Source organism: Variovorax sp. P1_H2 (assembly GCF_056405295.1).
Map to the genome: position 1 here is coordinate 1 of NZ_JBFUCJ010000044.1, position 49,885 is coordinate 49,885.

The window sequence follows — 49,885 nt, forward strand, 5'->3', positions numbered from 1 at the left end:
TGACCCCCACGTTCGGCACTTCGTGTCCTCTCTGCCCCCCGAGGGGGCGCAAGCCTCCCTTGAGGCGGCTCGGCGGGAGGCTTGACATGCCCTGGACCCAGGACCAGATGGCCGCACGCGCGGCGCAAGAACTCGAAGACGGCTTCTACGTCAACCTCGGCATCGGCATCCCGACGCTGGTCGCCAATTTCGTCGGCGACAAGGAAGTCTGGCTGCAGAGCGAGAACGGCATGCTCGGCATCGGCCCGTTCCCGACCGAGGACCAGGTCGACGCCGACCTGATCAACGCCGGCAAGCAGACCGTGACCACGCTGCCCGGCTCGGCCATCTTCGGCAGCCACGACAGCTTCGCGATGATCCGCGGCGGCAAGATCAACCTGTCGATCCTCGGCGCCATGCAGGTCAGCGAGAAGGGCGACCTCGCCAACTGGATGATCCCGGGCAAGATGGTCAAGGGCATGGGCGGCGCGATGGACCTGGTGGCCGGCGTCAAGCGCGTGATCGTGCTGATGGAGCACGTGGCGAAGAAGAAGGACGGCACCGAGGACCTCAAGATCCTCGAGAAGTGCACCCTGCCGCTGACCGGCGTCGGCGTGGTCGACCGCATCATCACCGACCTGGCTGTGCTGGACGTCACGCCCGAGGGACTGCGTGTGGCCGAGCTGGCCGACGGCGTGAGCTTCGAGGCGCTGCAGGCCAAGACCGGCGTGAAACTTCTGCGCTGAACGGCGCGCCGCAAGCGCGGCGCGGGCGCTCAGCGCGCCGCCGGGGCCGCGGCAGCCGGTGCCGGCGGCGGATTCGGCGGCAGCTGGTAGCTCCAGGTCTCGCTGACCGGCTTGTCGCCCTGCACCAGGGCGGCCCGCATCTCGACCGGCAGCGCCGGGTTCTTCACCTTCACCCGCAATGCCAGGCGCCAGCCCTTGATCGCCGGATTGCGATCGATTCCGACACCGAGCAACTCGGCGTTGTCGCCCACGCTGACTTGCGGCCTCAAGTCGGCGCCGCTCGGCAGGCCGGCCAGCGCCGGGCCTTCGAAGTCGATCAGGAAGGCGCTGCTGCTGCCGTCGATCCGGCGGATCAGGTTGGCCTGCAACTCTTCGTTTTCGGTGTGGAAGGTCTGTCTGACCCAGGCATTGTCGGCGCCGTGCAGCGCAGGCTCGTCGGTGGTCCAGTGCATGCGATAGGCGAACTGCAGCATCTGGCCGCGCCGCGTGGGTGCATCGGGCGTCCAGAAGGCGACGATGTTGTCGTTGGTCTCGTCCGGCGTCGGGATCTCCATCAGCGTGACCCGGCCCTTGCCCCAGTTGCCGTGCGGTTCGATCCAGGCGCTCGGGCGCAGGTCGTAGCGGTCCTTGAGGTCTTCGTAGCGGGAGAACTCGCGCCCGCGCTGCAGCAGGCCGAAGCCCTTCGGATTATCGACCTCGAAGGCGCTGATCGCGAGCTGGCGCGGGTTGTTGAGCGGCCGCCAGAGCCATTCGCCGGTGCCGGTGCGGATCGCCAGGCCGTTCGAATCATGGATCGCGGGCCGGAAGCTGCGCTTGAGCTCCGACTGCTGGTTCGGCCCGTACAGGAACATGCTGGTCAGCGGCGCGATGCCGAGGGTCTTGATGTCGCCGCGCACGAAGATGTTGGCCTGGACGTCGACCACCGCATCCTTGGCCGCAGGCGTCACGATGAACTGGTAGGCGCCGGTGGCGCGCGGCGAATCGAGCAGGGCGTAGATGACCACCTGGCGGTCGTCCGGCGCCGGCCGCTGGATCCAGAACTCGCGGAAGTTGGGGAACTCCTCGCCGCCGGGCGGTGCGGTGTCGATGGCCAGCCCGCGGCTCGACAGGCCATACACCTGGCCCTTGCCGATGACGCGGAAATAGCTCGCGCCCAGAAAGCTCATGATCTCGTCGAGCTTGTCGGGCTGATTGACCGGGTAGAGCAGCCGAAAGCCGGCGTAGCCCAGCTGGCGGGTCGCGTTCTTGTCGAAGGCGAGGCCGCCGAAGTCGAAGCGCTCGGGGTCGTACTTGATCTCCTGCACGCCGCCGGCCGTGATCTCGTTGATCCGCACCGCCGAATTGAACTGCATGCCCTGGTGGTAGAAGCCCAGCCGGAACGGCGTCTGCAGGTCGCTCCATGCGAAGCGGTCGGTGCGCGGCTGCATCTTCTGGTAGTCGGCGAACTGCATGCCGCTGAATTCAGGCGGCAGGTTGTTCACCGGCGCAACGTAAGGTTTATTCATCAGCTCGCGGGCCTGCGCGGTGACGTCGTCGAGCGAGAAGGCCTGGGCCTGGGAGGCCCAGAGCAGCGATGCGGCGGAGGCCAGGGCGAGCAGTGCGAGCTTCGTTCCCTTGCGGCGTGCGGCTGTAAGAATCATGGAAAAGGTTGAATGCAATATTCCTGCCGTGCCTCGGATGGGTCCTGGGCCGGCCAACAGCGGCTTAGCTTAGCATCCGGGGCTCGACGATCCAGCCTCTCGCGCAGGGGCCGTGCGCGAGGCGATTCGCTGCACGCTGCGATGTATCCATGAAAGCTACTGAATGAAGATGTCGTTTCTGCTGGCCCTGGCGGCCGGCCTGGCCAGCCCGCTGGCCTTCGCCCAGGCGCAGCCCGCCGCCCCGAAAAACAAGACGGCCTTCGTCACCGACCTCATCTCGAAGATGACGCTGGACGAGAAGATCGGCCAATTGCGGCTGATCAGCATCGGCCCCGAGATGCCGATCGCGCAACTGGCGGACGAGATCGCGGCCGGCCGTGTCGGCGGCACCTTCAATTCGGTCAACCGCCCCGACAACCGCAGGCTGCAGGACGCGGCCATGAAAAGCCGGCTGAAGATCCCGATGTTCTTCGCCTATGACGTCGTCCATGGCCATCRCACGACCTTCCCGATCGGCCTCGGCCTGGCCTCGAGCTGGGACCTGGGTGTGGTCGACGTGATGGCGCGCACCGCAGCCAAGGAGGCCAGCGCCGACTCGATCGACATGACCTTCGCGCCGATGGTCGACATCGCGCGCGACCCGCGCTGGGGCCGCACTTCCGAAGGCTTCGGCGAAGACCCGTACCTGGTGTCCGAGATCGCCAAGGCCGCGGTCAAGGGCTTCCAGGGGACGGTGCCGGTGCCGGCCGGCCGCATCATGACCAGCGTGAAGCACTTCGCGCTGTACGGCGCCGTCGAGGGCGGGCGCGACTACAACACGGTCGACATGAGCCCGATGCGCATGTACCAGGACTACCTGCCGCCGTACCGTGCCGCGATCGACGCCGGCGCCGGCGGCGTGATGGTGGCGCTGAATTCGATCAACGGCGTGCCGGCGACCTCCAACACCTGGCTGATGCAGGACCTGCTGCGCAAGGACTGGGGCTTCAAGGGTGTGGCCGTGAGCGACCACGGCGCCATCATCGAGCTGATCCGCCATGGCGTGGCCAGGGACGAGCGCGAGGCCGCCAAGCTCGCGATCAACAACGGCATCGACCTCAGCATGGCCGATTCGGTCTACCTGAAGGAGCTGCCCGGGCTCGTGAAATCCGGCGAGGTCGGCATGAAGGCCATCGACAGCGCGGTGCGCGAGGTGCTCGGCGCCAAGTACGACATGGGCCTGTTCCGCGACCCGTACCTGCGCATCGGCGTGGCCAAGGACGATCCGCCGGACCTCAATGCCGACAGCCGGCTGGACCGCCCCGCCGCGCGCGACGTGGCGCGCAAGTCGATGGTGCTGCTCGAGAACCGCAACCGCACGCTGCCGCTGGCCAGGTCGGCTGCGATCGCGCTGGTCGGCCCGCTGGCCGATGCGCCGATCGACATGCTGGGCAGCTGGTCGGCGGCGGGCTACTCGAAGAACGCCGTCACGCTGCGCGCCGGCCTGAACGCCACGGTCGGCAAGAACGGCCGCGTGATCTACGCGCGCGGCGCCAACATCACCAACGACGAAAGCACCGTCAAGTACCTGAACTTCCTCAACTGGGACACGCCCGAGGTAACGCAGGACCCGCGCGCGCCGGCCGAGATGATCGCCGAGGCGGTGAAGGCCGCGCAGCAGGCCGACGTGGTCGTGGCCGCGGTCGGCGAGGCGCGCGGCATGTCGCACGAGTCGTCGAGCCGTACCAGCCTGGACCTGCCGCAGAGCCAGCGCGACCTGATCACCGCGCTCAAGGCCACCGGCAAACCGCTGGTGCTGGTGCTCATGAACGGCCGGCCGCTGGCGCTGGTGCGCGAGCAGAAGGAGGCCGATGCGATCCTCGAGACCTGGTACACCGGCACCGAGGGCGGCAACGCGATTGCCGATGTGCTCTACGGCGACTACAACCCCGCGGGCAAGCTGCCGATCTCGTTCCCGCGCTCGGTCGGCCAGATCCCGACCTACTACAACCATCCGCGGCTCGGCCGGCCCTTCACCGAAGGCAAGCCGGGCAACTACACCTCGCAGTACTACGAGGAAGTCACGGGTCCGCTGTACCCCTTCGGCTACGGCCTGAGCTACACCGACTTCTCGCTGTCGGACGTGACGCTGTCGAGTCCGACGATGGCGCGCCACGGGAAGATCGAGGCCGCGGTGACCGTGAAGAACACGGGCCAGCGCGCCGGCGAGACCGTGGTGCAGCTCTACATCCAGGACGTGGCCGCGTCGGTGGTCCGTCCGGTCAAGGAGCTCAGGGATTTCCGAAAAGTCATGCTGCAGCCCGGCGAGGAGCGCGTGCTTCGCTTCACGATCGACGAGGAGAAGCTCAAGTTCTTCAACGCCCAGCTGCGCCGCGTCGCGGAGCCGGGCCGCTTCAACGTGCAGATCGGGTTCGACTCGCAGGCCGTGCGCGAGCAGGGCTTCGAGCTGAAGTAGTAGCATTCTGGCGAAAGGCCGCCCCATGAATGCCAACGATGCTTTGCGCAGCCTGTGGCTGCAGGCCGGATTGCCGGAAGAAGCGCTGGGTTTCGCGCAGCTCAGCGGTGCCGATCCGGTGCTGCCTTCGTCCTTCGCGGTGGGGGCCGCGGCGCAGAGCACGATCGCGGCCGCCGCGCTCGCCGCCTGCGAACTCGGCCACCAGCGCGGCGCCGCGCGCCAGGCGGTGAGCGTCGACATGCGGCATGCGGCGCTCGAATGCACCGGCTGGTTCAGCCTCGATGGCCGTGTGCCGGCGCTTTGGGACGCGTTCTCGGGGCTCTATCGCGCGTCCGATGGCTGGGTGCGCATCCATGCCAACTTCGCGCACCATCGCGAGGGCGCGCTGCGGCTGCTCGGGCTGGACCCGAAGGTCGCGCAGCGCGCCGATGCCGAAGCCGCGATGCAAGGTTGGAAGTCGATCGACTTCGAGGATGCGGCTGCCGCGCAGGGGCTGGTCGCGACCGCGCTGCGGCGCTTCGACGACTGGGATGCCACGCCGCAGGGCAGGGCGCTGGTCGATCAGCCGCTGTTCACGATCGAGCGCATCGGCGATGCGCCCCCGCTCGCGCTGGCGCCGCTGGCCGCCGATCAGCGCCCGCTGGCCGGCCTGCGCGTGCTCGACCTCACGCGCATCCTGGCCGGCCCGGTGGGTGGGCGCGCGCTGGCGGCCTACGGCGCCGACGTGCTGCTGGTCAACTCGCCGCACCTGCCCAACATCGAGGCGATCGCGGACACCAGCCGCGGCAAGCTGTCGGCGCATGTCGACTTGAAGACCGCGGAAGGACGCGAGACGTTGACGCGCCTGCTGGCCGACGCGCACGTGTTCGTCCAGGGCTACCGCCCCGGCGGACTTGCGGCGCTGGGCTTCGGCCCTGAAGACACTGCCTGCATCCGGCCGGGCATCGTGCACGTCTGCCTGTCGGCCTACGGCACGCGCGGTCCCTGGGCCCAGCGCCGCGGCTTCGATTCGCTGGTGCAGACCGCCATGGGCTTCAATCACGCCGAGGGCGAGGCCGCCGGCGACGGCAAGCCCAGGCCGCTGCCGATGCAGATCCTCGACGAGGCGACCGGCTACCTGATCGCGATGGGCGCGGCGGCGGCGCTGTGCCGCCAGCAGCGCGAAGGCGGCAGCTGGCGCGTGCAGGTGTCGCTGGCGCAGACCGGGCGCTGGCTGCGCGGACTGGGGCGGGTGGAAGGGGGTCTCGAGACGGCCATGCCCGACCGGACGCCGTTCCTCGAGACCTCGGCTTCCGGGTTTGGCGCGTTGTGCGGGCTGCAGCACAGTGCGCGGCTGTCGCGCACGCCGGCGGGGTGGGCGCGGCCGTCGGTGCCGCCCGGGACCGATCCGGCGACCTGGCCGTCGCGCGGCCCATAGCGGTCGTCGCGCCCTGCGCCTTGGCCTGCGGCAGAATCCTGTACCCGCGGCAAAGCCGGAACTTCAAGGAACATCACACATGGGCGCCCAATGGAAAGCCAAGCACAAGGACCTGGCCGCCAACGCCAAGGGCCGCTTGTTCGGCAAGCTCGCGAAGGAAATCATGATCGCCGCGCGCAGCGGTGCCGACCCGGCGTCGAATGCGCGGCTGCGGCTGGTGGTCGAGCAGGCCCGCAAGGTCTCGATGCCCAAGGACACGCTCGAGCGCGCCATCAAGAAAGGCGCCGGCCTGACGGGCGAGTCGGTGCACTTCGATCACGTGATCTATGAAGGCTTCGCGCCGCACCGCGTGCCCGTGATGGTCGAATGCCTGACCGACAACGTGAACCGCACCGCGCCCGAGATGCGGGTGCTGTTCCGCAAGGGGCATCTGGGCGCCTCGGGTTCGGTCGCCTGGGACTTCGACCACCTCGGCATGATCGAGGCCGAAGCGCTGCGGGCGGGCGCCGACCCCGAACTGGCAGCCATCGAGGCCGGCGCGCAGGACTTCGAGGGCGGCGAGGAGGGCGTCACGGTCTTCCTGACCGACCCCGTCGATCTCGACCTGGTGAGCCGTGCATTGCCGGCGCAGGGATTCACCGTGCTTTCGGCCAAGCTGGGTTACAAGGCCAAGAACCCGATCGATCCGGCCAGCCTGAGCGCCGAGGCGTTGGAAGAGGTCGAGAGCTTCCTTGCCGCCATCGATGCCAACGACGACGTGCAGAACGTGTTCGTGGGGCTGGCGGGGTAGCGCCTCGTTTTCCCTTCCGACCTGCTCTCCACCTGCGTCGTTGCCTGCCTGATCGTCGTGATGGCGCCGGGCCCGGACGACACCTCTCGATCAGTCGCGGCCTGAGCCAGGGCCGGGCGGCCTGTCTGTCTGTCTGTCTGTCTGTCTTCCGTGCCTTCTCGCCCCGAATCAGACGCGGGCCTGGGTAAGCTGGGGCGGGCTCACGCCGACGGTGTGCTCTGCGCCGCGAATGTCCCCCGGCCTGCGGCCTCCTCCTTTATTTCGCTGCGCAGGGCACGCCATCGACGTGATCCGTCAACCGCATCCTCTAGCCAGCCGCTGTCGGGCCAGCACCGGACATTCCCGATGAGCTTCCAATCGCCTGGGCATGTCCATTCCTCAATTCCTCACCCTGAGTTCAGTTGCGATGGCGAGCCTGATGGCAACGCCGGTTCAGGCGCGCAGACGAGGCGGAGGTGGTAGTGGTGGCGAGGACCCGTTTCCATGGCTCGCAGAGTTCATCGCGTACTTCCTACTGGGCATGCTCGCCTTGGCCGTCGTGGGTGCGCTGTGGCGCTACTTCACCCGACCCTCCGCCGCGGACATGGCCCGGGAGCGAAGCATGAGACGTCTCTCGAGGCGAGAAGACAAAGCAAGGCGCCGACCGCAGCGCTGACGGCTATGCTCAGGCAACAATCGCCACAACCGGTCGCTCGCACTTGGGTTACGTCTTGCGCGTCGGCCGCGCGTCCGTGCGGGCAGGTTCACTGCCATCATCGCGATAGCGCAGTTGGTTGCCGACTCGGCTCGGGCACTTCAGCGCGTCCATCGATCCTGCTCGTCCCGTGAAAGGGCGCATCTCGCTGCCGTTGTACGTTTCGCGGTGCAGGGGGGGCCTGGGTCCGAGCGTCGGCACCGGAGCGGACGCGCTCTGCTCGTCTTGCCCTCGCAGCGCCTCGCTCCCCTTGGCCGTGATCGTGTGTAGATGGCTTGGCGTCCCGTCGTGTCGGGGGCTGGAAACTTGCCGGACGTAGCCCTGTGCGCGCAGTGCCGCCAGATCTTCGGAAACCGGTCGGCCCAGGCTCTGGCCGATGGCGATGCCGAGAGACAAGTCCATGCGGGCAACTGCGCGCAGAACGGCGAGAAGGTCCGGGGTGAGGAAAGCAGAGGATGGGGGAGTCATCTCGCATTCTCCACGCGTCGCGCCACAAAGCGAAATCGAAACGTGGAGCCGAGTTCGCAAAGCCTTTCGGAGTCCTTTTCTGTGACTTGATTCAAGACCAGCCGTTTGCCGCGGGGGCATTCAGTTGCTGTCGTCCTGAAATTTGGTGCTCCGGTGCGTACCGTCGCAGAATGGCTTGTTCTTCGACCCACCGCACCGACAGAGGGTAAATCGCTCACGCGAGGCACCTTCGCTCCAGTTCTCGGCGTCAAGATCAAACCCCTGAACCTCATAGGGGCCGTTTCGTGCGATACGAATGCTCGGAGCATTCACGTCACTTGGTCCGGGTTGGCCGTGCCGTGTGTATCGAAGCGCGCCCGACGGGCATCGTCGGACGGCTTCGATGATGGTGTCCGCGTCTGCCCGATCCGGCTGGATCCATGGCTTTTCGCCATCGCGGAAAACCAGCGGAAGCGCTTTGGCGCACCGCTCCGACGCCGAGCACTGAAGACGATTGAAGTGCACAACAATGGCGGCGCCCCGGTAGTCCACGACTCCATCAGGCGTGCGGTCCGGGCGCCGGTCGTCCGAAAACCCGATCCGAATATGGGAGCTGTCACAAAATGGCTTCTTGTTCGACGCGCCGCAGCGACACAACGCGACGCCGTTCCACCCTTCGAGCCGCTCTCCCTTTGAGTTCGTCAGGTCATCGACGGTGACCAGATATGGTCCATTGCGCGACAGTCTTATGCGAGGTCTTTGCTTGTTTGGAGCGGGTTGGCCCACGACCCCATGCGAGAAGAGCGCGACTGGTTTCTGCTTCATCTTGCAACTCCTTCAAGCCCAACGCTTGCGGCAAATGTGCGCGAACGCCAGCCAAGCGTACACCTGATGAGCGATGAAAGAACTTCGGCCTCCTGAAGAGGGCGCTCGCTCCGCCTGCCTCCGGGAATGGTGGGCGCACGGTGCGTGTACGTGCGCAGTCGTCGGGCGGGCGAGCGGGTGATGGCGCTGCGGCGGCGGCTGTATGACAAGCTGCGCTTGAAGGTCAACGAGACCAAGAGTGCGGTCGCCAGTGCGTTCGGTCGCAAGTACCTGGACCCGGATGGGGCGAAAGCCTGCTCGTCGTCGGACCAACCAAAGAGCGCCCTGATGATAGCGGGCGCCAATCGTTATTTCCGTTCTTCGGAACGCCCAGCGCCGAGCGCCTCGAGTAGCGGCCGGAGGGCATCGAGTTCGACGCCGAAGCCGTTCCAGTCGCCCGCCTTCAGGCGCTCGATAGCGCGGTTGTAGTGGGCCAGTGCCTCGCGGGCGCGGGCGTCCGCCGTGCCCTCGGGCGGCGTTGCCACCGGCGCAGCTTCCTTGAAGAGGGCCCCCAGGGCCGCGCCCAAGGTCTCCTCCATCACCACGTGGTCGCCATAGGCCGCAATCACGCGTTTCAACTCGGGCAATTGGCCGGACTCCGAGCGCAGGTAAAGCGGAGAAACATAGAGAATCGAGCTTTCGATGGGCACGACCTGGAGGTGGCCGCGGATGACGCGCGAACCCATCTGGTTCCACAGCGAAATCTGCTGGGAGATCTCGGTATTCTGCTGGATGCGCGCCTCGATCTGGAACGGCCCGAAGACCAGCTTGTCCTTCGGGAACGTGTAGACGACGAGTTTGCCGTAGTCCGGTGGATCGCAACGCGCCGCTAACCACGCGACCATGTTCTCGCGCCGGCTGGGCACCATCGGCAGCATGAGGACGAACTCGGCGTGCGGCTCCGAGGGCAGCCGTACGATCATGTAGTAAGGCGTCATCGGCATGCCGGGGGCGTTCCCCGCCTCAATGTCGACCTGTTTGCGCGGGAACTGCCAGAGATCCTCGCGGTTGTAGAAGACTTCTGGCGCTTCCATGTGGTAGGCGCGGTAGACCTGCGCCTGGATCAGAAACAGATCCTCAGGGTAGCGGATATGCTGCTGCAGGTCCTGCGGCATCGCGCCCAGCGGCTTGAACAGGCCCGGGAAAATGCGCTGGTACGTCCGCACGATGGGATCGGCAGGATCGCTTATATAGAAGTCGGCAGTCCCGTTGTACGCATCGATCACCACTTTGACCGCGTTGCGGATGTAGTTGTCGCCCTCTTCGGTATTCGGATGGGAATATGGGTACCAGCGGCTGGTGGTGTAGGCATCCTGGATCCAGTAAAGCCGCCCGCCGCTCGCGACGATGTAGGGGTTATGGTCCAAGCTGAGGAACGGGGCGATCGTGCGCACCCGGTCCTGGACGTTGCGATGGAGCAGGATCCGGCTTGCGGGCGTGATGTAGCCGGTCACCAGGATGTTGGGATCGTCGAATTGCCAGGCAAAGAGGGCCCGTAGCGCCATGCTGCCGATGGCGACACCGTCGCGTCCGCTGTACGTCGAATAGACGTTCTCGTCGCCCTTGGGGTAGTCGAATTCGGGTACGCTGCCATTGACGATCACGTACCCCTTACCGCCTTTGCCGAAATACAGGCGCGGCTCTTGGACGATCGGGCCACCGTTGGAGACAGGCGGAATATCCTTCACGTAAAGGGTAGGCAAGCCTTCAGCGGATTTTTCCGTGACCGGCGACATCACGATGCCATTGCCGTGTGTGAACAGAAGATGCAGGTTCACCCAGGTCTGGGCATTTGCCGGAAGCAAGGACGGCTCTAGTTCCCGCGCCGAAAGCATCACCTGCTGATAACCGGCGTTGAGCTGGTAGCGGTCGATGTCCGTCGCGAAGAATTTGTAATAGGTCCTGATCTCCTGCAACTGCGCATAGGTATCCCGCAACGGCTGCAGATCCCACAGGCGGATGTTGTCGATGGTCGGGCGATTGGCCTGTAGCGTGGCGAGAGTCAGGTTCTGCTCGGCCCGGAACGGCTTGACCGCGATCTGCGTCAGACCATAGGCGTCCCGCGTCAGCGCAATATTGTGGGCGATATAGGGCGTCTCCAACTGCAGCTCGTTTGGTTTGACATAGAAGCGCTGGAACAGCGCCGGGTAGATCAGGGCGAGCACGAATGCGCTGCCGAACACGATCAGCGCCGAGGCCGCCGGAATTCGCAAGCCCCGCGAGCGCATATTGGCCCAGGACGCGACCGCCGCGGCAGCGGCAAGTCCGATAAGCGGCCACAGGACCGGCAGCCCGACGTGGACATCGGTATAGCTGGCGCCCACCACGACGCCGTTGTCACCGTAGAGCAGCAGGAAGCGGTTGAGCCAGTAAGTCCAGGCCTGCAGCAGGAAAAGCAAGCCGAGCAGCGCCGAACCGTGGGTGGCGGCCGCTGGCGAAAGCGCGCGCGGCGGCTGGATGAACGCGATGTCGCCGCGCATCCCATATACCACGGCGGCGATGGCTGCGCTGCAGACCAGCAGCATTAGCAGCCAGTTCCGGAGCGCGAGATAGGCCGGCAGCGAGAAGAGGTAGAAGCCGATGTCCTTGCCAAAGATCGGATCGGTCTTGCCGAAGGGTACCTGCTCGACGTAGCGAAGCGCGATGTCCCAGCCTGCGACTTCGCCGACGGCGATGAACAAGCCCAGCAGGACTGCGACACCGGCGATGGCTGCGCGCCAGGGAACATGCGGCGCGACTTCCCCGACCAGTTCGCTCAACACCTCCGGCCTGCCCGGCGGAAATGTCGGCCCCACCACCTTCCAGGTGCCGGGCTGGCTCGCATAGCGGTGCGCCAGCCATCCCGACACCCCTATCGCGCCCGCCGAAATAGCGAAGACGGCGACGAACAGAAGCACCCGGGTGACAAAGATCATCCAGAAAACGCCGACATAGCCGACCGAGGAAAACCACAGCCAGTCAATCAGCACGCCGGTGATGCGGCCGACGACGAATAGAGCCACGATGACGGCCGCGACCCCGACCGAAATTCCTCTCAGGCGCGTGCCGAATCTCCCTGGCGACCGCATCGATCATGCTCCTTTGCAGGACCGTCATCCACGGCCTGCCTTGGCCGGACCACGATGCACTGCCGATCTGCCTGAAACCTGGCCGAACGGGTTGCCGGGGCAGCCGCGATGGCCGCCTCGCGGCAGCGCAAAGGTTCGCGTTGAATCCGCCCCGGATAAATAATTGTAGGTGGGGAATCAACATGCAGCACGCTCGCCGCCGTACGATCCTTCCGGACTGTCCGTTGGCCAGGGCAGCCGCCAATCCTGCTTGGTGCCCGCGCATGCGCGTTGGACATGCTGCCGACAGAGCCGGCGCGAAGGGGCATGGGAAAGGTGGTTCTAGCTCCTCAGCCAATCGAGCACCGACGTGAAGGCATCAAAGGAATTCGGCCCTTGCCTTGAAGAGATTTTGGTCACGATGAACTCCGGCGCCAGGTGTCGGGCCAGGACCGGACTTCCAGGAGCGTCAACTATGTGGTGCCACCGCAGAGCTGCCCTGGTCTGTGTGTTCCAGCTAGGGGGTTGCGGTATCACGTCCACAGGAGCAGACTGCATCTCGTGGGATAACCCGCGCTCTTCCTGGCGACTCTGTCCGACTGTGACATCGTGCTCACCGACCTGCCGCGCTCTGGCTTGCGCATCGCGCGGCAACGGGCCGCGAAGGAGTCGGGCGGACCATCATGAACCGCTGGATGTCACCCCCTGTCGCGTTTGCAGTCGCTGTGATCGCCATGTGGTGGATCGGTCGCAGTGTCACGATCGGCAGGTACCCGTTTGCCCATCAAACCGCGATCGGTATCGCCCTCGTCGTGCTCGGCGTGGGCATCGTTGGTGTGAGCCTCAGGTCGTTTGCGGTCATGGGCACGACGCCCGATCCAACGCAGCCACAGAAGGCCACCGAGCTGGTGACTTCGGGCGTGTACTCGCTGTCCCGCAACCCCATGTACGTCGGCGACGCCGTGATGCTCGCGGGCATCGCGGTGTGGATCGAAAACCTCATCGGTCTCGTCCCGCTCGCCGCCTTCGTCCTGTTCATCGACCGGTTTCAGATCCCCGCCGAAGAGCAGGCGCTGGCGGAGATCTTCGGGGATCGCTATACGGCGTATCGCGGCAAGGTCAGGAGATGGCTGTGATCCGCATGCTGGAGGAGGCGCCGGCGGCGCCGTTGTTCTGACCCTCACTTCGATCGGAGGCCATCATGTCTGCTGAAGTCAATCGCAACGAGCTGGAATCCAAGATCCATTCGATGTACCGCGACGTGGCGCAGAACCCGCACGGTGAGTTCCATTTCGAGATGGGACGCGCACTGGCCGAGCGCCTCGGCTACCGGCCGGCCGACCTGGACCGCATCCCGGCCGAGGCCATCGACTCCTTCGCCGGCGTCGGCTACTTCTTCCACTTCCTCGACGACATGGAGGGCGCGCGCGTGCTGGATCTGGGCAGCGGCTCGGGCATGGACACCTTCATCGCGAGCCTCGTCACCGGGCCGACGGGCACGGTCATCGGCCTGGACATGACCGACGAGCAGCGCGCCAAGGCCGAAGCGCTGCGCCGGCGCCAAGGCGTGCGCAACATCACCTACGTGAAGGGCTACATCGATGCTGCGCCGTTCGAGGACGGAAGCTTCGACGTGGTGATCAGCAACGGGGTGATCAACCTGGCCGTCGACAAGCCGCAGGTGTTTCGCGAAGCCGCCCGCGTGCTGCGGCTCGGCGGCCGGCTGGCRATCGCCGACATCGTCACCGCGGTAGACCTGCCGGAAACCATCGCCTGCAACACGACGCTGTGGGCGGCCTGCATCGGCGGCGCCTGGCAGGTGGAACGCTACAAGCAGGCCATCGAGGCCGCTGGCTTGCGCATCGTGGCGGAACAGGCCAACGCGCAGTATCGCTTCCTGTCCGACAACGCCCAGGGTGCTACGAAGAAGTTCGGCGTGAAGAGCATCTCGCTGCGCGCGGACAAGGTCTGAAGTGCCCAAAGGCTCACCCTGCCTGTCTCGCAAGGGCTTCGTTCATGCGAAGCGCTGCGACCACGCCGGATAGCAGGGTGAGCCCGGCCACCAGCCACACGGCCGAGGCCAGGCCGAACAAGTCGGCCGTGATGCCGGCCAGCAGCGCCCCCACCGCGTAGCCGAGGTCGCGCCACAGGCGATAGACCCCGACGGCGGATGCTCGCCAGGAGGGATGAGCCACGTCGCCGATGGCTGCCAGCAGCGTCGGGTACACCATCGCCGTTCCAAGGCCGAGCAGCACCGCACCGGCGCCGAAGAACATGAAATCGGCGGCCAGCGCGGTGACGGCGATGCCGACCGCTTGCACCCCCATCCCCCAGGCGATCAGCCACTTGCGCCCGATTCGGTCCGACAGCGCGCCGGTGAAGATCTGGGCGACACCCCACACGGCGGGGTAGATGGCGGCGAGGATGCCGATCTGCTTCAGCGTCATGCCCGCAGCGGAGAAGACCAGCGGAAACAGTCCCCAGGCCATGCCGTCGTTCAGGTTGTTGACCAGCCCCGCCTGGCTGACGGAAGACAGGTTGACATCGGTCAGCGACGTGCGGCGGAAGATCTCGGCTTGAGCGAGATGGCCATCCCCGTTGGCAGCGCCGTGTGCGCGGGCCTCGTACGCCACGTACTGCCGCGTCTCGCGAACCGCGAAGGCCGACAGCAGCAGGCCTGCGACCACGTACGCCACACCGAGATAGAAGGGCTGCGGTCGCAGTCCGTAGGCCGTTGCGACCCACCCCGTGGCCAGCGCGCTGCCGGCCACAGCGAAATACCCGGAGAACTCATTGAGCCCCATCGCGAGCCCGCGGCGCTTCGGGCCAACGAGATCGATCTTCATGATGACCGTCGTGGACCAGGTCAGCCCCTGGCTCACACCGAGCAGGACGTTGGCCGCGACGATCCAGTCCCACGCCGACGCCCACATCAGCATGAACGGCACGGGCACCACCACCAGCCATCCCGCCACCAGTACGCGCTTGCGGCCGTAGCGGTCCGACAGGCGCCCGGCGAAGTAGTTGGTGAGCGCCTTGGTGATGCCGAAGACGACGATGAACGACAGGATCGCCGCACGCGCGGCGAGGTGGAACTCCTGTTGCGCGATGGCCGGGAGGATGCTGCGCTCGAGGCCGACCATCGCGCCGACGAAGGCGTTGACGAGGACCAGCAGCGAGAACTGGCCGAGGTTCTCGCGCAGCCCGAGCTGGATCGTCGCCGCGGGCATCCCGTCAGTCCGCCTGGCCGAGATTGAAGCGCACGCCGCCGCAGGGTGCGTCGTCGAGGACCAGCGGGGTCTTCACGGCAAGCTCACTCCTCGATCGGCAGACCCCGAGCGCGCCACTCAGCGACGCCGTCGCTCAGGTGGAAGGCCCGGTAGCCCTTCTTGCGCAGCAACGCCACCGCGTCCTTGGCCATCAGGCAAAACGGACCGCGGCAGTAGGCGACCACAGGGGTGTCCTTGGGCAGTTCGGCCACGCGCTTCCTCAGCTCGCCGACCGGTAGCGACCGCGCATGCGGCAGGTGCGCCACCGCAAACTCTTCGGGCGGGCGCACGTCGAGCACCAGGACCTCGCCATCAGCGGCTTTCTTCAAGAGCGCCTTGCGGTCGAGGCCTTCGAGATCGGCCGCATGGTCCACGAGGCCCGCGAGCGCCACCTGCAGCTCGACCAGCCGCTCCTCGGCCTCGGAGCGCAGGCTCACCCMGAGGTCGGCCACGCTCGTGCCGGCCAGGCGATAGAGGACGTACTTGCCCTCCTTTCGCGTCTCAGCAAGGCGTGCAAGCCGCAACTCCTTCAGGTGGGCGCTGGCGAGCTTGACGCTGATTTCAGCCTGAGCAGCGAGCACCTCGACGGTCTTCTCGCCTTGGCACAGGAGCTCTATGAGCTCCAGACGCTTCGGGCTGGCGAGAACCCTGCCGATGCGGGCAACTTGCTCGTAGAGCTGGTCTTTGACTTCTCTCATGCCAATATTCTAGTGTTTATTGGAATGATCAGACGCCGGCAGCCGGTCGGCATTGCCGGCGCCGTACAGCCGGAGCAAGATGATTCAAGCTGCTTCCAAGGAGGCCGGTCATGCATGCACTGGAGAATCGGATTCCCCCTCCGTTTGTCGCTCTGGCTGCCGCCCTGTTGATGTGGTTGGCGTCAATGCTTCCTCCGGATGTGCAGGAGGCTCCGTTTACCTGGCGCGCCACTCTCGCCATCGCTATCGCCGCGGTTGGAGTTGCCTTCAGCGTCGCTGGAATGCGGGCCTTCCAAAAGGCGAGAACCACAATGAACCCGTTCACGCCCGACACGGCCTCCGCCCTCGTCACCGGTGGCGTCTACCGCTTGACGCGCAACCCGATGTACCTGGGGCTGCTGCTGGACCTGCTGGCTTGGGCGGTCTTCCTGTGGGCCCCCCTCGCGGTGGCCGTGTTGCCGTTTTTCGTCCTCTACATCCATCGGTTCCAAATCGTCAGCGAAGAGCGCGCGCTGTCCTCGCTGTTTGGGACTGAGTACGACGCCTACCGGCGGGCAGTGCGGCGCTGGCTGTGAGACGCAGGGGCCGCTGCCGCTATGGGACGCTTTAAGACACAGTCCGGAACCCCGCAAAGATGTCCGCCCGTTGCGGCATGAAGAAGTTGCGGTAGCGCAGGTCGCGCATCCGCGCGTGAGTCGCAAAAGCTCCACCACGCAACTCGCGGTGGTCTGCGAACCAGGGCTGGGAGTAGTCCTTGTACGGGCCGGCCTTGAAGCCAGGGTAYGGTTGGAAGGCGTCGCTGGTCCACTCCCAGACGCTGGCGCCCCAATGGAACGCCATGTCGAGCACCGCTGCGGCGTGCTCCCACTCCGCCGCGCGCGGCAGTTTCCGGCCCGCCCACGCGCAATAGGCTTCGGCTTCGAAGGCGTTGACGTGGATGACCGGCAGCTCAGGGTCCAGGGGGAGCCAGCGGTCGAACCAGCGCACTTGCCACTTCGTGCCTGCGACCGTTTCGTGCCGCCGCCAACGTTCGGGATGTTCCCGGGCCGCCGTGGACCGCCAACTGCCCGCCATGCCTGGCCAATACGCAGGCTCGTTGTATCCGCCGGCCTCGACGAAGGATAGAAACTTGCCTGCCGTCACTGGGCGTGCGTCGATGTCAAAGGGTTCGAGGTGCTCAATGCGACTCGGCGCTTCGTTGTCGAATGCGAAGCCGCACCGACCTGGAGGCCATCCGATGCCAACGCTGCCGCTTGGGACTCTGAGCGGGCTGCCGTTTGGAACCGGTACCAGCCTTGAGCCTGCGGGTGCGGGATAGGAAAGCGCCGAGCGCATCCATACGAGGGCTTCGCCGTGCATGTCCTCATGGAACAGGGCCAAGCGATGAAAGTACAGCGCGTCGTCGCCGTCGCCATCCGGCAATGCCCGAACGCAAGCCTCCAGCTGAGCGGCCAGCATGTCGGCCACCGCCTGGCGCGAAGGTAGCGGCGCTTGCCAACGCAGGGCGTGCGCGAGCCGGGCGGAGTCGAAGAGGGCGTCGGGCCCGGCGATTGCAGCCGGCAACGCCGCCCGGACCAACCCGTCTTCGCCCACATGGTGAGGACCTCGAAGAATCCAGAACTCGCCGAACCAGGCCAGGTGGGCCAGCTCCCAGGCGATGGGGTTGATGCCGTTCTGATGGGGCACCTGCCACTGTGCATCGGACAGGTCGTCGACGAGCGAGAGCGTGCGACGGCGACTGTCCCGCATCGCGTTGGCCAGCGCTTGGCCGCCCAGTTGGCGGGCATCCTTCGCTTCCATCGCGGGTCGTGGCACCATGGCTGGCATGAACGAGCCTCCTGTCGTCATCATCTCGCCCGCGCTCGCATCAAGCAACAACGGGAACTGGCACACGGCCGCGCGATGGCGGGAGTTCCTGTCGACACAGGCGCAGACCATCATCCTGCAGCAATGGAACGGCGAAGACGCAATAGCCATGGTGGCGCTGCACGCGCGTCGCTCCGCCGACTCCATTGCGCGATTCAGAAAGGCGCATCCGACGCGTCCCCTCGCGCTCGTGCTGACCGGCACGGACCTGTACGGAAACCTGGCGTCGGACGCAGCAGCACAGCATTCATTGCAGTGTGCCAGCCACATCGTCGTCCTGCAGCAAGAGGCCATCGACATGCTGTCGGCGGCCGACCAGGCGAAGGCGCGTGTGATTGTCCAATCGGCGCCTCGCGTGTCGTGCGTCGAGCCGGCTGCATACTCTAGCGACTTCGTTGCCGTGGGGCACTTGCGAAGCGAAAAGGACCCGCTGACCCTGATGCTGGCGGCGCGACATCTCCGGGGCACCGGCATTCGAATCGTTCATATCGGCAACGCACTGGATGCGGTGCTGGGCGTGGAGGCGCAAAAGACGATGGAGGACTGCCTGGACTACCGGTGGCTTGGCGGCCTGCCGCAATCCGTGGCGCGGCAGTGGATGGCTTGCGCGCGGGCGCTGGTGCACATGAGCCGGCTCGAGGGCGGCGCCAACGTGGTCATCGAGGCGGTGCGGGCGCAGGTCCCGGTGCTGGCGAGCCGTATCGACGGCAACGTCGGCTTGCTGGGGCGCGACTACGACGGCTATTTCGAGGTGGGCGATGCGTCGGCCCTGGCGGGGCTGATGCGGCGTGCGCACGAAGACCCATCATGGTTGTCTCACTTGAAGGCGCAGTGCGCCAAGCGCGAGCCTCTGTTCGACACGGCGGCCGAGGCGATGGCTGTGCAGCGCCTGCTCGGCGACTTGCTCAACCATCAAGCGGGAGGCAACATGTAGCAGCCAGGGGTCCAGCCCCCGTAAGCCCGACCATGGGTGAGAGGCCGGACACTTGGAAGCCTCGCGGTCGCCGGTAGCCTGAGAAGCTGCCCCTCGAAGTTTTTGTGCAGAATTGGCCGTGCCTTTCGATTCAATGCTGGCTGGGTGAACTGGGGCAGGCTCACGCCGACGGCGTACTCTGCTCCGCGAATGTCCCCCGGCCTGCGGCCTCCTCCTTTATTTCGCTGCGGGGGCCACCCGATGGCCTCGGCACGCGCCCCGAACATCCAAGCGCAGGCTGCTGCCGCGCACCCGTCTAGATATACTGCCCGCGTCACGCCAAAAAAAGACGTGATCGGGCCTGGACTCCCGAATGCATCCCTGCGACGAAAGCCGCAGTCTCTCCCGCAGAGCATCTGCGGCTTTTTCGCTCGTGCCACCATTTTTGGCGGCTCGAACGGGGAGCCGCGAGGCTCGCCGGTTCTCGCAAGGGGTGCCCGGTAGTCCAACCTGTTCGAGTCGCCGCCGCCGACCTGCGCGCGCTGGTCACCGTGATCAACGCCGAACTGGAGCGCCGCACGGAGCCCGTCGAGGCCGCGATCCGCTCGCTCGGCAAGGCCCTCAAGGCGCAATCACTTTGATGAGGATGCGCAGCGGGCCGCCGCAAGCCCTCAGCCTGCCGACTCCTGCGGCAGCAACACCTCCCGCTGCGCCACGACCGTCTCGCGCAGGAAATCCCACACCGCCTTCATGCGCGCCAGGTGCCGCGTCTCCGCCGGCACCGACATCCAGAAAGTGCGCGTGAAGTTGGCCTCGTCCGGCAGCACGCGCCGCAATGACTTGTCGCGCTCGGCGATGAAGGCCGGCAGCACCGCGATGCCGGCGCCCGCCGCCGTGGCCTGGTATTGCGCCAGGATGCTGGTGCTGCGCAGCGCGAACGAATCGGGCTTGTAGAGCTCGTCGAGGTACTGCAGCTCCTTGCTGAACAGCAGGTCGTCGACGTAGCTGATGAAGGTGTGGCCGCGCAGGTCCTCGCGGCTGCGGATCGCATCGTGCCTCGCGAGGTATGGCTTCGAGGCATACAGGCGCAGCACGTAGTCGCTGAGTTTGGTCACCACCACCGGGCCGCGCGCCGGCCGCTCGAGCGAGATCACGATGTCGGCCTCGCGCCGCGACAGATGCACCAGCCGCGGCATCGCGAGCAGGTCGATCACCAGCTTCGGATGCTGCTGCGCGAACAGTGCCAGCTGCGGTGCCAGCACGATGGTGCCGAAGCCCTCCGTGGCGCCGATCCGCACCAGGCCCGACAGCCCTTCCTGCGAGGCCGGCGCCGAGCGCTCCACCGTGCGGAAGGCCGCCTCCATCGCCTCGACCTGCGGCTGCAGCCGGCGGCCGGCTTCGGTCAGGCGGTGGCCGTCGGCCTCGCGCGAGAAAAGAGCGCCGCCGACCTGCTTCTCGAGCGCCTGGATGCGCCGCGCCACCGTCGTGTGGTCGACCGCCAGCCGGCGCGCGGCGCCGACCAGCGTGCCGGTGCGCGCAAGCTCCAGGAAGAAGCGCAGGTTGTCCCAGTCCATGATCTGCAATTATGCAGATCGGAGGTGCATATTTGTCTATTGCCATCGCAAAAGTGCAAAGCTAGCATCAGTCGCTGAAGACCCCCATTCCAAGGAGACAAGTTCACATGGACGCCACCACCACCCCCGCGACCCAGGTCGCCACTGTCAAGCTGCTCATCGGCGGCAAGTTCGTCGAGTCGAAGACCACCGAATGGCGCGACATCGTCAATCCGGCCACGCAGGAAGTGCTCGCCAAGGTGCCGTTCGCGACGCCGGCCGAGGTCGATGCCGCGGTCGCTTCCGCCAAGGAAGCTTTCAAGACCTGGCGCAAGACGCCGATCGGCGCACGCGCCCGCATCTTCCTCAAGTACCAGCAATTGATTCGCGAGAACATGGCCGAGCTGGCCGCGATCCTCACGGCCGAGCAAGGCAAGACGCTGCCGGACGCCGAGGGTGACGTGTTCCGCGGCCTCGAAGTGGTCGAGCATGCGGCCGCCATCGGCAACCTGCAGCTCGGCGAGATGGCCAACAACGTCGCCAACGGCGTCGACACCTACACGCTGCTGCAGCCGCTCGGCGTCTGCGCCGGCATCACGCCCTTCAACTTTCCCGCGATGATCCCGCTGTGGATGTTCCCGATGGCGATCGTCACCGGCAACACCTTCGTGCTGAAGCCCTCCGAGCAGGACCCGATGGTCACGATGCGCCTGTGCGAACTGGCGCTGCAGGCGGGCATTCCGGCCGGCGTGCTCAACGTCGTGCACGGCGGCGAGGCGGTGGTCAACGCGATCTGCGACCACAAGGACATCAAGGCGATCTCCTTCGTCGGCTCGACCAAGGTCGGCACCCATGTCTACAACCGCGCCACGCTGGCCGGCAAGCGGGTGCAATGCATGATGGGCGCGAAGAACCACGCCATCGTGATGCCCGACGCCAACAAGGAGCAAACGCTCAACGCACTGGCCGGCGCGAGCTTCGGCGCCGCGGGCCAGCGCTGCATGGCGGTGTCGGTCGCGGTGCTGGTCGGCGAGGCCCAGAAGTGGGTGCCCGAACTGGTCGAGAAGGCCAAGACGCTGAAGATCGGCGCCGGCACCGAGAAGGGCGTCGACGTCGGCCCGCTGGTGTCGTGCGCGGCCTACGACCGCGTCAACGGCCTGATCGAACGCGGCGTGGCCGACGGCGCGACCCTGGCGCTCGACGGCCGCAAGCCCACGGTGCCCGGCTACGAGAAGGGCAACTTCGTCGGCCCGACGGTGTTCGCCGACGTCAAGCCCGGCATGACGATCTACGACCAGGAAATCTTCGGCCCGGTGCTGTGTCTGGCCAACGCCGACAGCATCGACGAGGCGATCGAGATGATCAACGCCAATCCGAACGGCAACGGCACTGCGATCTTCACGCAGTCGGGTGCCGCGGCGCGCCGCTTCCAGGAAGACATCGATGTCGGCCAGGTCGGCATCAACGTGCCGATCCCGGTGCCGGTGCCGATGTTCTCGTTCACGGGCTCGCGCGCTTCCAAGCTCGGCGACCTGGGGCCGTACGGCAAGCAGGTGATCCTGTTCTATACGCAGACCAAGACGGTGACGTCGCGCTGGTTCGACGACAGCACGGCGCACGGCCTCAACACCACGATCAGCCTGAAATGAGGCTCGCCCCCAGGTTGCCCGGCACTTCGTGTCCGGGCGCCCACCCCCTGCCGGGGGCAACACCAGCGGCCCGGCAAAGCCGGTTCCGCGGTGTTTCCCGATTAGGCTGCGAGCTTTCTGCCGATCGTCATGAACTTTGAACTTTCGGAAGAGCAGCGCGCCTTCGCCCAGACGGCGCGCGACTTTGCACTGAACGAATTCGCGCCGCACGCGGCGCGCTGGGACGCCGAGGCGATCTTCCCGAAGGAAGCCATCGCCAAGGCGGGCGAGTTGGGATTCTGCGGCCTCTACGCTCCTGAAAGCATCGAGGGGTTGGCGCTGCCGCGCCTCGATGCCACGCTGGTGTTCGAGGAGATGGCCGCGATCGATCCGTCGACCACGGCCTTCATCACCATCCACAACATGGCGACCTGGATGCTCGGCACCTGGGGTGGCCCGGCCGTGCGCGAGCGATGGGGCGCGGACCTGACCAGCGGGCGCAAGCTGGCCTCGTACTGCCTGACCGAGCCCGGTGCCGGGTCGGACGCCGCTTCGCTCAAGACGCGGGCCGAACTGCAGGGCGGCGAGTACGTCATCAACGGCGGCAAGGCCTTCATCTCGGGCGCCGGCGCGACCGACGTGCTGGTGCTGATGGCGCGCACCGGCGGTGGCGGCGCGGGCGGCATCTCGGCGCTGGCGGTGCCTGCGGATGCGCCCGGCATCCGCTACGGCAAGAAAGAGCACAAGATGGGCTGGAACAGCCAGCCCACGCGCACCATCGACTTCGACGACGTGCGGGTGCCGGCCGAGAACCTGCTCGGCAGCGAAGGCGAGGGCTTCCGCATTGCGATGAAGGGGCTCGACGGCGGGCGCATCAACATCGCGACCTGCTCGGTCGGCGCGGCGCAGGGCGCGCTCGACGCGGCCCGGCGCTACCTGCACGAGCGCCAGCAGTTCGGCAAGCCGCTGGCGAGCTTCCAGGCGCTGCAGTTCAAGCTGGCCGACATGGCGACCGAACTGGTCGCGGCGCGGCAGATGGTGCGGTTGGCCGCGAGCAAGCTCGACGCCGGCCATGCCGACGCCAGCACCTATTGCGCGATGGCCAAGCGCTTCGCGACCGATGCCGGCTTCAACGTCTGCAACGACGCGCTGCAGCTGCACGGCGGCTACGGCTACCTGAGCGAATTTCCGCTCGAGCGGCTGGTGCGCGACGCGCGCGTGCATCAGATACTCGAAGGCACCAATGAAATCATGCGCGTGATCGTCGCGCGCAAACTTTTCGAAGGCGATTGCGACATCCGATGACCGACTCCGTCATTCTCTTCAACGAAATCAAGGCCGCCAACGGCGAGCGCTTCGGCGTTGCCACGCTCAACGTGCGGGCTTCGCTCAACTCGCTGTCCGTCGACATGGTGCGGCTGTTGACGCCGAAGCTGCGTGAATGGGCCGGGGACCCGGGCATCGTCGGCGTGCTGCTCGATGCCGCCGGCGAGAAGTCCTTCTGCGCCGGCGGCGACCTGCGCCAGCTCTACCAGACGCTGCGCGACTGCGGACCTGAGCGGAACGAATACGCCGAGCACTTCTTCGGCGAAGAATACGAGCTCGACTACCTGATCCACACCTTTCCGAAGCCCTTCCTGTGCTGGGGCCACGGCATCGTGATGGGCGGCGGCGTCGGCTTGATGGCGGGGGCCTCGCACCGCGTGGTGACTGCGCAGAGCCGCGTCGCGATGCCCGAGATCAACATCGGCCTGTACCCCGACGTCGGCGGCAGCTGGTTCCTGCGGCGCATGCCGGGCCGTGTCGGTCTGTTCCTTGCGCTGACGGCCGCGCCGCTGAATGCGGCGGACGCGATCTTCTGCGGCCTGGCCGACCTGATGGTGCCGCACGACAGGAAGGCGCAGCTGCTCGACGCGATCGCTTCGACTGCATGGCGGTCGCAGTCGCAGGCCGACCGGGCCACGCTGTCGCGCCTGCTGGCGCAGGCGGGCGAGGGCGCCGAGCGCCCGCCGTCGAAGCTGCGCGAGCACTTCGACACGATCAACGCGCTGATGGCCGGCGACGACCTGCTCGACATCGCGAAGCGGCTGCGCAATTTGCAAAGCGAAGACCCGTGGCTGCAGACCGCCGCCAAGACCTTCGCCAAGGGCGCGCCGAGCTCGGCCGCCCTGAGCTTCGCGCTGTGGCAGCGCGTGCAGCGCATGTCGCTGGCCGAGGTGTTCCGCCTCGAGTATTGGGCGTCGCTGGGCTTCTGCGCCCACAAGGACTTCGCCGAGGGCATCCGCGCGGTGCTGGTCGACAAGGACCGCAATCCGAGGTGGAACCCGGCCACGCTCGAAGAGATCACGCCGGCTTTCATCGAAGACCATCTGCGTCCCCGCGGCCAGATGGCGCCCGAACTGTTGTCGCTCACCTGAGCACGCTGCAAGCATTCACGCAAGAACGGAGACACACGACATGAAGATCGCTTTCATCGGCCTCGGCAACATGGGCGGCCCGATGGCCCTCAACCTGCGCAAGGCCGGCCACACGCTGAGCGCCTTCGACCTTTCGGCCGAAGCCTGCAAGAAATTCGCGGCCGAGGGCTTGGCCGTCGCCGCCTCGGCGGCCGAGGCCGTGGCTGGCGCCGAAGTGGTGATCAGCATGCTGCCGGCCAGCGCGCACGTCGAAGGCCTCTATCTCGGCAGCGATGGCCTGCTCGACAAGATCGCGTCCGGCACGCTGGTGATCGACAGCAGCACCATTGCCGCCGCGACCTCGCGCAAGCTGGCCGAGGCGGGTGCCAAGCGCGGCGTGGCGGTGATCGATGCACCGGTGTCGGGCGGCACCGGCGGCGCGATCGCGGGCACGCTGACCTTCATGGTCGGCGGCTCCGAAGCCGAGCTCGAACGCGCGCGGCCGGTGCTCGAGAAGATGGGCGCCAACATCTTCCACGCGGGTGCCGCCGGTGCCGGCCAGACCGCCAAGATCTGCAACAACATGCTGCTCGGCATCCTGATGATCGGCACCTCGGAGGCGATCGCGCTGGGCGTCGCCAACGGGCTCGATCCGAAGGTGCTGTCCGAGATCATGCGGCGCAGCTCGGGCGGCAACTGGGCGCTCGAGAAATACAACCCGCTGCCGGGCGTGATGGAGAACGTGCCGGCCTCCAAGGGCTATGCGGGCGGTTTCGGCACCGACCTGATGCTGAAGGACCTCGGCCTGGCGCAGGAGAACGCGGCCGCGGTCCGGGCCGCGACGCCGCTCGGCGGGCTGGCGCGCAATCTCTATGCCGCGCACAGCCTGGCCGGTCATGGGGCGCTGGATTTTTCGAGCGTGATCAAGCTGGTGCAGAAGCACTGAGCGGCGCCGCCGTCGGCAGCCTCAGGTTCCCAGCATCGGATTGCGCCGCGCCTCGTCGCGCCGGCGGTCTGCCCGCACCGCGTCGCAGCGCGGATGGCGGTTGTAGGCGGGTTGGTCGCAATGCGCGGCTTCGCAGCGTGCGGCAGCGAAGAAATTGAGGTTCCGGCAACCCTGGCGCGGATCGACGGCGGCGGCGCGCGGCGGCGCGACCGGAGCGATCGGCGCGATTGGCGCGATCGGCGCGATGGGCGCGATTGGCGCGATTGGCGCGATGGGCGCGATTGGCGCGATCATCGCCGGGGCGGTCGACGTGGCCGGAGCGGGTGCCGGCCGGCGCTGGAGCGGCGCCCCGGGCGTCGCCGGCGTCGGCGCGGGTGCCTGTGCGACTCCCTCCGAGGGCATCCTGGGCGGGGTGGCCGCCACCGCTGTCTCGCCGGCCCCCAGCGATGAACCGAGCGGGACCGTCTCGGACGGGCTCGGCGCTTCGGGCGGCTGCCGGGGCTGCGGCGGCGTGACGGCAACCGGCGCCGCGCCGGGCGTGGGTGCGGGCAGCTTCCGGGTCACGTAGCCGAACCAGCCGCCGAAGGCCAGGGCCACGGCGAGCATCAGCGCGCCAAGTCCGACCCAGAACCGGCGTGGCGCATTCTGCGGCCCCATGTCGGAGGGATTGCTCGCGGCGCGCAACGCCGCCGCGGCCGACCGCCTGCCTCGCAGGCCGTCCAGCAGCGAGGGACCGGTGGCCGTGAAGCCGGGCAACTTGCGGGCACAGCCATGGCAGAACATCGCGGCGTCGCGATTTTCGGTTTGGCAGACGGGACAGATCACCGGCATCGAAGCTCCTCGGGCATCAGAATGCAAACCTGCACTTTCCATTCCCGGCATCGCGATGTCTGCCAGTCGCCACCTACTTCGAGCGGCCGTAGACTGGCACGCCCGTGCCCCTGTATTTCACGCCGGATTCTCGCCATGAATCGAAGCACTGTCTCCATTCTCTCGATGAGCCTGGCGCTGGCCTTCGCCATGCCGGCGGAGTACGAGGACCAGGGCGGCAAGTTCGGCATCGACATCGCGAAGGGCGACGACAGCGTCGAGGTCAAGGTCACGGGCGTGTCGGCGCACGGCTCGCGGCCCGAGGAGGGCGTCAACCCGCTGCCGCGGCTGGCGCTGTTCCTGCAGGAGTCCGGCGTGGTGACGGCGGGCAACCATTACACCAAGGCCGTGCGCTACCTGGTCGACCTGTACGGCACGGGCTACCTCGGCGAGAAGATGGGCGTCGGCTACCAGGACGACTTCATGGGCCCGCTGACGATGTCGCCGAACCTGATCCGCGAGAAGGACGGCAAGCTCGAGGTGACTGCCAACGTGCGCATGCCGCGCGGCAACACGCCGGAGAAACTCACCACCGCCATCAAGGACAAGGTCAACGACTGGGCGGCGGCGAGCCAGGCCCGGATCGAGATCGACTACCAGCAGGGCGACTGGATGGCGCGCGACCCGAAGGGCGCCTGGCTCGCGACCTTGCTCAACATCTTCGGCGACACGACCGGCCTCGAAGCGAAGCCGGTGCCGACCGCGGGCAGCACCACCGCCAAGCTGATGCCGAACGCGATCAACTTCGGACCGGCCATGCCCGGCAAGAAGTACACGGCGCACAACGCGAAGGAATACAAGGAACTCGCCGACCTCGATGCCGACATGCAGATGTTCACCGAGATGCTGGTGCGGATCGGGAATCTGAAGACGATGCAGTAGGCGCTCGAGGGCGCGGCACCCGCGCCCTCAGATCTCGCGCCCCAGCCCCTGCGCCCGCAGCACGCCCTTGAGGCGCCGCACCTCGTGCTCCAGGTCGAGGATCAGCGCCGCGGCCTCGAGCCCGACGCCGAAGTCGCGCTCGAGCCGCCGGGCTTCGAGCGCGCTTTGCAGGTCGCTGCCATGAAAGCGCCAGTCGTCCGGCCGTTCGGCCGGTGTCCGCGATTCGATGATGCCGACCTCGACCAGCTGGACCACCCATTCGATCTGCGCACCGCAGGCATGCGCGAGTTCGATGGCGGCCAGGGGGTGCAAGGCGCTCAGGGTCGTGATGGAAACGGAGGAAGTCATGATCGTCAAACTCCGAGATGGCGGCGCGGATCGAAGGGTGCGGCCTGCGCGAGTTGCTCGTAGGCCTTGCGCGCGGCGTCGGTGTCGGCCGGCGGCAAGGCGATCTCCAGCAGCAGGTACAGATGGCCCGGTGGCTTTCCTGGCAGGCCGCGCTCCTTCAGCCGCAGCTTGAGTCCATTGCGCGCCTTGGGCGGCACCGTGACCTCGACCACGCCACCGCCCGGTGTCGGCACCTTGACCTGCGCGCCGAGCGCGCCTTCGGTCGGCGTGATCGGCAGCGTCATGTAGAGATCGCGATCTTCGACGCGGTAGAGCTTGTGCGGCGCGATGCGGACTTCGAGGTACAGGTCGCCGGCCGGCTCGCCGCCATGGCCCGGCATGCCCTGGCCTGCGAGCCGGATGTACTGGCCCGGATGCACGCCGGGCGGGATCTTCACGCTCAGCGTCCGGGTCTTGAACTCGGGTTGGCCCTGGGCGTCGAATTCCTGCGAGCGCAGCGTGATCTCGCGCTCGGCGCCATTGATTGCGTCTTCCAGCGCGATCTCGATGGCGGCGTGGTGATCCTCGCCGCGGGCGCGGTAGTTGCGCCGTTCGGCGCCACGCCGCTCGGCGGCGCCGAACAGCGAGGAGAAGAACTCGCTGAACTCCGCATGGTCGGCCGGCCCCTGGTTCGGTCCGCGGTGGAACTCGAAGCCCTCGTCCCAGTTCGGCGGCGGCCGGAAGCTGCCGTCGGGACTGCCGCCGCGCGCCACGTGGTCGGCCAGCTGGTCGTAGGCGGCGCGCTTCTCCTTGTCGCGCAACACGTCGTTGGCTTCGTTGATCTCGCGCATGCGCTGGTCGGCGTCGGACTCCTTGCTGACGTCGGGATGGTACTTGCGCGCCAGCTTGCGGTAGGCCTTTCGGACCTCCTCCTCCGAGGCCCCACGCTGCAGGCCGAGCGTCTTGTAGTAGTCCTTGAAGTCCATGGTGATCCGTGAAGATTGTTCAGGCGATGGCGCCGCCGCCGTCGACTTGCTGCAGCAGCGCCTTGACGCGCCAGGCGATGCCGTCCCGCTCGAAGCGCAGCGGCTGCGCGTTGCCGAGCAGGTCCATGTCGATCGGCACGCCGAGCAGCGCCGCCAGCACGTAGAGCGAGCCGCCGTGTGCCACCACCAGCACCGGCCCCGGCTGGGCCAGCGCCAGGTCGAGCGCGGCGCGCTTGCGATCGACGAATTCCGGCAGGGTCTCGCCGCCCTCGGGCGCGCAGGCCCAGTCGATGTTGGCCGACGAGGTTCCGATCAGCGCGCCGAAGTGGCGCTCGCGCAAGCCCTCGTGCACCAGCGGCGCAATGCCGTGCGGYGCCGCCACCGTGTGCGCGGTGGTCAGTGCCCGATGTACGTTGCTGCTGACGATGCTGCGGATCGGCTCGCCGGCCAGCAGCTCGGCGGCGCGCGCCGCCTGCTGCAGGCCCAGGGCGCTGAGGGGCTCGTCGGTGGCCTGGAAGATGCGGCGCGCATTGCATTCGGTCTGGCCATGGCGCAGGAAATAGAAGTGCTCGCAGGCCGGCGAGAGCGGCCGCGCTGCGGCCAGGGTGGCGAGTTGGAGCAGGCCGGGATTCATCGATTCGGTTCTCGGATCGCAAAGGTTAGAGCAGCCATTCGAACGGCAGCACTTCGAGCAAGTTGATCCACGAGCGCTTGAGGGCGCCGGACCCGGGCTCGGTGGTGTAGCGCGTCTCGCCCTCCGGGCCGCGCTCGATCCATTCCAGGCCGTTTCGGTCGGCCTGCAACCGCACTTCGAAGGCCTTGCCCGGGATCACGGTGTCGAGCTGCCGGGCCAGATGGCCCGACAGCTGCGGGCTGTCGATGATCACGCCCATCTCGGTGTTGAGCCGGGCGGATCGCGGATCGAGGTTGAAGGAGCCGACGAAGATGCGCTCGCGGTCGACCCCGAAGGTCTTGGCGTGCAGGCTGGACGCTGAACTGCCGGCGCTTCCGCTTCCCGGCAGACCGCGCGATCGGTCCGCGTCCCCGGCCCTGTCCTTGTCGGGCGGCGGCACCGCGTCGCCGGGCTTCAGCTCGTAGACCCGCACGCCGCCCTCGAGCAGTTGCTTGCGGTACTTGCTGTAGCCGGCATGGACCGCGCTGACATCGGTGGCCGCCAGCGAGTTGGTCAGCACGCGCACCTGGATGCCCGAACTGGCCATCGCCACCAGCGACTTCGTGCCGTCCTTGCCCGGCACGAAGTAGGGCGAGACCAGGTCCAGCTCGCGCTTCGGATCACCGAAGGCGGCGACCAGTAGCGGCATCATCTGGAGGTCGCTGCGGTCGGTCGATTCGAGCACCTTGGCAGGGTTGTCGTGGACGACGTGCGCCGTGGTCCATTCGAGCGTGAGGTGGCCGTCGTCGATTTCGCGCACCAGCGGGGTCTGGCGCACCGCCTCGAGGTAGCGCTGGGCCTGCGGGTCGCGCCGCACCTGGTCCCAGCTCGACTGCAGGCCGGCCCTGGCGTCCGGGTCCGGCGGCTCCAGCACGCTCGCGGCCGGATAGGCCGAGGCGCTGTTCCAGAACAGGTCGAAGGCGCTCGAGACCTCGCGCACCACGGGCCCGACCGCCACCACGTCGAGGTCCTGGAAGCCGAGTTCCATGTTGGCGCCGAAGTACTCGTCGCCGATGTTGCGGCCGCCGACGATCGACAACTGGTTGTCGGCCGTGAAGGACTTGTTGTGCATGCGCCGGTTGATGCGCGAGAAGTCGAATACGAAGTCGCCGGCCCGGAAGCGCCGGTTCGCGAACGGGTTGAAGAGCCGGACCTCGATGTTGGGATGGGCGTCGAGCGCGGCCAGCATCGGGTCGAGTCCGCCGGTGTTGGCATCGTCGAGCAGCACGCGCACGCGCACGCCACGCTCGGCCGCGTCCCACAGCGCCTGCCACATGAGCTTTCCGGTGATGTCGTTGCGCCAGATGTAGTACTGCAGGTCGAGACTGCGATCGGCACGGCGCGCGAGCAGGATGCGGGCGGCGAAGGCGTCTTCCGCGGCGGGCAGCGCACGGATGCCGGACTTGTCCGGGTGCGCCGACACCGCGGGGCCGAAGGCCTTGGCCAGGCGGGTGTCGGCGGTGTTGACGACGGCCTGCGATTCGGTCCGCTCGACCTTGGCGGGCAGGCTGGAGCAAGCCGCGACAAGCCAGCCGAGGAGGACGGCGACGAGGACGCGGGATGCGAAGGGGAACACGGCGCGTTGTTCTGGCGGTGACTGTGCGGACATTCTAGGCAGGCCGGGGTCGACCCCGGCGGCCTCCATCGGCACGGGTGACGCCGTGTCGTGCTGGCCTCGAATCGAAAAGCTCGGTTTCATGTCAGTTGCTCCACCGCGCCTGGCGTGACGCACGACGCGTGAATCCGGCGCAGCCAAATGCCAGGGATACCGCGGAACCGGCTTTGCCGGGCCGCCGGTATCGCCCCCCTGAGGGGGAGGCGCCGCAGGCGCTTCGGGGGTTCATTTCAGTGGCTCCACCGCGCGGTGCGCGACCCACGACCCATGAAACCGGCGCAGTCCGATACCAGGGATACCGCGGAACCGGCTTTGCCGGGCCGCCGGTATCGCCCCCCTGGAGGGGGGAGGCGCCGCAGGCGCTTCGGGGGGTGTTTCATGTCAGAGCTTGGGAATGTGCAGCGTCTTGCTGATCATCAAGGTGCCCGAGAGCCCGAACAGCAGGGCGAGGGGATGCAGCAGCCAGGGACCGAGGGCCCAGGCCCCACCCCAGACCGCATCGCCGATACGGCCCTGCCAGGCGGCCAGCGCCAGCACGCCGACCAGCACCACGCTGGTCGGGATCGGTGTGCCCTCGAAATACTTGACCTTGTCGGCGCCCTCCGAGAGCGCCTCGGCCGTGACGTTGTAGCGCGCCAGCCGGCTGACGCCGCAGCAGACGAAGTAGATCAGCAGCAGGCAGTCCCAGCCGCCGTCGAGGCCGGCCGCGAAGGCCAGCGTTGCAGGCAGCACGCCGAAGGAGATGACGTCGGCCAGCGAGTCGAGTTCGCGACCCAGCGCCGAATGGGTCTGGCGCCAGCGTGCGATGCGGCCGTCGAAGACGTCGAAGACGAAGGCGGCGGGCGCCAGCGCCGCGGCCCAGAGGAAATGGGCCAGCGCCTGGCTGCGCATGTAGGCCATCGCCAGGAAGATGGCGCCGACCCCGCAGGCCGCATTGCCGAGCGTGAACGCATCGGCCAGGTGGAAGCCGCGAATCATCGAGAAATGCTTGTGCGGGCGGGCGGAGGGCGAAGTGGGCATGCGGGCTTCCTGTGGGAACTGCGGCTGCACCTTAGCGCATCTGCGGGACGGTGAGCGTAGCCGCATTCTGATGCCGACGGCCCCGGCCCTGCCCGGGGGCCGAGGCCTGGCAGGGCCTCAGTAGGCGAGTTGCAGCGGGCCGCCTTCTCGCTGGGCCTCGATGTCGGCACGGTGGAAGGGCAGCGGGTGCCATTTCTTGGCCGAGAAGAGCGGCAATTGGTCGTAGGAGCGCGGCGAGGCCGGATTGCTGCTCTGGCCGTAGGTCAGCAGGCCCTGCGCCACCGGTCCCCGCTCGTCGAAGCCCACGGTCTGGATGTAGCTGCTGCCGTAGTTGATGTTGTAGCCCTTCGGATCGATGGTCGGCTGGCCCTGGCTCTCGACCTTGTTGAGCACGCCTTCGAACTCGTCCCCACCCGGGATCGTGACCTTCTGGCCTCGCACCATGCGGTACTGCGCCTCGGCCAGCGGCGCGTCGGGCGCGAAACCGGCCACGCGCACGATGCCGACCGCGTCGCCGAGCGCCTTGAAGACCGCGTCGCGCGTGGCGGGCGTGGCCATGTCGAGGCCGGCCGGCGTGACCACCGGACGCGCCGGGTCGAAAGGCACGCGCCAGACCTTCGGCACGTCCTTGGCCTTGCGCCAGAACTCGCGGAACAGCGGCGCGCCCTTCGAGTTGCTGTTGCTGGTGCGGTCCCAGGCCGCGAGCACGCGGCAGCCCTGCGCCGGGTCCGGCGTCAGCGTCGCGGCCTGGGCGCTGCAGGCGGCGGCGAGGTCGTCCATCACCAGCATGCCGGCCAGGTTCTTGTCGCGGAAGATCACGCTGCGCAGTTCGGCGCCGCCCATCTTGTTGCCGGGCAGGCCGTCGCTGCCGGCCAGCCGGCCCTCGATTTGCATGATGCCGCTGCGGGTGCGCAGCCGCTGCGTCGTCCCGGTGAAGCCGACCAGCGGCGAGATGCCGGCCGGCGCCGCGATGCCCGGGTTGCTGAGCCAGAAGCTGTCGTTGCTGTTCTGCACCCAGTCCGGCGTGACGATCACCGGCATGCGCGCCGGCGGGATCGCGCCGGGCATGGCGGCCGCGCTGTCGCGGTTCCAGGCGCAGGCCGAGCGCGAGCCGTCGAGTACCGGCAGGCCGGCGGCGGCGAGCAGCGCTGCGGCGGCCGGCGACGGGGCGCAGGACTTGAGCAGTTCGGCCGACACGTCGGGCACCACCGACAAGTCGGCATACATCGCGTTGCCCTCGCGATCGGCGGCGAGGGTGTTGATCCACGGAATGCCCTGGTTGCCCATCGCGGCGCGCAGCTCGGCCACGTTGCGTGCCAGCGCCATCTGCATCCAGCTCTGGGCCGAGCGCGTGTTGAGCGTGTTGACGTCGCGGATCGCGTAGGCCCTGGTGTCGGTCCAGGCCAGGCCGGCCCGGGGCATGGAAATGACCGGGCCCCATTCGGTGCTGTAGAAGGTCTTCTGCGCCGGCGCGCCGCCCGGTGCGGCGGCCGCGGGCAGGACGATGGTCTTGGCGCTCATCTTGCGCCGCTGGCCGTCGACGATGTAGACCGTCGGGTCGGCCGGATCCAGTTTCAGCTCGTACAGCGTGAAGCGCTTGCCGGTGGAGACCGTGTGGGTCCAGGCCACGTCTTTGGTGAAGCCGATCGACACCACCGGGCTCAGGCCGCCGGTGGCGCCCATGACGTCGAGCTTTCCGGGGATCGTGAGGTGCAGCTGCCAGAAGCGGTTGGTGCCGGTCCACGGGAAGTGCGGATTGCCGAGCAGCAGCCCGCGGCCGTCGGGCGTGGCGTTGCGGCCGAAGGCCCAGCCGTTGGAGCCGAACTCGCCGCCTTCCGGATTGGCGTTGAAGCTGTGGCGCGCGATCTCCGCCACGGCCTGGGGCAGGTCGACCTCGGCGGCGGAAGTCTTGCTTCCCGCTGCCGGCGGCGCGGCGGCGAGCACTGCGGCGGCCAGCGCCCCGATGCCGCCCTGGATCATCGACATTTCGGTGGTGCGCGCCAGGTCGGCCTGGATCATCGGGCGCACCCAGGGCTGGCCGCGGCAAGCTTCGGGCAGGCCGTTCGGGCCCACGTCCTGGAGGTAGCGGTTGTAGCCGGCGACGTAGCCGCGCAGCGAGGCGCGCACGTCGGGGCCGAGGTCGGCGGCGGCACGCGCGAGCGCCGCATCGTCCATGTGCGAGCGCACGAAGAGATCGATTTCGGCATTCTTCGCGCGGCCCAGGCCGAGCTCGCCCATGCCGTCCGCGCCGAGGAACTGCGAGCGTTCGCCGCGCACGGTCAGCAGGTGCTGGGCGGTCTGGCAGACGTTGTCCTGCGCATGGGCATAGCCGGCGCCGTAGGCGACGCCCTCGTAGTCGGGGGCCGTGATGTGGGCGATGCCGTAGGTGGTGCGTTCGATCGTCACGCTGCGGCTGCCGGGTGCGGGCGCGCTGGCGCAGCCGGCCAGCAGGGCGGCCAGCGCGAGGGCCAGGGCGCTCGGGGCACCCAGCGGACTGTGGATCAGAGTCATGTTCGAGGCTTCGGAGTGGAAACGAGCCGTCGATTACAGGGGTGCAGGCCCCGGCCTGCGAAGGGTGCTAACCCGAGGGCGCTGTCGCCAAGGCGTCGTGCGCCTCGGCGATCTGCGCGAAGCGGCCGAGCAGCCGGGCCGCGGCCGCGGTCTCGCCCACCCGCTCGCGCAGGGCTGCCGGATCGAGGCCCTGGCGGCGCAGGTCGTCGCCCAGATGGTCGACATAGCCGCGCATGACCTCGGCATCGAACTCGGGATGGAACTGCAGGCCCCAGGCCTTGTCGCCGATGCGGAAGGCCTGGGTCGGCTCGAAGGCATTGCCGGCGAGCCGGACCGCGCCTTCGGGCAGCCGCAACGCGCTCTGCCGATGCACCACGTGGGCCTCGAAGCGTGCGGGCAGGCCGTGCATCAGCGCGTCGCCGGCGGCTTCGGGGCGGAGTTCGACCTCGACGGTGCCGATCTCCAGGCCGTCCGGATGGTCGCCGGCCTCGCCGCCGAGCGCGTCGGCCAGCAGCTGGTGTCCGAAGCAGATGCCGAGCACCGGCGTGCCACGGGCGACCAGCTGCGCGAGCCAGGCGCCGGTGGCTTCGCTCCAGGCTTCGCGGTGCGAGACCATCGCGTGCGAGCCGGTCACGATGGCGCCCGAGATCCGGGCGGGCCCGGGCAGCGTGTCGCCGCGGCGCGGGTCGAGCACGACGACCGGCAGCCGCGTGTCGCCGAGGCCCGCTGCCATCCAGTGCTCGAAGTCGCCGCGCTGTTCACGCAGGGCGTCGAAGGTCTCGCCGACCTTGATGATCGCGAGGGGGCGGGGAGGGATGTCTTCCATCCCGTGGATGATGCCGCAAACGGGCCGGACGACGCTTTCAGCGGGCCGCCGAACCGTGTTCGGCTCAATGCTCCTTCAGCGCCTCGATGACGGCCGGCACGCGCAGCGCGACCGCGGCCAACAGCGCCTGCCGCTGCGGCGCCTCGCGCCAGCGCGCTCGCGTGCCGACCTCCCATTCCGGGTGGCTGCGCGCGGGCTGCGCCGCCCGTACCAGGTCCGCCAGCGCCTGCCGGGCGGCCGCCACCGGCTCCCCGGAGCCGGCCGCGATGCGGTCGATCGCGGCATGGCCGCGCTGCTCGAGCGCCCGCAGCAACGCGATCTGCCAGGCCGCGAGCACGAACAGCACGCGGTCTTCGACCGTCAGTTCATGCACGTCGCGCAGCTTGTTGACCAGCTTGCGGCCCAGCGGCCCGAGGCCCTGCGACACCGCGCCGCCGATGGCGCCGCCGAGCGCCGCACCGGCGCCGAGCGAGAGGCCGGCCAGCGCGAGGTCGGCCACCACGCCGACCGCGGCCCCCACCGCCACGCCCTTGCCGAGCAGGATGCCGGCATCCTTCAGGGCCTCGGGATGGAAGAAATCCATGGCCCAGCGGCCTTCCAGCAGCGGCAGCGCGGCTTCGTCGGCATCGCCTTCGCGAAAGCCGTAGAGCGCCAGCAGGTCGTCGGCGCAGCGCTGCGCCTTGTCGAACACGGCCTGCTGCAAGGCGGAGATCGATCGCTGCCGGGTCGGCGCGTCTGCGAAGTCGGCGGCCGGCACGGTGCGCCGCATCGACGCGGCGTCGACCAGCAGCTCGGCGACGCGCATGCCCGCCGCCTGGCGGCGCTGCGCGAATTCCTCCTCGAGGAAGACCGCCACGCGATCGAGCCGTGCCCGCCGGTCGCGCAGCAGGGTGGCGAGGTCGCGATAGAGCTCGCGCTCGGCGCCGACGAAGGGCGCTGCCGCATCGAAGCGCACCACCACGTGCAGTCCATAGGCCGACAACAACTCTTTCCATGCGGCCTCGCGGCTGGCCGCATCGCGGACGAAATTGAGCACCGGCAGCAGCGGCCGCGCGCAGGCGTTCAGCAGCTCGATCTCGGCGCGGAACTTGGGCAGCACGGGTTCTCGCGCATCGATCACGAGGAACGCGGCTTCGACCTCGAGCAGCGCGCGCAGCACCTTCGCCTCCTGCTCGAAGACGCCATGCGCCTCGGGGCCCTGCAGGAACCGGCGGATGCGCTCGGGCGGCATCGCGGCCTTGTCGAGGCCATCGATGTGTTCGCGCAGCGCGACCGCGTCCTCGAGCCCCGGCGTGTCGAGGAAGCGAACCGCCGGCGCGCCGTCGACCTGCAGGTCGACGGCCTCGACGTGGCGCGTGGTGCCGGGGCGCTCCGAGACCTCGCCGAAGTTCACGCGCCGCGTCAGCGTGCGCAGCAGCGAGGTCTTGCCGGCGTTGGCATGGCCGACCACGGCGATGCGGATCGGGGCCGTCATGCCCAGCCGTGCAACACGGCCTCCGCTGCGTCGCCGGCGCCGAGTTCCTGGAGGCCGACATCGGCCAGCCAGGCCTGCCAGCGCAGCCGGGCCGCGGCATCCGCCGGGCCGCCGAGCAGCCACAGCCGGCATTCGCCGCACAGGGCCATCACCTCGCGCAGGAAGCGCTCCGTGCCGCGGTCGGGGCTGGACGCGGCGCGGCAGCCGACCACTGCGCGCCGCGGCCGCACGCGGGCCAGGGTGTCGAGCAGTTCGCGCCGCTGGGCCGCGCTGCCGTCGATGCGCAGCGCTTGCGCGGTCGCGATGTCGAGCCGGGCCGGGGGCCACGGCTGTTCCGGCGGCAGCTCGAACCCGATGGCGATCAGGGTGTCGGTGGTGTTGCCGGCCGACAGGTGCGACGGCGTGCCGCGAGGGATGCGGCCGGGATCGGCATCGACGATCTGCCGCGGCTCCAGCGCTTCGAAGCGTGCCAGCAGCCGTTGGAATCCGGGCTCGGAAAGATCGGGCTGCAGGCCCTTCCTGCGCAGGGCCCAGACGGCCGCGCTCAGCAGCGCGAAGGCCAGGCGCGGCAGCAGCCCGTAGACCACGATGCAGCCCGTGAGCCACAGCCCCCAGGCGCGCTGGCCCGAAGCCGCCGCCAGCGGCGACAGCACAGCCTGCGCGTCAGGCACCGGGAAGCCCAGCCAGGCCGGCGCCTGCCCGAGCGCCTGCACGCTGCGCACGAAGAAGGCGGGGTCGAGGATGGTGGTTTCCCAGTTCAGCGTGTAGCTGCGGAAGGCCAGCGCGAACAACAGTGCCGCGAGCACCGTCGCGAAGGACAGCGTCCAGATCGCATGGCTCACGAAGCCCAGCGCCCAGGGCAGCAGCCGGGCGCGCGCCAGCAGCCGCGTGGTGGCGCGCAGCAGCACCGGCGCCTGGCCGCGCCGGCCGCCGGCGACGCGGGCCGTGAGGCTCAGCCAGAGCCAGCCGAAGGAGGCCGGGAAGGCGCCGAGCGGCAGCGCCAGCCCGAGCAGCCACAGCAGCAGGGTGAGGAGGTGCAGCCCCAGCAGGCTGGCCAGCGCGACCACGACGTTGATCTGCCGCTGGCCGCCRCCGAGCACGTTGCCCGCCAGCGAAAGCCCGGCGATCACGATCAGCGCGACCAGGCCCAGCAGCACCCACGGCGCCCAGGCACGCGCCCGCGCCAGCTCGGCCTGCAGCCCGATGCGCTGCCCCAGCAGGCGTGCGCGTTCGAGGATGCGTCCGGCGGCATCGCCATGATGGCTCATGGCCTGCCGCATCGCTTGCGCATCGTCGAGCGGCCCTGCCTCTTCGACCAGCTTCACCGACTCGGTGATGACCGCGTCCTGGAACGAAGAGGGCGGCGGCGCGACGGGATTCAACGGCTTCCTTCACAACGGGGCATGGCGCCGGCGCACCGGCGTGGAGCGCGAAATTATGCCCGGCGAAGCCGCGCCGGCGGCCCACGAAAAACGGGGCCGCAAGCGACCCCGGCGGGCCCTCTCGCAGAGGGCGGAAGAAAAGAGGAACAGCCGCGGTCAGCGCAGGCCGAAGAAGGAGAGCACAGCGACCACGACCACGACCAGACCGACGATGTAAATGATGGAATTCATGGTGGAAATCCTCTTTGTTGAAGATGAATCCAATGTGGCAGCACGCGGTGGATCCGATGTCGGCGGCCGTCACGGCCCACTGTAGGACGCGCGAGTCAGACCGTCGACGGTTCCCGCAGGGCGCCGCTTTCTTCGTCGTCGCCATCTTCGTCCCCGTCACCGAGGAAGCCCCCGCTCTGGTGCGCCCAGAGCCGGGCGTAGAGGCCGCCCCTGGCCAGCAGCGCCTTGTGGTCGCCTTCCTCGACCACGCGGCCGTTGTCGAGCACGATCAGCCGGTCCATCGCCGCGATGGTGGAGAGGCGGTGCGCGATCGCGATCACGGTCTTGCCTTCCATCAGGCGGTACAGGCTGGCCTGGATTGCGGCCTCGACCTCGGAATCGAGCGCGCTGGTGGCTTCGTCGAGCAGCAGGATCGGCGCGTCTTTCAGCATCACGCGGGCGATCGCGATGCGCTGGCGCTGGCCGCCCGACAGCTTCACGCCGCGCTCGCCCACGTGCGCCTGGTAGCCGCGCCGGCCATTCGCATCGCCCAGCGTCTGGATGAAGTCGTGCGCCTCGGCGCGGTCGGCGGCGGCGCGGATCGCGGCCTCGCCGGCATCGGGCCGGCCGTAGGCGATGTTGTCGGCCACCGAGCGATGCATCAGCGAGGTGTCCTGCGTCACCATGCCGATGTGCGCGCGCAGGCTGTCCTGCGTGACGTGGGCGATGTCCTGGCCGTCGATCAGGATGCGGCCGCTTTCCAGGTCGTGGAAGCGCAGCAGCAGGTTCACCAAGGTCGACTTGCCGGCACCCGAGCGGCCGACCAGTCCGATCTTCTCGCCGGGCCTGACGGTGAGGCTCAGGTCGTCGATCACGCGGCGGCCGGCCTTGCCGTAGCGGAAGCTCGCATGCGCGAAGCGCACTTCGCCGCGCGGGACGTCGAGGGTCTTCGCGTCGGCGGCGTCGAGCACCGTGCGTGGCCGCGACAGCGTGTTCATGCCGTCCTGCACCGTGCCGATGTTCTCGAACAGGCTGGTCATCTCCCACATGATCCAGTGCGACATGCCCTGCAGCCGCAAGGCCATCGCAGTGGCGGCGGCCACCGCGCCGACGCCGACCGCGCCCTGCGACCAGAGCCACAGCGCCATGCCCGCCATGCCGGCGGTCAGGCCCATGCTCAGCGTATGGTTGACGATCTCGAAGGCGCTCACGAGCCGCATCTGGGCATAGCCGGTGCCCATGAACTCCTTCATGGCCGAGCGCGCGAAGCCGGCCTCGCGCTGGGTGTGCGAGAACAGCTTGACGGTGGCGATGTTGGTGTAGGCGTCGGTCACGCGCCCGGTCATCGAGGCGCGTGCGTCGGCCTGCGCCTTGCCCACTTTGCCGAGGCGCGGCACGAAGAAGACCAGCGAGCCGATGTAGAGCGCCAGCCAGACCAGGAAGGGCAGCATCAGCTGGCGGTCGAGCACCGCCGCCAGCACGATCATGGTGGCGACGTAGACGACCATCGCGACCAGCACGTCGGCCAGCACGAAGATCGTCTCGCGCACCGCCAGCGCGGTCTGCATGACCTTGGCCGTGATGCGGCCGGCGAACTCGTCCTGGTAGAAGGCCATGCTCTGGCCGAGCATCAGGCGGTGGAAGTTCCAGCGCAGCCGCATCGGCAGGTTCACCGCCAGCGTCTGGTGCTTGACGATGGTCTGCAGCGCCACCACGCCGATGCTCGCGGCCAGCGCGAAGCCGAGCCACATCAGCGTGGTGCCGCGCTCTTCCCAGAGGCGCGCGGGAACCTGGCCGCCGAGCCAGTCGACGATGCGTCCGAGCATCGCGAACAGCAGCGCCTCGAAGGCCGACATCGCGGCCGTCAGCAGCGCCATCGCGGCGATCTTGCCGCGCAGGCCACGGGTGCAGGCCCACAGGAAGGCGAGGAGGCCGCGCGGCGGCAGTTCGGGTTCGGCGGCGGGATAGGCGGGAAGAAGTTTTTCGAAGTAGCGAAACAAGGCGGACGGTCTCCAATGAGGCGTCACTGTAGCGGCGGGCAAGCGACTGCGCACGCCAGGGGGCTTGCGCCGCGACGTTTCGTGGGGGCTACTCGGACGCGCCCAGGCGCTGGCCGACGAAGTCGATGAAGCTGCGCAGCTTGGGCGCCATGTACTGCCGGCTGGTGTAGACCGCGAACAGGGTCACCGCCGGTGCCTTGTAGTCCGGCACCAGCCGCAGCAGCCGGCCCTGCGCGAGGTCGTCATCGATCAGCCACTCAGGCAGGAAGGACATGCCGATGCCCGAGCGCACCGCATGCAGGGTCAGCGTGGTGTCGTCCGACTTCATCACCGGCCGCAGCCGCAGCGGCGCCTGGCGGCCCTTGCCGTCCTTGAGCGCCAGGCCCTCGATGCGCACGTAGCTCGGCACGATGGCGTCGAGCTTCGCCAGGTCGGCGGGCACGGCCGGCATGCCGGCGCGTTCGATGCAGGCGGGCGACGCCACCAGGTGGAACTGCAGCGTGCACAGCGGCCGTGCGATCAGGGCCGGCGAGAGTTCCTGCGCGGCCCGCAGCGCGAGGTCGTAGCCGTCGGCCGCGAGGTCGACCTTGCGGTTCTCCAGGTGCATGTCGACCAGCACCTCGGGACAGCGTTCCCGGTAGCCGGCCAGCACGGCAGCGAAGCGCGGGGTGGCGCACCACACGGGCGCGCTGACCTTGAGCTGGCCGCGCGGCACCTCGTTCTTCTGGCCGATCGCGTTCTCGGCGGCGTCGAGCAGGTCGAGCGCGCGGCGGCTCTGCTCGTACCAGGCCTGGCCGGCCTCGGTCAGGCTCAGGTGCCGGCTGGATCGATGCAGCAGGCGGGCGCCCAGCGATTTCTCGAGTTGCGCCACATGCTTGCTGGCCATCGGCGCCGAGATTGCGAGGCGCCCGGCGGCGGCGGCGAAACTGCCCGATTCCACCACCTCCCTGAAGACCCGAAGACTGGTCAGGCGGTCCATCGATGATTTCCTCCTGGGAAACGAATCGATGAATCCTAGCCTATCGATTTCTCTGTGGGAAATCCTTAGACTGGCGCTCAAGGAGCATTCCATGCGCACCACTTCGACACTGCCCACCTATTTCATCTCGCACGGCGGCGGCCCCTGGYCCTGGATGAAGAAGGAGATGGGCCATGCCTACGACCGCCTCGAAGCCGCGCTGGCCGACATGCCGCGCCAGATCGGCCGCACGCCGGCTGCGATCCTCATGGTGTCGGCGCATTGGGAGGAGCCCGCCTTCACCGTGATGGGCAACCCGCGCCCGCCGATGATCTACGACTATGGCGGCTTCCCTGCCCACACCTACCAGATCCACTACGACGCGCCCGGTTCCCCCGAGCTGGCGCGCCGCGTGCAGTCGCTGGTCGACGCGGCCGGCCTGCCCGCTGCACTCGACGCCGAGCGCGGCTTCGACCACGGCACCTTTTCGCCGATGGCCGCGATCTACCCGCAGGCCGAGGTGCCGGTGGTGCAGCTGTCGCTGCGGCGCGGACTCGATCCGGCGGAGCACATCGCGCTGGGCCGTGCGATTGCGCCGTTGCGCGACGAGAACGTGCTGATCGTCGGCAGCGGCCTGAGCTATCACAACCTGCGCAACTTCGGTCCGCAGGCGCGCGATGTGTCGAAGGCCTTCGACGACTGGCTCGATGCGGCCATGGTTCGCAGCACGCCGCCGCAACGGGTCGAGCATCTGCTGCAATGGTCGGCGGCACCCGCGGCCCGGATCGCGCACCCGCGCGAGGAGCACCTGATCCCGTTGATGGTCGCGGTCGGTGCGGCAGAAGGCGAAGCGGGCGAGCGCATCTACCACGAGGATGCGTTCATGGGCGGGATCTCGGTGTCGAGCTTCCGCTTCGGGAAAGCGGCGGCCTGAACGCCGGGGTGGCAGGCGGCACAATCGGCCGGTGCCCTATTTCTCGACCTTCGATCCGCGGGCGGAAGCCGATGCGCTCGCGTTGATCGCGCGCATCGACGCGCTGTCCACCTCTCACGACGCCGAACACGACGGCGTGCGCGTGCGCTGGCGCTGCTTTGGCAGCGACGACACGCACCCGCCATTGGTGCTGCTGCACGGCGGCCATGGCAGCTGGATGCACTGGCTGCGCAATGTCGAGGCGCTGTCGGCCTCGCACACGCTGTGGCTGCCCGACATGCCGGGCTTCAACGAATCCGACGCACCGTCGAAGCCGGCGGCCGGCCAGGCCGCGGTCGACCCGTTGCTCGAGGCGCTCTCCGGAACGCTCGACAGCCTGATCGGCGCGCAGACGGACATCGACCTCGGCGGCTTCTCGTTCGGCGGCCTGGTCGCGGCCAAGTTCGGCCAGCGCCGCGGGCATATCCGGCGCCTGGCCCTGGTGGGCAGCGGCGGCCACGGCACGCTGCGGCGCATGACGGTGGAGATGATCAACTGGCGCGCCGCCGAGGACCGCGACCAGGAGCGCGGTGCGCTGCTGCACAACCTGGCCGCCCTGATGCTGCACGACAAGGCGGCCATCGATGCGCTGGCCTTCGCGATCCACGACATCTCCTGCCACGGCACGCGCTTTCGCAGCAAGGAGGTCTCGCAGTCCGGCGGGCTGCAGGCCGCGCTCGATGCGATCGGTGGGCCGCAATTGCTGCTCTGGGGCGAGCACGACGTGACGGCCGATTCGCGGCCCCTGGTGGCACAACTCGTCGCCGGTCATCCTGAGCGCAAAGGCGTGGTGATCGACGGCGCCGGGCATTGGGCTCAGTTCGAGCGGGCGGATGCGTTCAACGCGGCGCTGCTGAGCTTCCTGGATTGAAGAGGCTCAAAGAGGCAGCGAAGCCGCGTTGCGCCGCCAGAACTCGGCGTCCGGAAACGTACCCGCACCGGCCGCCGCGTTGTCCGCCATGTGCTCGGGCCGGCTGGTACCGGGAATGGTGCAGGTCACGGCCGGGTGGCTCAGCACGAACTTGAGCAGCACCTGGGCCCAACTCGTACAGCCGATCTCGGCGGCCCAGGCCGGCAGGGGCTTGTCGCGCAGTCGCCGCAGCAATCCGCCGCCACCGAAAGGCAGGTTGACGATCACCGCCACGCCGCGCTCGGCGGCCAGCGGCAGCAGGCGCCGGGCCGCTTCGCGCTCATCGATCGAGTAGTTGATCTGCAGGAAGTCGAGCTTCTCGGCGCGCAGCACCGCCTCGACCTCGGCATAGGCCGAGGCCGTGTAGTGCGTGATGCCGATGGTGCGCACGCGGCCCTGGTCCTTCCAACCGCGCAAGGTCTTGAGGTGGGTGCGCCAGTCGACCAGGTTGTGCACCTGCATCAGGTCGATGCGATCGGTGCGCAGGCGCTGGAAGGACTGCTCCATTTGGGCGATGCCGGCGTCGCGGCCGGAGGTCCAGACCTTGGTGGCGAGGAAGGCTTTGGCGCGCTGGTTGGCGGCGGCCAGCAGGTCGCCGGTCACGGCCTCGGAGCGGCCATACATCGGCGAGCTGTCGAGTACCGTGCCGCCGGCGGCGAACAGTGCATCGAGAACGCCGGGCAGGCGCTGGTATTCGGCGCTGCCGGCAACGACGTCGAAGCCGATCCAGGTGCCGCAGCCGACCACGGGAAGGGCTTCGCGCGTGGCGGGGATGGGGCGGGTGTTCATGCGTCGGACTCCCGGGGACTGGGCGGCGGCGGGTCGCGGCAAGGCGGCGGAAAGCGAGAGCGCTGCGGCCAGGCGAAGCAACTCGCCGCGGGTGAGGGTGGGCGAAGAAGGCACTCGGAATATGTACTCCATCGGCGCCAGGCGCGCTGGGGTGTCTGCTTTCCCCCGTACTTACAAAAATCTTCCACGATGGCTGAATACTGTATAAAAATACAGTCATCAATTCATCATGGGCCTCCCTTCCCTCGACTCTTTTTCCTCCTCCGCGCGCCACGGGATGTGGCGCGCGGACGAGCTCAGCCTGGCCGACGCGCAGGTCATCGGCACCGGCCATGCCGCGCTCGACGCCCAACTGCCCGGCGGCGGCTGGCCGGTCGGGGCGATGACCGAGTTGCTGCAGTCCGCCCCCGAGGCGCATGCGTGGCAGTTGCTGCTGCCCGCACTGGCCCGGGCCGTGCAGGGCGGCACCGGTCCGGTCGCGCTGATCGGCGCACCTCACGAACCTTTCGGGCCTTCGCTGGCGGCTGGCGGCCTGCCGGTCGAATCGCTGCTGTGGATCCGCAGCGAGGCCTCGGCCGCGCGGCTCTGGGCCTGCGAGCAGGCGTTGCGCTGCGCCGACGTCGCCGCCGTGCTGGCCTGGCTGCCGCAGGCGCGGGTGGGCGAATTGCGGCGGCTGCAACTGGCGGCGGCCCAGCACGAATCGCTGCTGTTCGTCTTTCGGCCCGCATCCGTGGCGGCCTCCACCTCGCCGGCACGCCTGCGGCTGCAACTGGTGGCCGGCGAGCACGACCGCACGCAGATCGATGTCCACATCCTCAAGCGCCGCGGTCCGCCGCTGGCTTCGCCGATCCGGCTGCCGGCACGCAGCCAGCGCATGACGGCGCTGCTCGCCGCGAGCCAGTTGCGGCGCAAGCTGCTGCGGCAGCAGGAGGGCGCCGCGCAAGAGGGCCAAGGCGCCACGGTGGTGCGCCTCGACTTCCAGCAGAGAGCCGGCCATGCACTGGATCGCATTGCGGTGGCAGCCTGACCCGCAAGCCGAGGCGCTTCCTCCGTCCCCCGAAGCACTCGGCTGGTGGGCCCTGCAGTTCACGCCGCGCGTCGCCTGGGTCGACGAAGCGCTGCTGCTCGAGGTGTCGGCCTGCGAGCGCCTGTGGGGCGGCCGGCTCGGCTTGATGCGCCAGATCGCGAACCTCAATCCGGCGGCGCCGCAGCGCCTGCGGCAGGCGCAGGGCGCGACCAGCCTGGTCGCACTCGCGCGGCTGCGGATGTTTGCGCGCGGCCAGCAGCCACCGGCCGATCTGCCCGCGGGCCTGCCGCTCGACACGCTGAGCGCCGCGCGCGAGCACCTCGACGTGCTGGCGCACCTGGGCTGCCGCAGCTGGGGCGACGTGGCGGCGCTGCCGCGCGGCGGCCTCGTGCGCCGCTTCGGCAAGGAACTGCGCGCGGCACTCGATGCGGCCTGGGGCTTGCGGCCCGAAAGCCATCGCTGGCTCACGCTGCCCGAGGTGTTCGAGCAGAAGCTCGAACTGCCCGCGCTGGCCGAGGGCGCCAGCGAGCTCATGTGGTCGGCCAACCGCCTGCTCGCGGCGCTGCAGATCTGGCTGCGCGCACGGCAGCGCGGTGCGGTGGCGCTCGAGCTGCAATGGACGCTCGACCTCAAGCGCTTCAACGGCGTCGACCTGCCACCGCACCAGCAGATCGTGGTGCGCACGGCAGAGCCGACCCAGGACATGGTGCACCTGCGCCGCCTGATGGCCGAGAAACTCGCGCTCGCCACGCTGGCCGCGCCCGCGAGCTGGCTGCGCCTGCGCACCCTCGACACCACGCCCTGGGCCGGTGCCAGCACCAGCTTCCTGCCCGAGGACAACCGCAAGGGCGACAAGCTGCACGAACTGGTCGAGCGGCTCAGCGCGCGGCTCGGTCCGCAGCAGGTGCTGCGCGCGGTGGCACAGGCCGATCACCGGCCGGAGCGCCGCCAGGCCTGGGAGCCGGCGCTGCGCACGGCGGGCAAGGCCGTGGCGGCGTCATCGCCGTCCCCGGCCGACGCGATCTATCCGGCCTGGCTGCTGTCCAAACCCCTGCGCCTCGAGATGGACGGCGAGCGTCCCTGCTACCGCGGACTGCTGCGCAAGCTGATCGGACCCCAGCGGGTCGAGGCCGGCTGGTGGGGCGGCGTGGGGGAGGGCGGACAGCCCGCGGTGCGCGACTACTACGTCGCCGAGAGTCCCGAAGCCGGCCTGGTCTGGATCTTCCGCGAGCGCCCGAGCGCCTGCTTTTCAGAGGGCGAGGTGTGCTGGTACCTGCAAGGCCTCTATGCCTGACATGTGGCTCGCCCCCAGGTYGCCCGACACGAAGTGCGGGCAACCTGGGGGCGAGCCATGATGTATGCCGAACTGCATAGCGTCACCAACTTCAGCTTCCAGCGCGGCGCCTCCACGCCGGAGGAACTGGTCGAGCGCGCCTACCACCTCGGCTATGCGGCGCTCGCGATCACCGACGAGTGCTCGGTGGCCGGCGTGGTGCGGGCCTATGTGGGCTTGCGCGAGCTGCCCGCCAAGCTCGACGCCTACGAGCGTGAGCATCCCGAGGAGCAGCCGATTCCGCGCCACCCGGATTTCCGGCTGCTGTTCGGCAGCGAGTTCCGCTTCGAGCGCTTCCGGCTGGTGGTCATCGCCAACGACACCGAAGGCTGGGGCAACCTCTGCGAATTCATCACCGCGGCGCGCAACACCGAGTTGCCCAAGGGCGAGTACCGCGTGAGCTGGGAAGGCAGCGACGTGGCCTCGCTGCGGCACTGCCAGATTCTCTTCGTGCCGGATCGCAAGCCCGGCGAGACGGTCGACGCCGATGCGCTGCACGACGACCTGATGGCCGCCAAGGCGTTGTTCGACGGCAATCTCTGGCTGGCCCTGGAACTGCTCAACGAACTCGACGACGACCTCTGGTTCGTCGCGCTGGTCGAGGCGGGCCGGCGTGCCGGCGTGCCGCTGGTGGCGGCCGGCGACGTCCACATGCATTCGCGCAAGCGCAAGCCGCTGCACGACGTGCTGACCGCGGTGCGCGAAGGCAAGACCGTGGCCGAATGCGGCTTTGCATTGCAGTCCAACGCCGAGCGCTATCTGCGGCCGCGCGTGCGGCTGGCCGGGCTCTATGCGCACGGCATGCTCGCGAACACCCTCGAAGTGGCCGATCGCTGCCGCTTCGATCCCCGGGTGATCCGAGAGAACTACAAGTACCCGCTCGAAAGCGTGGGCATCGACGAGACACCGGCGCAGACGCTGGCGCGAAAGACCTGGGAAGGGGCGCTCAAGAGATACCCGCTCGAAAGATTCGCCTCGGGCATTCCCGAGAGGGTGTGCCGTCAGGTCCAGCACGAGCTCGCGCTGATCCACGAACTCGAGTACGAAATGTTCTTCCTCACGGTCGAGGACATCGTGCGCTTCGCCCGCTCTCGAAATATCCTTTGCCAGGGCCGCGGCTCCTCGGCCAACTCGGCGGTCTGCTACTGCCTCGGCATCACCGCGATCCCGCCCGAAAAAGGCACCCTGCTGTTCGAGCGCTTCCTGAGCCGCCATCGCCAGGAGCCGCCCGACATCGATGTCGACTTCGAGCACCAGCGGCGCGAAGAGGTTATCCAGTACATCTACGAGAAGTACGGTCGCGAACGCGCCGCCATCGCCGCGGTCGTGATCTGCTATCGCTCGCGCAGTGCGTTGCGCGACGTCGGCAAGGCGCTCGGCATCGATGCCCGGCTGGTCGACGAATTCGCCAAGGACCACTACTGGTTCGACGAGACCGTGCTCGGCGAGCAGTTGCAGGCGGCGGCCGAGCGCGCCGGCGTGCAGGAGGACGCGCTCAAGCTGCAGCAGTGGATCGATCTCAGCTGCGCCCTCAAGGGCTTCCCGCGCCACCTGAGCCAGCACGTCGGCGGCTTCGTGCTGACCCACACCCGGCTCACGCGGCTGGTGCCGGTCGAGAAGGCCTCGATGAAGGACCGCTCGGTCATCCAGTGGGAGAAGGACGACCTCGAGGCGATCGGCATGCTCAAGGTCGACGTGCTCGCGCTCGGCATGCTGAGCGCCATCCGTCGCGGGCTTGACCTGATGAATCGCTGGCGCGGAACGACGCTGGAGATGCACCAGGTGCCGAACGACGATCCAAAGGTGTTCGAGATGATCTGCGACGCCGACACCGTCGGTGTGTTCCAGATCGAGAGCCGGGCCCAGATGTCGATGCTGCCGCGCCTCAAGCCCCGCACCTATGAAGACCTGGTGATCGAGGTCGCGATCGTCCGACCCGGGCCGATCCAGGGCGGCATGGTGCATCCCTATTTGAAGCAGCGCGAGCGAGTGAGCAAGGGGCTGCCGATCCATTACGAGAAGGAAGAGCTGAGGCCTGCGCTGGAGCGCACGCTGGGCGTGCCGATCTTCCAGGAGCAGGTGATGCAGATCGCGATGATCGCGGCCGAATTCACGGCCGACGAGGCCGATCAATTGCGGCGGGCCATGGCCGCCTGGAAGCGCAAGGGCGGCCTCGAGAAATTCCACAGGAAGCTCGTGGACGGAATGGTTCATAGAGATTACCCGCCCGCCTTCGCCGAAGCGATCTTCAAGCAGATTCTCGGCTTCGGCGACTACGGCTTTCCCGAAAGCCATGCGGCCAGCTTCGCGCTGCTGGTCTGCGTCAGCGCCTGGCTCAAGCGCCACGAGCCCGCCTGCTTCCTGGCCGCGCTGCTCGATGCCCAGCCGATGGGCTTCTACAGCCCTTCGCAGCTGGTGCAGGATGCGCGCCGCCATGGCGTCGAGGTGCGGCCGGTCGATGTCACGGCCAGCGACATGGACAGCACGATCGAAGCGCGCGCCCCCGATGCGCCGCGTGCGCCGCCCGGCACCGATGCGCGCCATGCCGAACGGCTGGGCAACGCGAACCAGCCGGCCGTGCGCCTGGGCCTGAAACGCGTCGGCAGCCTCAGCAAGGCCGGCGCCGAGCGCTTGCTCGAGGCGCGCGCCCAGGCGCCATTCACCAGCACCGAGGACCTGGCACTGCGCGCCGAGCTCGACGCCAGGGACATGGCGGCGCTGGCCGCGGCCGATGCCCTGATGTCGCTCTCGGGCCATCGCCGGCAGCAGGTGTGGGATGCGACCGCGCAGCGCCGGGCACCGGCCTTGCTCAAGGGCGTGCCGATCGACGAGCCTGCGCTGCGATTGCCCGCGGCGTCCGAAGGCGAGGAGATCGTCGGCGACTACGCCTCGCTCGGCCTCACGCTGCGCCGCCATCCGCTGGCGCTGCTGCGTTCGCGGCTGGCGCGCATGCAACTCATGAGCGCGGAGCAGCTGCGCCCGCTGCCCAGCGGCCGGACCGTGCGGGCCTGCGGCATCGTCAAGGGCCGCCAGCGGCCGCAGACCGCCAACGGCACGATCTTCGTCACGCTCGAGGACGAGACCGGCAACGTCAACGTGATCGTCTGGAGCCACGTGGTCGAGGCCTGGCGCGAGCCGCTGCTCAAGTCGCAGCTGCTGGCGGTGCAGGGCACCTGGCAGCGCGACGTCGACAGCGGCGGCGAGGTGCGCCACCTGGTGGCGACCGGCTTCAGGGACCTCACGCCGCTGCTGGGACGGCTGGCGCAGAGCAACACGAGCCGTGACTTCCACTGACATCCGGGGTCGCGTCCGGCGCTGTCCCAGGCCGCGATATTCATGCGCAGGAAGCATCAATATGCGGCGCCGATTTCATCGGGGGAAGAGGCGTTGCGGACATAGCATCGATGCACGGAGTGCAATGATGATCGCGAACATTCAAGGCCCGGAATTCGATGCCATCGGCGAGTTTTTCCAGCGCAGCGTCGAGCACAGGTACCGCGACTGGGACCTGTGCGCCAACCTCGCCCATTGGGCCAGCGTGGCGGCGGGTGTCGCGATGATGGTGGCCGCCGGATTGGATCTGTTCTAGCAGAGCCGTGGGGTTTCGTCATCGAAGCGCTTTTCGCTAACCTGTCGCCATGACCGCATCCGCCTTGCAGCGCGCCGGCGCCGGCACGCCCATCGGGCCGCCGCCGCCGGCACCCGACCTCCCGACGCCGCCCTCGACGTCGCCGCCGCCCGCGCCCGTGGTGGACCCGCCACCGTCGGACC

The 49,885-nt window shown here is 68.3% G+C and carries 39 protein-coding genes and 2 pseudogenes; 20 read left to right on the forward strand and 21 right to left on the reverse strand.

The features are described 5' to 3' along the window. Positions 1-86 precede the first annotated feature (86 nt). Positions 87-725, forward strand: coding sequence for a 3-oxoacid CoA-transferase subunit B (locus AC1D2E_RS16785; RefSeq protein ID WP_478198425.1), 639 nt, complete (start codon positions 87-89; stop codon positions 723-725). Between the two features lie 29 nt (positions 726-754). Here the strand turns inward: AC1D2E_RS16785 and AC1D2E_RS16790 are convergent, their stop codons facing one another. Beyond that, complete coding sequence (locus AC1D2E_RS16790) at positions 755-2,365, reverse strand: glucan biosynthesis protein G (RefSeq protein ID WP_478198426.1); 1,611 nt, start codon at positions 2,363-2,365, stop codon at positions 755-757. Positions 2,366-2,534: 169 nt separating this feature from the next. On the opposite strand from AC1D2E_RS16790, the gene bglX reads away from it, so the two are divergent. The 3 genes from bglX (at position 2,535) to AC1D2E_RS16805 (ending at position 7,027) form a co-directional block, all read left to right on the forward strand. Next, positions 2,535-4,820: a beta-glucosidase BglX gene (gene bglX, locus AC1D2E_RS16795; RefSeq protein WP_478198463.1), complete on the forward strand. Its 2,286-nt coding sequence runs from the start codon at positions 2,535-2,537 to the stop codon at positions 4,818-4,820. Between the two features lie 25 nt (positions 4,821-4,845). Next, a complete protein-coding gene (locus AC1D2E_RS16800) occupies positions 4,846-6,237 on the forward strand; it encodes a CoA transferase (protein ID WP_478198427.1) in 1,392 nt (463 codons plus the stop codon). A 79-nt stretch (positions 6,238-6,316) separates the two neighbouring features. After that, a complete protein-coding gene (locus tag AC1D2E_RS16805; RefSeq protein WP_478198428.1) occupies positions 6,317-7,027 on the forward strand; it encodes a YebC/PmpR family DNA-binding transcriptional regulator in 711 nt (236 codons plus the stop codon). 703 nt (positions 7,028-7,730) lie between these two features. Here AC1D2E_RS16805 and AC1D2E_RS16810 read toward each other — a convergent pair. Beyond that, positions 7,731-8,189 carry a hypothetical protein gene (locus AC1D2E_RS16810; protein ID WP_478198429.1) on the reverse strand — a complete coding sequence of 153 codons (459 nt, stop codon included), beginning with the start codon at positions 8,187-8,189 and terminating at the stop codon, positions 7,731-7,733. Between the two features lie 120 nt (positions 8,190-8,309). Beyond that, a complete protein-coding gene (locus AC1D2E_RS16815) occupies positions 8,310-8,993 on the reverse strand; it encodes a CDGSH iron-sulfur domain-containing protein (protein WP_478198430.1) in 684 nt (227 codons plus the stop codon). 144 nt (positions 8,994-9,137) lie between these two features. Between AC1D2E_RS16815 and AC1D2E_RS16820 the strand changes: the two are divergent. Beyond that, positions 9,138-9,266 (forward strand): annotated as a pseudogene (locus AC1D2E_RS16820) (reverse transcriptase domain-containing protein); the annotation flags it as partial. A gap of 74 nt (positions 9,267-9,340) precedes the next feature. Here the strand turns inward: AC1D2E_RS16820 and AC1D2E_RS16825 are convergent. Beyond that, entirely contained in the window at positions 9,341-12,100 is a 2,760-nt protein-coding gene (locus AC1D2E_RS16825; protein ID WP_478198431.1) for a UPF0182 family membrane protein, read from the reverse strand. Between the two features lie 662 nt (positions 12,101-12,762). On the opposite strand from AC1D2E_RS16825, the gene AC1D2E_RS16830 reads away from it, so the two are divergent. Together AC1D2E_RS16830 and AC1D2E_RS16835 are read left to right on the forward strand one after the other, a co-directional pair. Beyond that, complete coding sequence (locus tag AC1D2E_RS16830) at positions 12,763-13,215, forward strand: methyltransferase family protein (RefSeq protein WP_478198432.1); 453 nt, start codon at positions 12,763-12,765, stop codon at positions 13,213-13,215. 65 nt (positions 13,216-13,280) lie between these two features. After that, entirely contained in the window at positions 13,281-14,051 is a 771-nt protein-coding gene (locus AC1D2E_RS16835) for a methyltransferase domain-containing protein (protein ID WP_478198433.1), read from the forward strand. A gap of 13 nt (positions 14,052-14,064) precedes the next feature. On the opposite strand, the gene AC1D2E_RS16840 is transcribed toward AC1D2E_RS16835, so the two are convergent. Beyond that, on the reverse strand, positions 14,065-15,309 hold the full coding sequence (locus AC1D2E_RS16840) for an MFS transporter (protein WP_478198434.1): 1,245 nt from the start codon (positions 15,307-15,309) through the stop codon (positions 14,065-14,067). An 83-nt stretch (positions 15,310-15,392) separates the two neighbouring features. Continuing rightward, a complete protein-coding gene (locus AC1D2E_RS16845) occupies positions 15,393-16,046 on the reverse strand; it encodes an ArsR/SmtB family transcription factor (protein WP_478198435.1) in 654 nt (217 codons plus the stop codon). Between the two features lie 110 nt (positions 16,047-16,156). Here AC1D2E_RS16845 and AC1D2E_RS16850 point away from each other — a divergent pair, with 110 nt between their 5' ends. Further along, positions 16,157-16,621, forward strand: a complete 465-nt coding sequence (locus tag AC1D2E_RS16850; RefSeq protein ID WP_478198436.1) for a methyltransferase family protein — start codon at positions 16,157-16,159, stop codon at positions 16,619-16,621. Positions 16,622-16,652: 31 nt separating this feature from the next. Here AC1D2E_RS16850 and senA read toward each other — a convergent pair whose 3' ends face one another. After that, positions 16,653-17,873, reverse strand: a complete 1,221-nt coding sequence (gene senA, locus AC1D2E_RS16855) for a selenoneine synthase SenA (protein ID WP_478198437.1) — start codon at positions 17,871-17,873, stop codon at positions 16,653-16,655. On the opposite strand from senA, the gene senB reads away from it, so the two are divergent. Further along, on the forward strand, positions 17,863-18,846 hold the full coding sequence (senB, locus tag AC1D2E_RS16860; RefSeq protein ID WP_478198438.1) for a selenoneine biosynthesis selenosugar synthase SenB: 984 nt from the start codon (positions 17,863-17,865) through the stop codon (positions 18,844-18,846). The genes senA and senB overlap by 11 nt on opposite strands. A gap of 650 nt (positions 18,847-19,496) precedes the next feature. Here the strand turns inward: senB and AC1D2E_RS16865 are convergent. Next, a complete protein-coding gene (locus AC1D2E_RS16865) occupies positions 19,497-20,399 on the reverse strand; it encodes a LysR family transcriptional regulator (protein WP_478198439.1) in 903 nt (300 codons plus the stop codon). Between the two features lie 107 nt (positions 20,400-20,506). Here AC1D2E_RS16865 and AC1D2E_RS16870 point away from each other — a divergent pair, with 107 nt between their 5' ends. The 4 genes from AC1D2E_RS16870 to mmsB all read left to right on the forward strand — a co-directional run bounded on the left by AC1D2E_RS16870 (position 20,507) and on the right by mmsB (position 25,348). Next, entirely contained in the window at positions 20,507-22,027 is a 1,521-nt protein-coding gene (locus AC1D2E_RS16870; RefSeq protein ID WP_478198440.1) for a CoA-acylating methylmalonate-semialdehyde dehydrogenase, read from the forward strand. Positions 22,028-22,156: 129 nt separating this feature from the next. Then, positions 22,157-23,311, forward strand: a complete 1,155-nt coding sequence (locus AC1D2E_RS16875; RefSeq protein ID WP_478198441.1) for an acyl-CoA dehydrogenase family protein — start codon at positions 22,157-22,159, stop codon at positions 23,309-23,311. Beyond that, a complete protein-coding gene (locus tag AC1D2E_RS16880) occupies positions 23,308-24,423 on the forward strand; it encodes an enoyl-CoA hydratase/isomerase family protein (RefSeq protein ID WP_478198442.1) in 1,116 nt (371 codons plus the stop codon). The genes AC1D2E_RS16875 and AC1D2E_RS16880 overlap by 4 nt, the downstream gene beginning before the upstream one ends. Positions 24,424-24,463: 40 nt before the next feature. After that, positions 24,464-25,348 (forward strand): 3-hydroxyisobutyrate dehydrogenase, encoded by an 885-nt coding sequence (gene mmsB, locus AC1D2E_RS16885; RefSeq protein WP_478198443.1) that lies wholly within the window; start codon positions 24,464-24,466, stop codon positions 25,346-25,348. Between the two features lie 21 nt (positions 25,349-25,369). Here the strand turns inward: mmsB and AC1D2E_RS16890 are convergent, their stop codons facing one another. Then, on the reverse strand, positions 25,370-26,179 hold the full coding sequence (locus AC1D2E_RS16890; RefSeq protein WP_478198444.1) for a hypothetical protein: 810 nt from the start codon (positions 26,177-26,179) through the stop codon (positions 25,370-25,372). Positions 26,180-26,374: 195 nt separating this feature from the next. Between AC1D2E_RS16890 and AC1D2E_RS16895 the strand changes: the two are divergent. Beyond that, positions 26,375-27,100: pseudogene (locus AC1D2E_RS16895) on the forward strand (peptidase dimerization domain-containing protein); the annotation flags it as partial. Positions 27,101-27,127: 27 nt separating this feature from the next. Here AC1D2E_RS16895 and AC1D2E_RS16900 read toward each other — a convergent pair. From AC1D2E_RS16900 to AC1D2E_RS16950, 11 genes are all read right to left on the reverse strand, one after another. After that, positions 27,128-27,448, reverse strand: a complete 321-nt coding sequence (locus AC1D2E_RS16900) for a chaperone modulator CbpM (protein WP_478198445.1) — start codon at positions 27,446-27,448, stop codon at positions 27,128-27,130. A gap of 5 nt (positions 27,449-27,453) precedes the next feature. Next, positions 27,454-28,413, reverse strand: coding sequence for a DnaJ C-terminal domain-containing protein (locus AC1D2E_RS16905; RefSeq protein ID WP_478198446.1), 960 nt, complete (start codon positions 28,411-28,413; stop codon positions 27,454-27,456). Between the two features lie 19 nt (positions 28,414-28,432). Beyond that, a complete protein-coding gene (locus AC1D2E_RS16910) occupies positions 28,433-29,047 on the reverse strand; it encodes a histidine phosphatase family protein (RefSeq protein ID WP_478198447.1) in 615 nt (204 codons plus the stop codon). 25 nt (positions 29,048-29,072) lie between these two features. Beyond that, positions 29,073-30,785, reverse strand: a complete 1,713-nt coding sequence (locus AC1D2E_RS16915) for a phospholipase D family protein (protein ID WP_478198448.1) — start codon at positions 30,783-30,785, stop codon at positions 29,073-29,075. A gap of 297 nt (positions 30,786-31,082) precedes the next feature. Next, positions 31,083-31,721 carry a CDP-alcohol phosphatidyltransferase family protein gene (locus tag AC1D2E_RS16920; RefSeq protein WP_478198449.1) on the reverse strand — a complete coding sequence of 213 codons (639 nt, stop codon included), beginning with the start codon at positions 31,719-31,721 and terminating at the stop codon, positions 31,083-31,085. A gap of 117 nt (positions 31,722-31,838) precedes the next feature. Then, positions 31,839-34,232 carry a penicillin acylase family protein gene (locus tag AC1D2E_RS16925; RefSeq protein ID WP_478198450.1) on the reverse strand — a complete coding sequence of 798 codons (2,394 nt, stop codon included), beginning with the start codon at positions 34,230-34,232 and terminating at the stop codon, positions 31,839-31,841. Positions 34,233-34,299: 67 nt separating this feature from the next. Then, positions 34,300-35,058: a glutamine amidotransferase gene (locus AC1D2E_RS16930; protein WP_478198451.1), complete on the reverse strand. Its 759-nt coding sequence runs from the start codon at positions 35,056-35,058 to the stop codon at positions 34,300-34,302. A 64-nt stretch (positions 35,059-35,122) separates the two neighbouring features. Then, positions 35,123-36,532 carry a GTPase/DUF3482 domain-containing protein gene (locus AC1D2E_RS16935; protein ID WP_478198452.1) on the reverse strand — a complete coding sequence of 470 codons (1,410 nt, stop codon included), beginning with the start codon at positions 36,530-36,532 and terminating at the stop codon, positions 35,123-35,125. After that, positions 36,529-37,914: a DUF2868 domain-containing protein gene (locus AC1D2E_RS16940; protein WP_478198453.1), complete on the reverse strand. Its 1,386-nt coding sequence runs from the start codon at positions 37,912-37,914 to the stop codon at positions 36,529-36,531. Before AC1D2E_RS16940 ends, AC1D2E_RS16935 begins: the two co-directional genes overlap by 4 nt. A gap of 326 nt (positions 37,915-38,240) precedes the next feature. Beyond that, positions 38,241-40,124, reverse strand: coding sequence for an ABC transporter ATP-binding protein (locus AC1D2E_RS16945; protein WP_478198454.1), 1,884 nt, complete (start codon positions 40,122-40,124; stop codon positions 38,241-38,243). Positions 40,125-40,212: 88 nt separating this feature from the next. After that, on the reverse strand, positions 40,213-41,103 hold the full coding sequence (locus AC1D2E_RS16950) for a LysR family transcriptional regulator (protein ID WP_478198455.1): 891 nt from the start codon (positions 41,101-41,103) through the stop codon (positions 40,213-40,215). A gap of 91 nt (positions 41,104-41,194) precedes the next feature. Between AC1D2E_RS16950 and AC1D2E_RS16955 the strand changes: the two genes are divergently transcribed. Together AC1D2E_RS16955 and AC1D2E_RS16960 are read left to right on the forward strand one after the other, a co-directional pair. Then, a complete protein-coding gene (locus AC1D2E_RS16955; RefSeq protein ID WP_478198456.1) occupies positions 41,195-42,016 on the forward strand; it encodes a DODA-type extradiol aromatic ring-opening family dioxygenase in 822 nt (273 codons plus the stop codon). A gap of 31 nt (positions 42,017-42,047) precedes the next feature. Beyond that, positions 42,048-42,926: an alpha/beta fold hydrolase gene (locus AC1D2E_RS16960; RefSeq protein ID WP_478198457.1), complete on the forward strand. Its 879-nt coding sequence runs from the start codon at positions 42,048-42,050 to the stop codon at positions 42,924-42,926. A 6-nt stretch (positions 42,927-42,932) separates the two neighbouring features. On the opposite strand, the gene AC1D2E_RS16965 is transcribed toward AC1D2E_RS16960, so the two are convergent. Then, complete coding sequence (locus AC1D2E_RS16965; RefSeq protein ID WP_478198458.1) at positions 42,933-43,886, reverse strand: aldo/keto reductase; 954 nt, start codon at positions 43,884-43,886, stop codon at positions 42,933-42,935. A 97-nt stretch (positions 43,887-43,983) separates the two neighbouring features. On the opposite strand from AC1D2E_RS16965, the gene imuA reads away from it, so the two are divergent. From imuA to AC1D2E_RS16985, 4 genes are all read left to right on the forward strand, one after another. Then, entirely contained in the window at positions 43,984-44,781 is a 798-nt protein-coding gene (gene imuA, locus AC1D2E_RS16970; RefSeq protein WP_478198459.1) for a translesion DNA synthesis-associated protein ImuA, read from the forward strand. Next, positions 44,750-46,075: a DNA polymerase Y subunit UmuC family protein gene (locus AC1D2E_RS16975; RefSeq protein ID WP_478198460.1), complete on the forward strand. Its 1,326-nt coding sequence runs from the start codon at positions 44,750-44,752 to the stop codon at positions 46,073-46,075. The genes imuA and AC1D2E_RS16975 overlap by 32 nt, the downstream gene beginning before the upstream one ends. Before the next feature lie 57 nt (positions 46,076-46,132). Next, positions 46,133-49,408 (forward strand): error-prone DNA polymerase, encoded by a 3,276-nt coding sequence (locus tag AC1D2E_RS16980; RefSeq protein ID WP_478198461.1) that lies wholly within the window; start codon positions 46,133-46,135, stop codon positions 49,406-49,408. A 124-nt stretch (positions 49,409-49,532) separates the two neighbouring features. After that, positions 49,533-49,703 carry a hypothetical protein gene (locus AC1D2E_RS16985; RefSeq protein ID WP_478198462.1) on the forward strand — a complete coding sequence of 57 codons (171 nt, stop codon included), beginning with the start codon at positions 49,533-49,535 and terminating at the stop codon, positions 49,701-49,703. The last annotated feature ends 182 nt before the right edge of the window (positions 49,704-49,885 follow it).

Bases quoted from the DNA above. Each gene is read 5' to 3' on its own strand.
- AC1D2E_RS16840 (WP_478198434.1), bottom strand. From the start codon at position 15,309: ATGCCCGCGGCGACGATCCAGCTCGGGCTGCGCGAGAACCTCGGCCAG.
- AC1D2E_RS16890 (WP_478198444.1), bottom strand. From the start codon at position 26,179: ATGCCGGTGATCTGTCCCGTCTGCCAAACCGAAAATCGCGACGCCGCG.
- imuA (WP_478198459.1), top strand. From the start codon at position 43,984: ATGGGCCTCCCTTCCCTCGACTCTTTTTCCTCCTCCGCGCGCCACGGG.
- AC1D2E_RS16870 (WP_478198440.1), top strand. From the start codon at position 20,507: ATGGACGCCACCACCACCCCCGCGACCCAGGTCGCCACTGTCAAGCTG.
- AC1D2E_RS16980 (WP_478198461.1), top strand. From the start codon at position 46,133: ATGATGTATGCCGAACTGCATAGCGTCACCAACTTCAGCTTCCAGCGC.
- AC1D2E_RS16950 (WP_478198455.1), bottom strand. From the start codon at position 41,103: ATGGACCGCCTGACCAGTCTTCGGGTCTTCAGGGAGGTGGTGGAATCG.
- AC1D2E_RS16800 (WP_478198427.1), top strand. From the start codon at position 4,846: ATGAATGCCAACGATGCTTTGCGCAGCCTGTGGCTGCAGGCCGGATTG.
- AC1D2E_RS16825 (WP_478198431.1), bottom strand. From the start codon at position 12,100: ATGCGGTCGCCAGGGAGATTCGGCACGCGCCTGAGAGGAATTTCGGTC.
- AC1D2E_RS16925 (WP_478198450.1), bottom strand. From the start codon at position 34,232: ATGACTCTGATCCACAGTCCGCTGGGTGCCCCGAGCGCCCTGGCCCTC.
- AC1D2E_RS16875 (WP_478198441.1), top strand. From the start codon at position 22,157: ATGAACTTTGAACTTTCGGAAGAGCAGCGCGCCTTCGCCCAGACGGCG.
- AC1D2E_RS16915 (WP_478198448.1), bottom strand. From the start codon at position 30,785: ATGAAACCGAGCTTTTCGATTCGAGGCCAGCACGACACGGCGTCACCC.
- AC1D2E_RS16785 (WP_478198425.1), top strand. From the start codon at position 87: ATGCCCTGGACCCAGGACCAGATGGCCGCACGCGCGGCGCAAGAACTC.
- AC1D2E_RS16815 (WP_478198430.1), bottom strand. From the start codon at position 8,993: ATGAAGCAGAAACCAGTCGCGCTCTTCTCGCATGGGGTCGTGGGCCAA.
- AC1D2E_RS16830 (WP_478198432.1), top strand. From the start codon at position 12,763: ATGAACCGCTGGATGTCACCCCCTGTCGCGTTTGCAGTCGCTGTGATC.
- AC1D2E_RS16850 (WP_478198436.1), top strand. From the start codon at position 16,157: ATGCATGCACTGGAGAATCGGATTCCCCCTCCGTTTGTCGCTCTGGCT.
- AC1D2E_RS16900 (WP_478198445.1), bottom strand. From the start codon at position 27,448: ATGACTTCCTCCGTTTCCATCACGACCCTGAGCGCCTTGCACCCCCTG.
- mmsB (WP_478198443.1), top strand. From the start codon at position 24,464: ATGAAGATCGCTTTCATCGGCCTCGGCAACATGGGCGGCCCGATGGCC.
- AC1D2E_RS16790 (WP_478198426.1), bottom strand. From the start codon at position 2,365: ATGATTCTTACAGCCGCACGCCGCAAGGGAACGAAGCTCGCACTGCTC.
- AC1D2E_RS16935 (WP_478198452.1), bottom strand. From the start codon at position 36,532: ATGACGGCCCCGATCCGCATCGCCGTGGTCGGCCATGCCAACGCCGGC.
- AC1D2E_RS16930 (WP_478198451.1), bottom strand. From the start codon at position 35,058: ATGGAAGACATCCCTCCCCGCCCCCTCGCGATCATCAAGGTCGGCGAG.
- AC1D2E_RS16865 (WP_478198439.1), bottom strand. From the start codon at position 20,399: ATGGACTGGGACAACCTGCGCTTCTTCCTGGAGCTTGCGCGCACCGGC.
- AC1D2E_RS16920 (WP_478198449.1), bottom strand. From the start codon at position 31,721: ATGCCCACTTCGCCCTCCGCCCGCCCGCACAAGCATTTCTCGATGATT.
- AC1D2E_RS16810 (WP_478198429.1), bottom strand. From the start codon at position 8,189: ATGACTCCCCCATCCTCTGCTTTCCTCACCCCGGACCTTCTCGCCGTT.
- AC1D2E_RS16965 (WP_478198458.1), bottom strand. From the start codon at position 43,886: ATGGAGTACATATTCCGAGTGCCTTCTTCGCCCACCCTCACCCGCGGC.
- senB (WP_478198438.1), top strand. From the start codon at position 17,863: ATGGCTGGCATGAACGAGCCTCCTGTCGTCATCATCTCGCCCGCGCTC.
- AC1D2E_RS16975 (WP_478198460.1), top strand. From the start codon at position 44,750: ATGCACTGGATCGCATTGCGGTGGCAGCCTGACCCGCAAGCCGAGGCG.
- AC1D2E_RS16880 (WP_478198442.1), top strand. From the start codon at position 23,308: ATGACCGACTCCGTCATTCTCTTCAACGAAATCAAGGCCGCCAACGGC.
- AC1D2E_RS16985 (WP_478198462.1), top strand. From the start codon at position 49,533: ATGATGATCGCGAACATTCAAGGCCCGGAATTCGATGCCATCGGCGAG.
- AC1D2E_RS16805 (WP_478198428.1), top strand. From the start codon at position 6,317: ATGGGCGCCCAATGGAAAGCCAAGCACAAGGACCTGGCCGCCAACGCC.
- AC1D2E_RS16905 (WP_478198446.1), bottom strand. From the start codon at position 28,413: ATGGACTTCAAGGACTACTACAAGACGCTCGGCCTGCAGCGTGGGGCC.